Source organism: Pseudoxanthomonas sp. P4_B2, from assembly GCF_056402315.1.
Window position 1 is genome coordinate 1 of sequence record NZ_JBFUHQ010000003.1, and the last position, 57671, is coordinate 57671.

Here is a 57671-nt window from a genome sequence, read left to right on the forward strand (position 1 = left end):
GTCGCCCACGGTGACGCTGGTGAAGTTGGGGTTGGCCACCACGCCCACGGTCATGGTGCCGGTGGTGTCGTCATAGGCCACTGTGGCGTTGCTGCCCGCTGCCATCGTCAACGTTTCATTCGGCGCGATGTTGCCGGTGGTGGTGCCGTCGGTGATATTCCAGCCGGCGTTGGCGACGTCACCGATGGCTTCGACCGCCTGGTTGGTCGCGAACAGCTGCGAACCGTTGATCGCGTCGGTCGAGGTATTGGTGACCTGGCCGGCTGCCACGTTGGTGATTTGCCGTTCGGCACCGACGCTACCCACGCTGACCACGCTGGTCGGTCCGGTGCCTTGGAAGCTGTACGCCACGCCGTTGATCGTCGTGCCGGTAGTCGCTACCGCCGCTGCCGTTACCGAACCCGAACCCAGCGCCACATCGCCGACGCTGGTGCCCGCTACCGCACCTGCACCGATCGCCGTGGCGTTGTTCTGGCTGGCCACTGCTCCGACGCCTGCGGCAAGCGCGTTGACGCCGCTCGCGCCGTCATTGTTGTAGTTGCCGCCCTGCACGCCGTTGTCGTTGACGCTGTAGTAATGCGTCGCCACACCGTCCACCAGGTTGGTCACCTGATCCAGATTGACTGCATCTCCACCATTGACCGCGGGAGCCACGTTGGTGATGGTGGTATTGCCAGCATCGATGCCGATGTTGGTGATGCTGGGACCGCCGCTGATGAAGCTCACGCTGCCGTCGGTGATCAGGGTGTCGCCAACGGTAACGCTGGTGAAGTTGGGGTTGGCCACCACGCCCACGGTCATCGTGCCGGTGGTGTCGTCATAGGCCACTGTGGCGTTGCTGCCCGCTGCCATCGTCAACGTTTCATTCGGCGCGATGTTGCCGGTGTTGGTGCCGTCGGTGATATTCCAGCCGGCGTTGGCGACGTCGCCGATCGCTTCGACCGCCTGGTTGGTCGCGAACAGCTGCGAACCGTTGATCGCATCGGTCGAGGTATTGGTCACCTGGCCGGCGGCCACGTTGGTGATTTGCCGTTCGGCACCGACGCTGCCCACGCTGACCACGCTGGTCGGTGCCGTGCCTTGGAAGCTGTACGCCACGCCGTTGATGGTCGTGCCGGTAGTCGCCACTGCCGCAGCCGTCACCGAACCCGAGCCCAACGCCACATCGCCTACGCTGGTGCCCGCTACCGCGCCTGCACCGATAGCGGTGGCGTTGTTTTGGCTGGCCACTGCCCCAACACCTGCGGCAAGCGCGTTGACCCCGCTCGCGCCGTCGTTGTTGTAGTTGCCGCCCTGCACGCCGTTGTCGTTGACGCTGTAGTAGTGGGTCTCGGATGCGGCAATCTCGCCGCTCAAGGTATCGGCCACCGAATACAGCTGCGAACCGTTGATCGCATCGGTGGAGGTATTGGTGATCCGGCCCGCTGCCACGTTGGTGAGAGTGCGCTCGGTACCCACCCCGCCAACACTGACCGTCGAGGTCGGTCCGGTGCCCTGGAAGCCCGAATAGGTGACGCCGTTGACGGTTGCGCTGCTGGTTCCCACTGCCGCAGCAGTCACCGAACCCGAGCCCAACGCCACATCGCCCGCGCTCGTCGCGGCCGTGGCGCCGTCGCCTATCGCGACGTTGCCTGCGATACCAGCAGCGCCCGCGGTGGAGTCGTTGCCCAATGCCACGCTGCCCTGCCCGATCGCCAGATTGCTGTTACCGATCGCCACCGCACCGTTGGCTTGGTTAGCGGCGGTCGCCGTCGCCGTGCCGTCGCTGTTGGCGATGTTGTTCGCACCGCCGGTGAAGGCGCCGGTGCCGCTGGCGTAGCTGGGATCGCCGATCGCCACCGCGCCGTCGCCGAAGGCGGTGTTGGACCGTCCGATCGCCACTGCACCGCCGCCACCAGTGCCGGCATTGGCCGTGCTCAGATTGCCGATGGCGACGTTCCGGCCAGTCGCGCCGGTGGTGGCGGTATCGCCGATAGCAACCGAGGCGGCACTGCCGGGCGTAGCCCTGTACCCCAGGGCAATCGAGGTCGCGAAGCCGGCAACCGTGTTCTGCCCGATCGCAATGGATCGAAATCCACTCGCTAAGGCCGGAGTGCCGAGCCCGCCTCCGCCACCACCACCGATGGCGATGGCTCCACCACTTGCTGCGCTGGCACCTCCCGCCGGCCCGCCTCCTATGGCAACGGTGAAGCCGCTGCCCGCCGATGACGATTGCCCGAGTGCGACCGCTCCCGCAAAAAGCGCGGAAGCGTTCGACCCGACGGCTGTCGAACCGGTTCCATTGCTATGCGCCAAAGCGCCAATCGCAACCTGATCAGAGGTGGCATTGAGGATTTCATTGAAAGCGCCATTGCCGATCGCGACGCTATTGTTGGCGTTCGACACGGCACCCGTCCCCACCGCGATCGAATTCAACCCTGTCGCACCATCATTGTTGTAATTGCCGCCGACCACGCCATTGTCGTTGACGCTGAAGTAATGGATGGCGTTCGCGTCGACCTCGTTGCTGAGGTTCTCAATTGACTGGTTAGTCGCGAACAGCTGCGAACCGTTGATCGCATCGGTCGAGGTGCCGGAGATCCGACCGGCCGCGACATTAGTGACGGTGCGCACGCCGTTGACTGCTGCGCCGGAGCCCACACTGACCGTGCTGGCCGCGTCGGTGCCGGCAAACGTGTAGGCCGTCCCATCAATGGTGGTCCCGGCAGTGTTGACGACAGCAGCCGTGGTCGAAGCAGAACCCAACGCCACATCGCGTGCGTTGTTAGCCACCGCGGTGTCGCCGAACGCAACCGCACCTGCCGCCAGCGCACGGCTGGTATTGCCGATCGCCACACTGCCCTGTCCGACCACGGTGTTCTGGAAGCCAATGCCGACCGCACCCTGCGCGGCCGTGCCGGCGACACCAACCGCCTGACCACCGCCGCCAACCATATTGGTGTTGCCCATCGCCACCGAACCGTTACCGGTCGCCGTGTTATCCAAGCCCTGCGCCACCGCACCATTACCGGTGGCGGTGTTGGGATCGCCGATCGCGACCGCGCCATTACCGCTGGCGAAGTTGCCGGCGCCGATCGCCACAGCCCTGCCGCCGGTGGCAGTAGAGTTGGCGCCGATCGCGACAGCATCGGCGGAATTGGCGACCGCGGTATTGCCCACCGCAATCGCGTTGTCGGCGCTCGCGTTGGCGTGCAGACCCAGAGCCGTGGACGCTACTCCGCCTGCGGTAGCCTGATAACCCGCGCCGAATGCGAACGTGGCGGTAGCGCTTGTGCCTCCGCCGATGGCGGTAGCCGTGGTGACGCTCGCATTAGCGCCATTGCCATAAGCGGTAGCCCAATCGCCGATGGCTTTCGCGCCCTCGCCGACCGCGGTCCCACGAGATCCTGTCGCACTGGCATTGCGCCCGATCGCAATGCCGTAGGTCCCCGCGGCTGCGGAGTCCGTACCAATCGCGATAGCACTCTCACCCGCCGCGTTGGCGTGCAAGCCCATGCCCGTGGACGCTAATCCGCTTGCAGTGGCCTGAAAACCCGCTCCCAATGCGAAGTTGGCCGTGGCGTTTGTGCTTGCGCCAAGGGCAGTGGCTGTGGTGGTAGCCGCATTAGCGCCATTGCCATAAGCGGTCGCCCAATCGCCGATGGCCCTCGCGGCCTCGCCCACTGCGGTGCCATAAGACCCTGTCGCGGTGGCATTACGCCCAATCGCAATGGCGAAAGGCCCCGACGCGCCGTTATTGGTGTAGTTCGCCCCGACTGTGCCCCCGTCGTTCACGCTGAAGTAGTGAACGGGTGTGCTCGCCGCGATGGCCGAGATCGCCTGGTTGGTCGCATACAGTTGCGAGCCGTTGATCGCGTCAGTCGACGTTGAGCTGATTCGGCCAGCGGCCACGTTGGTGATGGTGCGCTCAGTGCCAATGCCGCCGCCCACGCTCACCGTGGAAGTTGGCCCGGTACCGGCGAAGTTGTAGGTAGTACCGCCGATCACGACGCTGGACGTACCCACCGCTGCGGCCGTAACAGAACCCGAACCCAGCGCCACATCGCGTGCATTGTTGGCCACCGCAGCGTCGCCAAATGCGACCGCACCTGCTCCCAGTGCCCTGCTGACATTACCGATGGCGACGCTGCCCTGCCCGACCACCTGATTCTGGAAGCCGATACCCACAGCGCCCTGCGCCGCGGTGCCTGCAGTGCCCACCGCCTGACCACCGCCGCCGACCATATTGGTGTTGCCCATCGCTACCGAACCGTTGCCGGTAGCCGTGTTGTCCAGACCCTGCGCCACCGCACCGTTGCCGGTCGCGGTATTCGGATCACCGATGGCGACCGCGCCGTTACCACTAGCGAAGTTGCCCGCGCCGATCGCCACGGCTCTGCCGCCAGTGGCCGTGGAGCCGTGACCGATGGCGACGGCGTCAGCGGCATTGGCGACGGATTCACCACCAATGGCGATGGCGTTGGCGCCCGATGCAAGCGCACCTAGCGTGGCATTACCGCCGATGGCGACCGAACCGACGCCGGTGGCGCGCACGGCGGTCGCGGCGGTGGTCCCGCCCGAGCCGAGCGCAGTGGCGTTGTCGGCAGCCGCATTAGCCCGGGTTCCGACGGCCACCGCATCTAGGCCTGTTGCCTGGCTTACGATTCCCACTGCGACCGCGCGATCCTGTGAAGCCGTCACATCGGTACCAATAGCGATAGAGCCCGCCCCCAGCGCACCCGATCCAACCAACGTGCGTGCGCCAAGATTGATGGAGTTGATCGCGGACGCGACCGACTGGAAGCCGATGGCGATGGCGTTCCGGCCGCCTGCGTTGGCGCTGCTGCCTTGCGCGACAGCATCCAGTGCGGAAGCCCTCGCCAGGGTACCGATGGCGATCGCGTTGCCCACACTGGCATTCGCGTTCACGCCGATCGACGTCGTTGCGTCGGCCGTGACGCCGATGCCCGCGTTGGTGCCGATGGCGATATTGTCGTCGCCGCTGACCAGGCTACCTGCCGCTGCGTCCAAGGTGGCATCGTAGGCGACCGTACCGTCGCCCACGCCGAGCGCGACGTTGCGCGTTCCTGTGACGCCCGAACCTGCGCCGCGCTGCACGCTAGCAATGCCTCCGCCTATGGCGGTGTTCTGCGCGCCGGTGACTAATGATCCAGTGGCAACACCCACTGCGACCGAACCCGTATTGGCGACCGTCGAGCCCGCACCGGAACCTTGGCCAACCGCAACCGTGCTGGCCCCGACCGCGACCGCTTGCGCGCCGAGTGCAAGCGAACTATTCCCTAGCGCCCGAGCGCTATTGCCTAAGGCGGTGGTGGCGGCGTCGCTTGCCGTTGCCAGATGTCCTATCGCGATGGCATCCCCTGCGGACGCGCTAGCCTCACGTCCCAATGCCGTGCTGTTGGCTCCGCTGGCGACGGATCCCCAGCCGCTGGCGAACGCATAGTTGTTGCTGGCAGTAGCACTGACACCGACCGCGGTGGCGTTTCCTCCCGAAACTTGGGAACCGGTGCCCAACGCACTGGCGCCAGCTCCGGTGGCACTGGAGCTAACTCCCAGCGCGATCGAATTGATATTGTTTGAGACGGTGCCGCCACCTATCGCGATTGCACCGCCTGTGCCTGAGGCTGCCGCGTTCAGGCCAATAGCCACCGAGTATTGGGTCGACGAGACGGATTGACCGCCAATGGCGACGGCATCGACGCCCGATGCAAAAGCGCCACCGGTGGCATTGCCACCGATAGCCGTAGAACCGACGCCGGTGGCCCGTGTGGCTGTTGCTGCGTTGACGCCGCCTCCACCGATTGCTGTCGCATAGCTGACAGCGGCATTGGCTTGCGAGCCCACGGCAACGCCCCTAAGTCCACCTGCTGTCGACTGCACGCCGACAGCGATGGCTCCCGCGCCGCCGGCGTTGACATCCGTACCGATAGCAATCGCCGACTCTCCGGAGGCTCCGATTCCACTGGTGCGCGCACCCACGTAAATGGAGTTGACGCCTGAGCCAAAGGCTTGGTAACCGAGAGTCGTGGCATTCAGCCCCGAACTGAGGGCGTTAAAACCTATAGCAGTGGTTCCGCCTGCAGTCGCTTGGGCCCCCTGACCCGCGCAGGTCGAGCTGCCGCTGTATTGGTAGTACGGCGCCGGAATGCAGCTCGCCTGCGCCTGCGCCGACGAGCTCCATCCCATCCCGCCCATCGCCAGCAACACCAAACCAACCTGGAGCGTCGATATCTGCACTAACCGCGAAGCCTTCTTCCCGCCGGCCGCCTTGCCGTGAGGCGTGGCCAGTTCGGAGGCGACCACCAGCTGATTCAACGTGCGGTTCCATACCACGCTATAGATCTTGTTCATTGCTGTCTCTCCATTACAAGCGAATCAAGGGTTTCAGGACGAAAAATAGGGGTGGCGCTACGAACCTTTTCGACAAGGATCGCGTCGTTTCTTGTAGTCAAAGCAGTGCAAGCACCCGCCGGCACGGAGTGCCTCGGATGCGCGTTGGGTGGTCATGTAGGTGATCGGCGTCGAAAGGCCGCGATCGCTTGCCGGAAGAAGGGAGTCGTCATCCATGTCGCTTTTTCTGTCCATAGTCGGCTACGCCAAACCTGCTCCTTCTTCCCGGACCGTCGCATTGGCTGTCCCTGCCGCGACGTAGCGCGTCACGCGGTCACCTGCTGGCGTACCCGACCGCGGATAAAGAAATGCGAACCGAGAAAAAGTCTCGCCCAATCGTGCGCATGTCCGCTGCACGTATGACATTGAGGCGTTACCACTTGAGTTCATTCCCGCTTCCCTGGCGCTTCGCCAATGCGCATGCGCCATTGGCCGGTGGCCGGCTCGTTGCCGGACTCCTAAGGAAAAGCGGAACGGTATGTCCCCTTAAAAGCAGTTGCGGTCTTGTGAGCGCAATGGCTTTTCCCCTGCGTGAACTCTAATCACGGGATATCGTGAAGGTCACTCTCGATACATTTCCGAAACTCACCAAAATTTTCGCTTGTGATGGAGAATCATCCGTGCCGGCGTGCAGATTGTGATTTGCGTCGCGTCTGCTGCGAGCCACAGTTTGCAAACAAGAAATTTGGCGCGCTCATATATCGGAATCCGCATACGACTATTTAATTAGAAAGTGCGGGCGATCCGCGTTGGTTGCTCGCTCTGCTTTATCGGGACAACAAAAAAACTGTGACTTTTCATGATTTTTTTTGTCTTCCCGTCAGATCCGACGTCGCTCAAGTCCAACAGGCAAGTTACGTCCCACTCGATGTGTTCCGGCGACGGTCTTTCGTACTCGCGCAGGTATGGTGACTCGTTGGCAGGTTGGCCTGCTCTTTCGTCGCGATCCCGGAAAAAGCGGCGGGCAGTGCCCGCCCTACGCGACATGCGAATCAGGTGCATCGCCGCGTGTAGGAGCGACGCGAGTCGCGAAGCTCATAACCTTTCAGTTTTTCACTGTTTCGCGACTCGCGTCGCTCCTACACCACTCCTACACCACTCCTACGGCACGGGCAGGCCACTGCTGACGACCATGCGACAGGACGGATTTCATCGTAAAGCGATGCGGCCCGTAGGGCGGGCAATGCCCGCCCTACTTAGTCAAGGCCATGTGGCTCAATTGTTGGATTGAATGAATTGTCAGGCCCCGTAGGATGGGTTGAGCGCAGCGATACCCATCACGGGTGCTTCCCGCTGCCGGTATCCCTCGCCAGCGCGGATATCGGCCGAACGCAGAAGCGAAAGGATTCGTGGTCGGGCCCTAGAAGCGCTAGTGCAAGCTTCTTATCTCCGTCCGCAAAGCTCCGAAGGCGGAACTTGGCACATTTAGCCTTGCGCGCAAAGCAAATTGGCTTGCGCGCAAAGTGTTCGGAGACGTGCTTGCAGCTCCGCGCTTCGCGGGAGGCCCTATTACGGTCGGCGTCCAGAGCTTCCGAACACAATTGCGATGTTATTTGCTTTGCGCGCGAAGTTCTTCGGCTCGCACGCAAAGCACAGAAGCTTGCAAGCAAGGCTTTTTTGCTTGCGCGCGCAGTGCAAGTAGCTCAAGCGCCGCCTTCGGAACCTTGCGCGCAGAGCAAATTGGCTTGCGTGCAAGGTTCCGGACCTTGCGATTCGGGCTGGTTTCCGCGCCAAGGAGGGTTAAACCCTGCTTAAGACGCTGCATCTGCGCATTCCCGGAAGGCGGTGTCTATTTTTTGAACTTAGCGCGACTCGTTCGCACCAGAACAACAAAAAAGGGCTGCGGTCTCCCGCAGCCCTTTTTTCTTTTCGTCAGATCCGGATCAGAACTTGTAGGTCAACCCCAGCAGGTAGGTCCGGCCCCATTCGACGTATTCCAGGGGACGGTCTTTGCTGCCGGCATAAGTCCGGTAGGCCTCGTTGGTCAGGTTGCTGGCCTGGATCAGCAAAGACAACCCGCTGAGGGCAGATCCGTCGCTGAAGGTGTAGCTGACCTGCGCATCGGTGATGTTCTCGCCAACCACATAGCGCAAGGTACGGTTGCCGTTGAAGTTGCCGATTTCGCCGATGAAGTCCGAACGACGGCGCTGGTTGACGCGCGCTTCGAACCCGTTCTTTTCGTAGTACACCGTCAGGTTGTAGATACGCTTGGACAGGCCCGGCAGGTCGATGTCGCCGCTGCCCACGCTGGACGCGCTTTCCGGATCGCGGATCTTGATATTGCTGTCATTGAAGGTGGCGCTGGCGACCACGCCGAAACCTTGCAACGCGTCCGTGACCATCTCCAGCGGCAACGAAGCGGTGAGCTCCAAGCCCTGCAGCGTGCCGCCCTCGCCGTTTACCGGCCTGGAGTAGCTGCCGATCGGATTGACCCCGACGCCGTCGATTGGAGCAAAGGCGCCCGTGTACTGGGACAGATCGTAGAACGGATCGGTCTGGGTGTAGATGTACGACTTCAGGTCCTTGTAGAAGTACGCCGCCGCCACGTAAGCCTTGCTGCCGAAGTACTTTTCGTAGGAAACATCGAATGCATTGGCGCGCCATGGATCAAGCATGGGGTTGCCGCCACTGGCGAAGCTGTTACGCAGGCCGGTGCCATTGTTCTGGTCCGGGTTATCCGAAGCGGTCACTTCGAGCGAGGCGCGCAACTGGTCCACGCGCGGACGCGCCACCTGCCTGGCAAGGGCTACACGCAAGGTCTGTTCGTGGTCAAAACCAAACGCCAGGTTCATGCTCGGGAGCACGTCGGTGATCGTCTTGCCCTGATGGATGGGCTGCGGATCACCGCCGCCCGTCAGCCGGATCGCATCGGAGGATTGATCGACACGCTGGATTTGCACACCGGCATTACCACGCACGCTGACATTGCCCCAATCGGTATCGATATTGCCCCGCAGGTAGGCGGTGGTGGTTTTTTCTTCCACATCCCAGGCTTTGGCGACCAGGTACGGAAATGCAGTAGCGCTCGGCTCGAAAGTCATATAACGCGCAACCGCGCCGGGAACGTTCCAGGCGGGAATGTAACCAACGCCGGCGAAACCGAGATCGACCGGATCGAATTGCAGGTCCGACGCGATGGTCGTGGGGCCTTGGGCACCAAGATTGATGTTGCCTTCGGGTTGGCGTTTGTTCTTTTCGCGCTCGGCATAGTTCAGACCGAAATCGATGTCCGAGAAAACCTTGGTCCAGGCCGGCGCCGGCAGCGAAACGGCCAGCTTGGCGGTTTTCAGTTCATCGACGACTTTCGGCACCTTGCCGTAACCGGAACCGTAGATCGTGCCGGTCAGGAACAGCGTATTGGGGTCCGAGTAGTCCCGGCCCGGATTCAACTGCGAGAAACCGTTGTTCCTGATCTGCAGTTGCAAGGCGTCCAGTTGCGGCGCCGGCAACATCTGGGTGTTGTTCTCCAGATTCAGTTCGTCGCGTTTGGCGCGCGACCAGCCGATGTCGGCGACGATGCGCGCTTCGCCGACAGTGAAATCGTTGTTCCATCCGAACGCATTGATCTCGTCTTCGCGACGGTTGTACATGCCGCGCACCAGCGGGTACACGTTGCCCATGGTGCCGCCGGTGAACGTGTTGTTGCCGTTGATGGCCGGATTGGTGACGGCCAAGCGGCCAAAGCCGCCGTTGTAATCGCCGATATGGACTTCAAGCTGGTTGGCGGTATCCACCTGCTCGGCCGAAGAATGGAACATGTCCAACGTGCTGGTCCAGGCATTCGACGGACGGTATTGCAGCGTCGCCATCATGCCGGTACGGGTTTGCTCGCCGGTGCGGCGCAGCGCCTTGATGCCGTCGGAATAGAAGGTTCCGGCAGGCACGCCTGGACGCCAGTTGTCGCCAATGGCCTGCCAGGGTTCGTACAAGCCGACCTGGTTTTCCTGGATGGGCGTATTGGAATAGGAGAAACCCAGCGCAACACCGAAGGTATTGTCGGCGAACTGGTCGATGTAGCTGAGGTTGTAGCGCCCGCCAGTCGCATCCTGGTTCGCCGCCGAACCCAACGAATTGCGCTGGCCGCGAATACCGACGATGGCTGCGGATCCGTCGTAGCTCAGCGGACGCACGGTCTGCATGTCGATGGTGCCGGACAGACCCTGGCCGATGAGGCCGGCGTCAGGGGTCTTGTACACGGTCACGCCGCTGACGAGTTCGGAGGGGTACTGGTCGAATTCCACACTACGGTTGTCGCCGGTGCTGACCATCTCGCGACCGTTGAGCGTGGTGGTGGAGAAGTCGGGCGACAAGCCGCGCACGCTGATGACTTGCGCACGGCCAGCGACACGCTGCGCGGCCAGGCCGGGCAGACGGCCGATGGATTCGGCGATGCTGACGTCGGGCAACTTGCCGATGTCTTCCGCGGTCACCGCCTCGACGATGGAAGTGGAATCACGCTTGACCGAGATCGCGCCCTCGATGCCGGCGCGGATGCCGGTCACCGTGATCCGGTCGAGTTCGACCGCATCCTCGCTGACCGGTTGCGCAGTCGGTTCTGCGGTCACTTCAGTCGATTGTGCGTAGGCACCCGTGGCGCTCAATGTCATCGCAGACACCAAGGCCACGCTCAGCAGATTACGCTTGAGCTTTACCATCTCCCCTCCACTCCCATGGTTGGTATTTTGATTTTTGCCAGATTCTCCATGACGCCGAAACAGCGTCATTAGGAGACCTGTAAGTCCGGGTACGCAGACCGCCCCCGATACGTGCGGCAATGGTAGTCGTGGCGCTCCCTGCACAACTTATGCTGCATACGTATTCATGCTGCGCAGCGGTGCGACTAGATAGCGAACGTCATCGAAGGCTGAGCTGGAAATCGGTTTCATATCGGCATGCGCGACCCTGTTCAGGCTGTCATTCGCAGCGCTGAAGTGCGTTTCATATATGCAGAACTACTTCAAAAGGTGCCATTTCTCATGGCAAGATATTTCGCTGCAATGCAGCATCCTAATCACTGACTCTCCTAGGCCCTTCGGTTGCCGTCATTCCAGCGAAAGCTGGAATCCATCTTGACGTTGCTTTGCTGAGTAAGATCAAGATGGATCCCAGCTTTCGCTGGGATGACGACAATAAGGACGAACTCAACGCACGTCAGCGTAGAACGTACCTCGCGCGGGCAAACGCAACAGCGCCCCTTCAAGCTGCCCTTCCACCAAGCCATGGCCACCGAGGGCCTGCGCGTCGATGCCAGCCGGAAGCCGCCATTCCACCGCGTCCGCAGAAAGATTGAAAACCACCAGCAAGCGCCGATCATTGAAACTGCGGACAAATGCGAGCACCGGCTCGGACGTGTCCAGGAAACTGATGTCGCCCCATTGCAGCGCCGGCATGGTCTTGCGCCAGCGCAGGAAAGCACGGGTGGCGTTGAGCGTGGACGCCGGGTCGCGCTCCTGCACTTCGACGGCCAGTGCGAGGTGTGGCTCGGCGACCGGCAGCCAAGGCTGCCCCGAAGTGAAACCCGCATGCTCGCCACTAGTCCACGGCATTGGCGTGCGGCAGCCGTCGCGCCCCTTGAAGGTCGGCCAGAAGGTCTTGCCGTACGGATCCTGCAACGCCTCGTAAGGTACGTCCGCTTCGCCCAGGCCCAGCTCTTCGCCCTGGTACAGACAAACCGAGCCGCGCAGCGAGCACACCAACGCCACCAATTGCTTGGCGAACGCGTCCGTCGCGTCCGTGCCGCCCCAACGCGTGACCGCGCGTTGCACGTCGTGGTTGGAAATCGCCCAGCATGGCCAGCCATCGGCCATTTTCTCTTCGAGGTCTTCGGCCGTCGCGCGTATGTAGGCGGCGGTGAAATCGTCGGTCAGCAGTTCGAAGCTGTAACCCATGTGCAAGCGCTTGTCGTTGACGTATTCGCCCATGGTGGCGAGCGAATCCTCCGACGAAATTTCGCCCAGGCTCGCCGCTTGCGGATAGAGGTCCAGCAAAGCGCGCAGCTTCTCCAGGAACACCAGATTCTCGGGTTGCGTGTTGTTGTAGTAGTGGTACTGGAAGGCGTAGGGGTTGTCGGGACTGAAACCGCGGCCCACGCGCTTCTCGACCGGCTTGGGCGGGTTGTCGCGCAATTGCCGGTCGTGGAAACAGAAGTTGATCGCGTCCAGGCGCAGGCCGTCCACGCCCTTCTTCAGCCAGAACTCCACGTTATCCAGCGTCGCCTGTTGGACCGCGGCATTGTGGAAGTTGAGGTCTGGTTGCGAGGAGAGGAAGTTGTGCAGGTAGTACTGACCGCGACGCGGCTCCCAGCGCCAGGCCACGCCGCCGAACAGCGACATCCAGTTGTTGGGCGGACTGCCGTCGGGCTTGGCGTCGGCCCATACGTACCAGTCGGCCTTGGGATTGTCGCGGCTCTCGCGGCTTTCCTTGAACCACTCGTGGTCGACCGAACAATGGCTCAGCACCTGGTCGATCATCACCTTGATGCCCAACCCGTGCGCCTTGGCCAGCAGGCGATCGAAATCGCCCAGATTGCCGAACAGCGGATCCACGTCGCGGTAGTCGGCGATGTCGTAACCGAAGTCGGCCATCGGCGACTTGAAGAACGGCGAGATCCAGATGGCGTCCACGCCCAGGCTGGCGATGTAATCCAACTTGTCGACGATCCCCGGCAGGTCGCCCACGCCATTACCGTCGGTGTCCATGAAGCTGCGCGGATAGATCTGGTAGATCACCGCGCCACGCCACCAACGATTGTTCGCCATCCTTATCCCCGACATTGGCGTGCGATCCTGCACGGTCCGCACAACGGGCGCCACTATTCCATGTCGCGCACTCGCAGGCATTGGCCTTAGCGGCGCGCTTGGCATGAATACGTATGCAGGCGAACGCGCGCGCAAAACCGCGCGACTTGCGATTCGACCGCAGTAACTCAGCCGTTATCGAACGGCGAAGCGTAAATTCAAGGGTTTTCCGAACTCATGCAGTCTCCGCCACTGCGCGCGTCCGACATCGACGAGGCGACGGACATGTTTGCAGTGCAGCATGGTTTCCCAACCCATTGCCTGCAACATATCTAAGGTCACGATGCAGCGCCAAGGGGAAACCACGGAATGAATAGATCGGGCACGAACCGCAAACCGCAGCTTTCGTTCTGGCAGATATGGAACATGTGCTTCGGTTTCTTCGGCATCCAGTTCGCCTTCGCCTTGCAGAACGGCAGCATGAGCCGCATCTTCCAGACCCTGGGCGCGGAGATGGACGACTTGGCTGTCCTATGGATCGCCGCGCCCATGACCGGCCTGCTGGTGCAACCCATCATCGGTTACTACTCCGACCGCACCTGGACCCGGCTGGGTCGTCGCCGCCCCTACTTCCTGGTCGGCGCCATCCTCACCACCCTCGCGTTGTTCGTGATGCCGAATTCATCGGTGCTGTGGTTCGCCGCGATCATGCTGTGGCTGCTGGATGCCTCGATCAATGTCTCGATGGAACCCTTCCGCGCCTTTGTCGGCGACCAGCTTCCCCCCGAGCAGCGCACGCGCGGCTATGCGATGCAGAGTTTCTTCATCGGCGCCGGCGCGGTCGTGGCTTACCTGCTGCCGGAAATGCTCACCCAACTGGGCATCGCCAACACCGCGGCGGCAGGCGAGATTCCGCCGAGCGTGCGTATGTCGTTCTACATCGGCGGCGTGGTATTGATCGGCGCGATGGGCTGGACCATCTTCAAGACTCGTGAGTATCCACCCGACGAGTTACAGCGCTTCGACGATGCGCGGCCCGAAGAAACGACACAGCGTCCGATCACCCATGCGCGCTTAACTACCGAAGTCGCCATCTTTCTGTTGCCAGCTCTGGTGCTGGCCTGGTGCATTTACCACTACGGCCTGGACAAGCCTCTCTACCTTCTTGCCGGCTTGGCTGCGATCTATGCCCTGTTGCTGGTTTTCACAGGCGGTGGGCAGCGCGGCGGCGCCGTGGGCGAAATGGTCTACGACGTCCGCAACATGCCTATGCTTTGGTTGGCGGTAGTGCAGTTCTTTTCCTGGTTCGCCTTGTTCGCGATGTGGATCTACACCACGCCCGCGGTGACTTCCCTGCATTTTCACAGCTCGGACACCACTTCGACGGCCTACAACGACGGCGCCGATTGGGTGGGCGTGCTGTTCGCCGCCTATAGCGGATTCTCGGCGATCGCAGCGTTCGGCTTGGCCCCCTTGTCGCGCCGCATCGGCCTGCGCGCCACGCACCTGGCTTGCCTGGTGATCGGTGGACTGTCGTTCCTTTCCTTCCGTTTCATCAGCGACCCGAACTGGTTGCTGCTGCCCATGGCCGGTATCGGTGTCGCCTGGGCCGCGATCCTGGCGATCCCCTACTCGCTGCTCAGCGGTGCGGTTCCGGCGAAGAAAATGGGCGTGTACATGGGCATCTTCAACTTCTTCATCGTCATCCCGCAACTGGTCGCCGCCAGCCTGCTGGGTTTCCTGCTGAAGACCTTCTTCGGCAACCAGCCGATCAATGCGCTGATGATCGGCGGCGTCAGCCTGATCGTCGCCGGGCTATGCGTGCTGATGGTGCGCAAGGAGACTGTCGCATGAATTGCCCGCGCTTGAAGACACTCGCTCTGGCGGTCCTGTGCGCCGCATCGACCACAACGATCCGCGCGCAGACTGCGGATGCCGATGAGTTCTACGGCACCACCGAGCCCTTCGCCAGCGAATCCATCTACTTCGTCATGACCGACCGCTTCGTCAATGGCGATCCCTCCAACGACCATCGCGACCAAGGCGGACCCTATCGCACCTTCGACGTTCCCACTCCAGGGGCACCGGAGGGCGAAAGCGACAACATCGGCTATCTGGGCGGCGATTTCAAAGGCATCGTGAAGAACGCGGGCTATATCCGCGACATGGGCTTCACCTCGGTCTGGGTGACGCCGATCGTGGACAACCCCGACGAAGCCTTCACTGGAGGCGATCCCGCCAAGTGGGGCGGTATGTTCACCGATCGCGGCAAGACCGGCTTTCATGGTTACTGGGGCATCAACTTCTACAAGCTGGACGAACACCTTCCCAGCGAAGGCCTTGATTTCGCCGGCTTCACCCATGCGATGAAGGAACAAAAGCTCGATGTGGTGCTGGACATCGTCGGCAACCATGGCTCGCCCGCCTACAGCATGCCGAAGATGCGGCCGCAGTACGGCAAGGTCTACGACCGCGACGGCAAACTCGTAGCCGATCACCAGAATCTGGATCCGGACAAATTGGATCCATCGCACAAGCGCCTACACGCCTTCTACAACACCAGCGGCGGTCTGGCCCAACTGTCCGATTTCAATCAGGACAATCCGGCCGTACTGGATTACCTGGTCGGCGCCTACGAACAATGGATCGACCAGGGCGCGGCCGCGTTCCGCGTGGACACCATCGCCTGGATGCCGCATTCGTTCTGGAAGAAGTTCGCCGACCGCATCCGCGCCAAGCGGCCGGGCTTTTTCATGTTCGGCGAGGCGTTCAACTACGACGCCGCATTGATCGCCGGCCATACGCTGGAGCGCAATGGACACTACAGCGTGCTGGACTTTCCTCTGCGCGGAAAGATGGCGGCGACCTTCGAGAAGAAAGGCAGCGACTTCGCCGAACTGGCCACCGCGCTTTACCTGGAAGACGGCCCTTACGCGAATCCCTACGACCTGGTGACCTTCTACGACAACCACGACATGGCGCGCATGAACGCCACCGACGAGGGTTTCATCGACGCCAACAACTGGCTGTTCACTGCGCGAGGCATTCCCGCGGTCTATTACGGCTCGGAAACCGGCTTCATGCGCGGCCGCGCCGAGCACATGGGTAACCGCAACTATTACGGACAGGACCGGGTGGATGCCGCCGGCAAGAGTCCTATCTACCCTGCCTTGAAGCGTATCGCCACGCTGCGCCGCGAATCGCCCGCCCTGCAGCGCGGATTGCAGTTGAACCTGCGGATGAAAGGCGACGAAGCGGCCTTTTATCGCGTCTACCAGCACCAAGGCATCGCGCAGACCGCACTAGTGCTGCTGAACAAGGGCGATGCGGCACGCAGCATGACGGTAAGCGAGTATCTGCAGGCGGGCACCTGGCGCGATGGCTTCAGTAGCAGGAAACTGAAGATCGGCAGGCAACTCCGCGCTGAGGTTCCCGCCCACGGCGTACGCGTGTTGTTCTTCGACCAGGCATTGACGCGCAAGGATCTACGCGCGCGTCTGGACGACTCGATGGCCCGCAAGGATCGCTGACTACCGCAACGGATTTGTTGGATTCTTCAGAATTTCGGTGCCGCATAGCCGCAACCTCTGCGGTCCGATCCGGCGAACGTTAGACAGCGCCGGAAGAACGCCTCAAGGCCAAGCTTACCGGGATGGTGCGGCTTTCCGCCGGCTCGTCGTTGACCAGCGCCAGCAAGGTCTCCACCAGGATAGTGCCGGCCAGCTTGGTGTCCTGCTGCACGGTGGACAGACTGGGATTGACGAACCCGGCCATCGGGATGTCGTCGAAACCGGCGACCGCCACATCCTGCGGCACGCGCATGCCGCGTTCGTGCAGGGCCTTCATCGCACCGATGGCGATCAAGTCGCTGGCAGCGAAAATCGCATCGAAGTGCGTCTCCCGCGCCAGCAGTTCGCAAGCCGCTTCATAACCGGACTGCTCGGTAGTGATGGCGTCGAACTGCAGGCCGGGTTGCACCCGCTGTCCGCTGGTCAGCAGCGCATGCGCGTAGCCGCGGTAGCGCTCGAAGAATTCCGGGTAGTGATTGGAGGCATGGCCCAGGAAGGCGATATTGCGGCGTCCTTGATACAGCAGATGTTGGGTGATGTCGTGCCCGCCCTGGAAATTATCGCAGCCGATCGAAATCCCAGGCTGTCCCGGCAGTACCGCGCCCCAACGAACGAAGTGCGTGCCCTGCTCCACCAGGCGCTCCAGCCGCGATTGCGATTCCAGATAATCGCCATAACCCAGCAGGATCAGGCCGTCGGCCTTGTTGCTGTCCTCGTAATCGGCCTGCCAGTCGGTCGATAACTGCTGGAAGGAGATCAGCAGGTCGTAGCCGCGCATGGCGCAAGCGCGAGTGATGGAGCCCAGCATGGACAGGAAGAACGGATTGATCTGCGAATCGTCCGGCGTGGGGTCCTCGAAGAACAGCAGCGCGATAGTTCCAGAATGCTGGGTACGCAGGTTGGACGCGTTCTTGTCGACTTTGTAATTGAGTTGCTCGGCGATGGCCTGGATGCGTTTGCGCGTTTCCTCGTTGACCATCGGGCTGCCGCGCAGCGCACGCGAGACCGTGGGCTGGGAAACCCCTGCCAAGTGCGCGATGTCGAGCGAAGTGGCCTTGCCTTTGATGTTCATGGCGACATGGTGGCAGAAATGTCCGGCGCGGGCATGGCGCGCCGCACAGCGAATGCGGCGCTCTGGGAACTAAGGCTATTTTCCCAGAATACGTACCCGGAAAGCTTCGTAGTCCGCAGCGATCAAGTCGGCATGGGCCGGACGCGCCAGCAGATTCGCCAAGGCGGGCGGCACTTCCAGCGGCCGGCCGATCAAAGGCTCCACCACGCTCTCGAATTTGGCGGGGTGCGCCGTCGCCACGGCCGCCCAGTCGCCGGCCGCCCCTTGCGAGCGCAAGTCCTCGAGTACCCGCACCGCCGTGGCGGTATGCGGGCAGAAAACCTCGCCATGCTTGGTATAGCGATCCTGGATCGTATTGCGGATCTGATAGTCGTTGACGCTTTCGGCGGTGAAGTCCGCGCGCAGTGCCGCATCGTCTCCGTTGTACAGCCAGCGCAGACGTTCGAAATTGCTCGGCGCGCCCACATCCATCGCGTTGGCGAGCGTGGCGACGCTGGCCGCGGGCGAATAGTCGGCGCCCCAGAAGAACTTCGGCAGTACGTCGTTGGCGTTGGTCGCCAGCACGATGCGTCCGATTGATACGCCCAAGGCTCGCGCGATAATCGCGGCCATCGCGTTGCCCAAGTTGCCGGTGGGAATGACGAAGTTCAGCACTTCGCCAGTTTTCCACTTGTGGGCTAGCGCAGCTTGCGCGTAGTAGCTCATCTGCGGCAGCAGCCGGCCCAGGCTGATGCTGTTGGCCGAACTCATCGGCGCCTGCGCCTGCAGTTCGCTATCGTTCAGCGCTTGCTTGACCAGCGCCTGACAATCGTCGAACGAACCGGTCACCCGCAGCGCGGTGATGTTGTCGCCGAAACAACCTAACTGGTGCGCTTGACGCGGCGACACGCGGCCATCGGGATAGAGCACGATCACCCGCAATCCCGGTTGGCCATGGAAAGCGGCGGCGACCGCCGCGCCGGTATCGCCGGAGGTGGCGACCAGGATGGTGAGCGGACGGTCTTCCCGCTTGCGCAGGCGCGTCAGGCAGGCGGCAAGGAAACGTGCGCCGAAATCCTTGAAGGCGGCGGTGGGCCCGTGGAAAAGCTCCAGCGCGTAGTCGTCCGTCGTCGCCAACGGCACCAAGGGCGACGGAAAGTCGAAGGCTTCCCGACAGATGGCCGGCAGTTCATCGGCCAGGGCGTCGCCTTCGAAGAACGGGGCGATGAGCTGGGTAGCGGTATCGGCCAGATCGCTGCCGAGTTCGAGCGGCCTGGCAAGCGGCAGCTTTTCCGGCACGTACAACCCGCCGTCGGGCGCAAGGCCGGCAGCGATGGCTTGGCTCAATGTGGCGACGGGAGAATTATTACGGGTGGAAATGAAATTCATTGTGGACCAGGGATGCGTGAATGCCGATAAAAAGGGAGTCGTCATCCCAGCGAAAGCTGGGATCCATCTTGATTTTGGGCCGGTGTCCGAGAAACAAGATCAAGATGGATTCCAGCTTTCGCTGGAATGACGCCGTAATTTTTCATTACGTCTCATGCAACACCTTCGCCGCCGGACTATTGATCGGCGAGACCCAAGCCTGGCTCTCAAACCCTGCCGAAGCGAAAGCCTCCTGGATCAACGGCGCCGCCGTTTCCGCCTGAGTCCGCGTCTCGAACCATCCGAATACGCTAGGGCCCGCGCCGGAAATGCTCGCGCCCATCGCACCGGCCGCCAGCGCGGCTTGTTTAGCCGCATCGAAACCGACGATCAACGGAGCACGCCTGGGCTCTACCAGCACATCCCGAAGCCCGGCACGCACCAGATCCGCATCGCCGGCATGGCAACCCGCCAGCACCAGCGCGAGATTAGCCGACTGCGAGACGAATTCACTCAGGGCGTAACCGCCTTTCAGGGCCTCGCGCGCACGACGCGTTTCCAAGATCGCTTCCGGATGCACCAGCACGCTGTGCCAGCCTTCCGGCACCGACACCTTCACCAATCGGTCGGCGGTGGAAAGCACCAGACCGCCCAGCAACATCGGACCCAGATTGTCGCCATGGCGTCCGCCGCTGGCGACCGCTTCGCCGGTCAACGCGAACGGATACAGCGCCTCGCGCGACAGCGGCGCGTCCAGCAGTTCGTTGGCGGCCACCAGCGCGGCCACACAGGAAGCCGCGGAACCGCCCATTCCCGAGCCCAGCGGAATGCCCTTGTCGATCTCGACTTCGAAGCCGAACGGCAATGCCAACGCTTCCCGCAGCGCGATCAGCGAAGCTCCGGCGGTATTGCCCGGCGCGTCCAACGGCAGATCCACCGTCGCTCCGCGGATCGCGGCGATGCGTACTTCAGGCGCATCGATGCGGCGAACAGCGACCGTGTCGCCGACGCCTTCGATCACGTGGCCGAGGATGTCGAAACCTACGCCTACATTTCCTACCGAAGCCGGAGCGAACGCTCTTGCGGAACCCCTCACAGTTTCGCTCCCTGCCCGGCTGCAACGCGCAGTACGTCGGCGAACACGCCCGCGGCGGTGACTTCCGGGCCTGCGCCCGGGCCCTGCACGATCAACGGGTTGTCGCAATAGCGACGCGTGGTGAATTGCACGATGTTGTCGGTCAGGCGCAAATTGGCGAAGGCGTGCTCTTTCGGCAGTTCCACCAGGCCTACGCTGGCCTTGCCTTCCGCATCGAGCTTGGCGACATAACGCAGCACCTGACCTGCCGCCTTGGCTTTGGCCAATTTGTCGGCAAACAGTGCGTCCACTTCGCCCAGGCGCGACATGAAATCCTCGACGCTAGCTTCGCGCAACGCTGCGGGGACCAGACTCTCGACGGCGACATCGTCCAGGGTCATGGAACGCCCCGCCTCGCGCGCCAGGATCACCAGCTTGCGGGCAACGTCGGTGCCGGAAAGATCGTCGCGAGGATCGGGTTCGGTGTAACCCAGACCGCGCGCTTCGGTCACCAACTGCGAGAACGGCACGCTGCCGTCGAACTTGTTGAACAACCACGCCAGCGTGCCGGAGAAGATGCCTTCCACCGACAGCACCGCATCGCCGGTGTCGATCAGATCGCGCAGCGTGGAAATCACCGGCAAACCCGCCCCCACCGTCGCTTCGTAGCGGAAACGCGCGCCGCTGGCCGCCGCGGCCTCGCGAATCGCGTCGTAGCGCGCGCTCGGGCCCGCGCCGGCCTGCTTGTTGGGCGTGACCACGTGGATGCCTGCCGCCAGCCAGTCCGCATAACGGTCGGCCACGACCGGGCTGGCGCTGCAATCGACGATCACCAGATGCGGCAGATGCGAGCCGACCAGATGCGCGGTGAAACGATCCAGATCTAGCGCTTCGCTATCCGCGCCGAAACTCGCGCGCCAGTCACCGCCGATGCCGCGCCCGTCCAGCAGCATTTTCTTGCTGGACGCGATCGCCCGCAGTCGGAGATCCAGGTTGGCCTTGACCAACAGCTGCGGCTGCGCGGCGCGCAACTGGTCGAGCAGCGCGGCGCCGACGTTGCCCGGCCCGATCACGCCGACCGCGAAGGTCTGCGGCGACAGCCAGAAACCCGCATGCGCGGCGCGCAGTGCCTTGGTGGCGTCGGCGCTGTCAATGGCAACCGAGATATTGCGCTCCGAAGAACCCTGTGCGATGGCCAGGATGTTGACCCGTGCGCGACCCAGCGATTCGAACAGGCGCGCCGCAACGCCCGGCTGTCCGGCCATGCCGTCGCCGACCGCCGCCAGCACGCTGACGCCCTCGGTCAACTGCACGCGCTGGATCTGGCCGATGTTGAGTTCGTGGGCGAACGCGTTGAGCAATGCGGTCTGCGCGCGTAGGGATTCCGCGCTGCGCACTACGCAACAGATGGAATGCTCGGAAGAGCCTTGCGAGATCATCACCACCGACACGCGCGCTTCGCGCAGGGCCGCGAAGACGCGTTCGGCCGTGCCGGGCACGCCGATCAGGCCGGTGCCTTCCAGATTCAATACGGCCAAATCGGGGCTGAGAGTCAAGCCCTTCACCGGGCCGCTGACATCGCGCTCGGCGGTGATGCGCGTGCCGGGGTGTTCGGGATGGAACGTGTTGCGGATGATGATCGGCAGACCGCGTTCTATCGCCGGCGACATGGTCTGCGGATGCACGACCTTGGCGCCGAAATAAGCCAGTTCGCAGGCCTCGTCGTAGCTGAGCGCGCTCAACTGCACCGCTTCGGGAACCACGCGCGGATCGGCGGACAGCACGCCATCCACATCGGTCCAAATATGCAGTTCGGCGGCGTTGAACAGCGCGGCGAAGATCGCGCCGCTGTAGTCGCTGCCATTGCGGCCCAGGGTGGTGAGTCGATTCTGGCGATCGCGCGCGACGAAGCCTGTGACCACCACGCGACGCTGCGGGTTTTTCGCACGCCAGCCGGCTAGACGCTGCGCGCTGACCTCCCAGTCGACCTCAACGCCCAAATCGCTGCGATCCACCACCAGCACATCGCGTGCGTCCAGCACGGCGCAGTCTTCGCCTTTCAATTTCAGATAGTCGCCGAGCAATCGGGCCGAACAGACTTCGCCCAGACCCTGCACGCGGTCCAGGACCTCGCGCGGCAGTTCGCCGATCACCGCCAGCGCGGCCAGGATTTCGGCCAGCTTTTCGAAGCGTTCGTCCAGCCACTCCAATGTCGGGCCAGAGTCCTCGCCGAGCAGCGACACCACCGCTCCGCGATGCCGTGCACGCAGTTCGTGCCAGGGATCGCGCCAGTCGTTGCGGCTGCGCGCCGCGAGTTCGCACAACTCGATCAACGCGTCGGTAACGCCTTTCATCGCCGAGACCACGGTGATCTGCTCGTCTTCGTCGCGCGCGAGCAGCAGACCGGCGACATGACGGAAGCGCTCGGCGTCGGCGACCGAAGTGCCGCCGAACTTGTGCACGATGGTGCGGGTGGAAGAACTGTCTGACTGTGCTGCGGACGACATAAAACGACGAACCTCTGGGTGAGGTCCCCGCGCGACTCAGGATCCGGGTTCCCCCGCATCCTGATCCGGGTGCGGGGACGTGGTTAGCGAGACTACGCGAACACGATCCACCGCACCCCGCTAATCGCGGTAGTGGCGGTGGTAATAATGCGGCCGAGGCCAGCCACGCCACGTCCGTGCAGCAGCGCGGAGGCTGGCATCGGGTGGAGGTTTGCGTGGGTGGCGACGGGAAGCATGGCCCTAGGGGACAGGATGACCCGGGGGCCTGTCAAGTGTTGCAGTGCGACAAGCTGCATTTGTCGCCAACAGTTGCACTTGCAACCGAAAAAGTGGTGACCCCGGCGCGATTCGAACGCACGACCTGTCCCTTAGGAGGGGACCGCTCTATCCAGCTGAGCTACGGGGCCTTGGGGGAAATTGTAATGGTTGGTGGTTGGAAGTTGGGGCTGGCGTTAAACAGGGGGTGGTGCTTTGCCCCCTTCGAAAAAGGGGGCTACGGGGGATTTGCTTTTGATCTTAAGTCTTAAGGGCAAGAGCAAATCCCCCTCAGTCCCCCTTTTTCAAAGGGGGAGGTCGAATTTCAAAGGGGGAGGTCGAACGCTTGGCTGGGTCCAATCGAGCGCTTGCCGCCCGTGCTACCTTCCCCAAGCCGGTCCGCGATACTTGCTGCCGGCATCGGGGGCGGCTTCATCGGGGGGAAATCGGGAAAACCGGACGGCGCGCGGGCGCTGCCGAGGCTCCCGTCGCGGCGGCGTTGCGCGAAGCCCTTTAGCTTTAGGAGTCGTGTTGCATGTGTCCCAGTAAGGTCGCCGACGGTGGCGAAAGAGGTTGGATCGTTCCCATCGGCGGCGCCGAGAACAAGGAAGACAACCCCCGTATCCTCAAGCGCTTCCTCGGTCTCTGCGGAGGTCGCGACGCCGAGATCGTGGTGATTCCCACCGCCAGCCAGCTGGCCGATACCGGCAGTCGCTACGAAGACATCTTCGGCGACCTGGGCGCCAGCCGGGTCGATGTGCTGGATTTCGACACCCGCCGCGATTGCCATGAACAGAATCGCCTGGACCGTATCGAGCGCGCCAGCGGCATTTTCTTCACCGGCGGCAACCAGTTGCGCCTGTCCACCATCCTGGGCGGCACCCCGGCGGCCAAACTCATCCGCGAACGCAACGCCTCGGGCATCACCGTGGGCGGCACCAGCGCCGGCGCCAGCATTCTCAGCGAACACATGATCGGCTTCGGCAAGGAGGGCGCTTCGCCCCAGGCCGACAGCGTGCGCCTAGCCCCCGGCTTGGGGCTGACCAACCGCTTCATCATCGACCAGCATTTCCGCCAGCGCGACCGCCTGGGCCGCCTGGTCGCGGCGCTGGCCTATAACCCATTCGCCATCGGCATCGGCCTGGACGAAGACACCGCCGCCTTCATCGGTCCGGACAATACCTTGGAAGTCGAAGGCAGCGGCGCGGTCACCGTGGTCGACGCCGACGGGCTCACCTTCTCTTCGATGGCCCAGGTCAGCGAGAACAAACCGGTCTGTCTGCTCGGACTGACCGTGCATATCCTGGTCGCAGGCGCTACCTTCAACCTTCACACCCGCAAAGCATCCGCCGGTTCGCTGGCGCAGTCGAAATCCTGATGATTCAAACCCCGGGCTTCAAAAGCCATCGTGCTTCAAAGCCATCATGCTTCAAAACCCTATGATCCAGAGGTAAGGCATGCGCATCCTCGAACGTTCCGTCTACGTCGGCCCATCGCAATACGCCCATTTCCCGGTCATCCGCCTGGAGCTGGACCTGCAGGCGCTGGAAGCCTGGCCCACCGGCAAACTCGGTACGGCGTTCGTCGATGGATTGATCGCCGCCCTGCCCGGCCTGGCCGAGCACGGTTGTTCGTATCGCGAACCGGGCGGCTTCATTCGCCGCATGCGCGAGGGCGAAGGCACTTGGCTGGGGCATGTGCTGGAACACGTCGCCATCGAACTGCAGAACGTGGCCGGCGAAAACGTCACTTTCGGCAAGACGCGCAGCGTCGGCGAGGATAGGCCCGGCGTTTACACCGTGGTCTATGAGTACGCGCAAAAGGAGGAAGGCATAGCCGCCGGCGAACTGGCGCTGAAACTGCTGTCTTCGCTGTTGCCGCTCGAGCTGCGGCCGAAAGACAGCGTGCCGGCCGACTGGGACTGGGATACCGCGCGCGACGACTTCATCCGCTATGCGCAACGCCGTGCGCTGGGCCCCTCCACCGCCTCGCTGGTGCGCGCGGCGGAGGAACGCGGCATTCCTTGGCTGCGCCTGAACCAGCAATCGCTGATCCAATTCGGCCACGGCAAGTACCAGCAGCGCATCCAGGCCACGGTCACCGGCAAGACCCCGCATATCTCGGTGGAACTGGCCAGCGACAAAGAAGAGACCAACAAGATCCTCGGTTCGCTAGGCCTGCCGGTGCCGCGCCAGGAACTGGTCAGCGATGCCAGCGGCGCCCTGCGCGCGGCGCGCAAGCTGGGCGGCACAGTGGTCACCAAGCCCTACAACGGCAACCACGGCCGCGGCATCACCATCAACATCTCCAGCGAGGACGAAATCCGCGAAGGCTTCGCCGCTGCGCGCGAGCATTCGCGCTCGGTCATCGTGGAAACCTACATCGGCGGCGACGATCACCGCCTGCTGGTGGTCAACGGCGAACTGATCGCCGCCACCAAGCGCACTCCCGGCCACGTGGTCGGCGATGGCAAGAGCGACATCGTCGAGCTGGTGGATCAGGTCAATTCGGATCCGCGCCGCGGCGTCGGCCACGAAAAAGTGCTGACCCGGCTGGAATTGGACGCACAGGCCGACCTGATGCTGGAACGCGTCGGCTACCACCATTTCTCAGTGCCCAAGGAAGGCGAAACCGTCTATTTGCGTTCCACCGCCAATCTGTCCACCGGCGGCACCGCCACCGACGTCACCGACATCATCCATCCCGACAATCGGGACATGGCGGTGCGCGCGGTGCGCGCCATCGGTCTGGACGTGGGCGGCGTAGATTTCATTTCGCCCAACATCGCCGAGAGTTACAAGGCCATCGGCGGCGGCATCTGCGAAATCAATGCGGCGCCGGGCTTCCGCATGCATGTCGCGCCCAGCGAAGGCACCCCGCGCGATGCCGCCGGTCCGGTGATCGACATGCTGTTCCCGCCGGGTACGCCCACGCGCGTACCCATCGCCGCGATCACCGGCACCAACGGCAAGACCACCACCGCGCGCATGCTGGCCCATATCACCAAGATGGCCGGCTACACCCCGGGCCTGACTACCACCGACGGCGTCTATATCGACGGGCAGCGCACCGTGGAAGGCGACATGACCGGCCCGGTGTCGGCGCGCATGGTGCTGTCGGATCCGCAGATCGACATCGCGGTGCTGGAAACTGCGCGCGGCGGATTATTGCGCAGCGGCATGGGCGTGCCGGAAGTGGATGTGGGCGCGGTGCTCAATGTCGCTTCCGATCATCTTGGTCTGAAAGGCATCGACACGCTGGAACAACTGGCCGAGATCAAGCGCATCGTGGTCGAAGTCGCACGCGACTGCGCGGTGCTCAACGCCGACGATCCCAACGTGCTGAAAATGTCGGCCTACACCGACGCCAAAGTGATCTGCTACGTCACCTTGAACCCCTCGCACACGCTGGTGCGCGAGCACATCCGCGCCGGCGGCCGCGCCTGCGCACTCGAAGCCGGCGTCAACGGCCACATGATCACGCTGTACGACAAGGGCAGCCACATCCCGCTGATGTGGACGCACCTGATTCCGGCCACGCTGGAAGGCCGCGCGCTGCATAACGTGCAGAACGCGATGGTGGCCGCGGCGATGGCGTTCTCGCTCGGCATCAAGCTGGACGCCATCCGCCAGGGACTGCGCACCTTCGACACCACGTTCTTCCAGGCCCCGGGCCGCATGAACGTGTACAACGAACACCCGTTCAAAGTGCTGATGGACTACGGCCACAACGCCCACGCGGTAAGCATGATGGCCGACCTGGCGCAACGCCTGGACGCGACCGGACGTCGCATCGTGGTGCTCACCGGACCCGGCGACCGCCGCGACGAAGACTTGCGCGCTATCGCCGATGCGGTTGCGGGCAAATTCGACCACTACGTCGTGCGCCGCGACGATGCCCTGCGCGGCCGCGACGGCGACGAAGTGCCGCGCATCATCGCCAAAGCCTTGCAGGCCGGCGGTGTGGCCGAAGACGCGATGTCCATCATTCCGGACGAACAGCAAGCGATCGACGCGGCGTTGCGCATGGGCCAGCCGGGCGACCTGATCCTGATCTTCGCCGACGCGCTGACGCGTTCATGGAAGCAGATCATCAAGTTCCAGCCGCAAGGCGAAGTGGCCAAGGCCGCACCGCGAGTGGAGCTGCCGTCTCTGGTGACCTCTGCGGAAGAAGCGCCCTTCGCCAGCATGGAAGGCGTGATTCGCGAGGAACGCGGGCTGGTATTCGAGCGTGAAGAAAGCGACTGAGATCTCCGTGCTTCCAGAACCGTTCGAGGACTCGCGCCGGCTGACCGGCAGCAACCTGTATTTCAACGGCACCGGCGCGGCGCTGGAGACGCTGCGTGGGCTGGACTTCGACGAAGTCGCGCTTGCGGCATGGCAGCGGAATGTAGAGACGGCGCGCACGGCGCTGGGCTGGCCGGAATCGGAAACCGTGCTCCGTCGCCACCGCACCGGCGTCTCACTCGCCTTCACCGCGCCGGCGGACCAGCTCTACACCGCGACCGAAGTCAACGAGTGGGCATGGTGGTCGGCCGTCGTTTTTTTTGGTGAGTCGCCGGTTCCATTCCACGCTCCCGGCTACGCGGCGATATGGGACGCTGAACTGGCTTTGCATACACTGCGAGCGGCTGCAGAGGCGGAGTCACGTCCTGCGCTGATCTCGCTGATGCACGCCACCGAAGCCCGTCATCTACCCTTCCTGGCCGACGACGACGAAGTAACCATCGGCGAAGGCGACGGCAGCCGCAGTTGGTTCGTGGACGAACTGCCCGCGCCCGACCAAGTCTCGTGGAATGAACTGCACGCCATTCCCACCGCGCTGGTCACCGGCTCCAACGGCAAAACCACCACCGTGCGCCTGCTGGCGGCGATGACCAAAGCCCACGGTTGGCGCACCGCGCATAGTTGCACCGATGGCGTGTATTTCGACGGGCAAGCGCTGGAGGCCGGGGACTTTTCCGGTCCGACCGGCGCGCGCACTGCGTTGCGCCAGAGTCATGCGCAGGCGGCGATCCTGGAAACCGCGCGCGGCGGAATGCTGCGCCGTGGCCTGGCGATCGCGCATGCGGATGTCGCCATCGTCACCAACATCGCTGCCGATCACTTCGGCGAATACGGCATCCACGACCTCGACGATCTGGCGACCGTGAAACTGGTGGTCGCCCGCGCGATCGATGCGCAGGGAATGCTGGTATTGAATGCCGACGATCCGGTTTTGCTGCGGCAGTCCGCGACTCTTTCCTGCCCGCTCGGCTGGTTCGCCATGGATTTCGATCTGCCCTGGCTGGCCGCCCACCGCGCGCAGGGCGGCGCCACCAGCGGCGTGCGCGCGGGACGGCTGCTGCTCCATTTCAACGGTGCGACCCACGATCTCGGCGAAGCGACCGCCATGCCGCTGACCCTGCAGGGCAAAGCCAGCTACAACACCGCCAATATCGCCGGCGCGGCACTGGCCGCATCCGCGCTCGGCATCGCCCCCGCCACCATAGCCGCCACCCTGGCTCGGTTCGGCCTATCCCCTTCCGACAATCCCGGGCGCCTGCAGCACTGGCGGTTCGGGAAGCTGCAGGTCTTCGTCGACTACGCCCACAACCCCGATGGCTTGCGCGGTCTGCTGGAGGCCGTCGGCGCGGGCAAGCGAACGGGCCGTCTGGCCATAGTTCTGGGCCATGCCGGCAACCGCGAAGATTCGGACCTCCGCGCCGTGGCCGCAACCGCCGCCAGCGTGCATCCCGAATTGCTGGTGCTGAAGGACATCGCCGGCTACGAACGTGGCCGCGCTCCCGGCGAGATCGCGGCCATCATGCGTGCGCAGCTGCTCGAAGACGGAATACCCACCGACGCCATCGCCACCTGCCTGGACGAAGTCGACGCCGCACGCATTCCACTGGCCTGGGCTCAGGACGGCGACCTGCTCGTGCTGCCGATCCACGAAATGGAAGCGCGCGAACAGATCACCGAGCTGTTGGAACGGATGACAGCGGCCGGATGGCGGCCGGGCGACCCCTTGCCGGTCGCCCTTGCGGGAGCAACGTCGGCCGAGCAGCCATGAAACTCACGGCCTAAGGGCTTCGCGACTCGCTTCGCTCCTACAAGAACGGGTCCGGTCGACCGGCCCGGTCTGCTAAAATCGTACGACTCACAGCCGCGCTCCCCCGCTTGCGGCTTCCCGAATAGCAGAAGTTTCCCCAGGAGCACCACATGTCCGCTGACCTGCTCAAGGCCCTTGGCCTTGGCCCGACCAATTCCGGCACCTACCTCGGCCGCGACGAGTGGTCCACCGCCACCGGCGCCGGCGTGCTGCAATCGGTCAACCCGACTACCGGCGAAGTGATCGCGGAAGTGGAAGCCACCGGCGACGCCGACTACGAACGGATCGTCGCCCGTGCCCAGGCCGCGTTCAAGGTCTGGCGCACCACCCCGGCCCCGCGTCGTGGCGAAGCCGTGCGCCTGTGCGGCGACGCGCTGCGCAAACACAAGGACGCGCTGGGTTCGCTGGTCGCGCTGGAGATGGGCAAGAGCAAGCCCGAGGGCGATGGCGAAGTGCAGGAGATGATCGACATCGCCGATTTCGCCGTGGGCCAGAGCCGCATGCTGTACGGCTACACCATGCATTCCGAGCGTCCCGGCCACCGCATGTACGAGCAGTACCAGCCGCTGGGCCTGGTCGGCATCATCAGCGCGTTCAATTTCCCGGTCGCGGTATGGGCCTGGAACTCGTTCCTGGCCGCGATCTGCGGCGACGTCTGCATCTGGAAGCCGTCCAACAAGACTCCGCTCACCGCCATCGCCAGCATGAAGATCTGCAACGAGGCGCTGAAGGCCGGCGGTTTCCCCGACATCTTCTTCCTGATCAACGACGCAGGCATCGAACTGGCCGAGAAGTTCGTCGACGACAAGCGCATTCCGTTGATCAGCTTCACCGGTTCCACCGCGGTCGGCCGCCGCGTGGGCGAGCGCGTCGCCCATCGCATGGGCCGCAGCCTGTTGGAGCTGGGCGGCAACAACGCCATCATCCTGGATGAAACCGCCGAACTGAAACTGGCCATTCCCGGCATCGTGTTCGGCGCGGTCGGCACCGCCGGCCAGCGCTGCACCACTACCCGCCGCCTGATCGTGCATTCGTCCATCTACGACAACGTGCTGGCCACGCTGATCAAAGCGTACAAGCAGGTCGAGAGCAAAATCGGCGACCCGCTCGACCCGGCCAATTTGATGGGCCCGCTCAACAGCCAGCACGCCGTGCAGCAGTTCCTGGCTTCCATCGAAAAAGCCAAAGCCAGCGGCGGCATCGTGGAAACCGGCGGCACCGCGATCGATCGTCCCGGCAACTTCGTGTTGCCGGCCATCGTCACTGGCCTGAAGAACACCGATGAAGTCGTGCAGCACGAAACCTTCGCCCCGATCCTGTACGTGATGAAGTACGAAACGCTGGACGAAGCCATCGACATGCAGAACGCGGTGCCGCAGGGCCTGTCGTCGTCCATCTTCACCCAGAACCTGAAGGCGGCAGAACAGTTCCTGTCCGCGGCCGGTTCCGACTGCGGCATCGCCAACGTCAACATCGGCACCAGCGGCGCGGAGATCGGCGGCGCCTTCGGTGGCGAGAAGGAAACCGGCGGCGGCCGCGAATCGGGCTCGGACGCGTGGAAGGTCTATATGCGTCGCCAGACCAACACCATCAACTACTCCGACTCCCTGCCGCTGGCACAGGGCATCAAATTCGACCTTTGATCCTTTCAGGAGCCCAGCGAATGAATATTCCGGTCCGACAAAACAGCGCGCTTGCGGTTATTAGCTTGGTCGCAGGCATCCTGGGCTGGACCTTGGTGCCGTTTCTGGGAAGCCTGGTCGCTATCGTCACCGGGCATATGGCGCGCAAGGAGATCCGCCAGAATCCGGAGCTGGAAGGAGACACCATGGCCATCATTGGACTGGTGCTGGGCTGGGTGGCGGTGATCGGAACCGTGCTTGCCATCCTGGCTTTCCTGTTGCTCTTCGGCGGCCTGGCCTGGCTGAGCACGCGCTGACGGATGTACAGCCTTGCCCGCCCCTTTTTATTCGGTCTCGATGCGGAGCACGCCCATGGGTTGGGGCTCAAGGCAATGGAACTGGCCTATCGCACCGGCACCAGCCCGTTGCTGGCCAGGAAGATCGAGCCACTGCCTACCAAGGCCTTCGGCCTGACCTTTCCCAATCCGGTCGGACTGGCCGCAGGACTGGACAAGAATGGCGCGCATATCGACGCGCTGCTTGCTCTTGGTTTCGGCTTCGTGGAAATCGGCACGGTCACCCCGCGCGCGCAACAGGGCAATCCCAAGCCGCGCATGTTCCGCTTGCCGCAGCACAAGGCGGTGATCAACCGGCTGGGCTTCAACAACGAAGGCGTGGATGCGTTGGTGGCCAACGTGGGACGCGCGCGGCGCAAGACCGGATTGCTGGGCATCAACATCGGCAGGAACAAAGACACTTCGAACGAGCGCGCCGCCTCCGACTATCTGTATTGCCTTGAACGCGTGTATCCGCTTGCGGACTACATCACCGTCAACATCTCCTCTCCCAACACCGCCGGTTTGCGCGAACTGCAGGAAGAACAGGCCCTGCGCCAGCTGATCGGCGCGCTGCGCGAATCACAGGAAGAGCTGGGCGCGCAGCACGGCAAGCGCGTGCCGATGCTGGTGAAGATCGCGCCCGATCTTTCCGACGAGGACATCGATGCGGTCGCGCGCGTGCTGCGCGATCTTTCCGTCGACGGCGTCATCGCCACCAACACCACGGTGTCGCGCATGAGCGTGCAGGAGCATCCCTTGGCCCACGAGACCGGAGGCCTGTCCGGTGCGCCGCTGATGGGTCAGGCGACCATGGTCCTGCGCAAACTGCGCACCCGCTTGCCCGACAGCATTCCGGTGATCGGCGTGGGCGGCATACTTTCGGGCGCAGATGCGGTGGCGAAGATGTCGGCCGGCGCGACGCTGATCCAGTGCTATACCGGCCTGGTCTATCGCGGCCCCGAACTGGTAGGCGAATGCGTCGACGCGATCCGTCGCCGTCGCGAACACCGCAGCGGCGCGGTTCCGCTGGCATGAGCCTGCTTTGGCGGCTGATCGTCGATGCGGACTTGCGATCGCGTAATACCTTCGGCGTCGCGGCCCGCGCGCCCTGGTTGATCGAAGTGCGCAACAGTGCCGCGCTGGGCGAAGTGCTGGCGCTACCCGAACTTCAGGGAACCGCACCGCTGGTGCTGGGCGGGGGCAGCAACCTGCTGTTTGCCGGCAATCCCGAAACCGCGGCCCTAGCGCTCGACACCCATCGCATCGACATCCTCGAAGACGACGGCATGACGACGATCGTCCGGGTCGATGCTGGCGTGGAGTGGCATGCGCTGGTGTTGTGGACGTTGCAACAAGGATTGATGGGGTTGGAGAACCTGGCCCTGATCCCGGGCACGGCGGGCGCCGCACCCATCCAGAACATCGGCGCGTACGGCACGGAAGTCGGCGAGTTCGTCCGCGCTGTGGAAACCTGGGATCGCACTACGGGCGCGATGGCGCGGTTGGATCGCGAATCCTGCGCGTTCGCCTATCGCGACAGCCTGTTCAAACGCATGCCGGATCGCCATATCGTCACCGCAGTGGAGTTCGCCTTACCGCGCGCGCGCGCCTTGAAACTGGACTACGCCGGCATTCCGGAGGAGCTGCAGGCGATGAACATCGCATCGCCGACCTTCCGTGACGTGGCCGAGGCGGTGATCCGCATCCGCACCCGCAAGTTGCCCAATCCGGCCGTCATCGGCAATGCGGGCAGTTTCTTCAAGAACCCCCTCGTACCGGCCGCGCTGGCCGACGAACTGCAGCAGCGACACGCCGGACTGCCGGTATTTCGCGGTGATGCGGTCGACAATCGCAAGATTTCCGCTGCCTGGATGATCGAGAACTGCGGCTGGAAAGGCTTCCGTGAAGGCGATGCCGGCGTGGCTGAATCGCATGCCTTGGTGCTTGTGAATCATGGCTCGGCGACAGGTCTTGAGTTGCTTACGCTGGCAAGGCGTGTTGCCGAATCCGTGCATGCACGCTTCGGTATCGTTATCGAGCCGGAGCCCAAGATCATCGGCGCCACCTGGTAACCGTGCGGGCATGATGCTTCCCCCTTTGAAAAAGGGGATTAAGGGGGATTTGCTTTTGGCGCAATCAAAGATCAAGAGCAAATCCCCCGTAGCCCCCTTTTCCAAAGGGGGCAAAGCAAAGCGACCTAGCATCACCGATTAGGGCGGAATCCAGCAATTGCATACCAGCGGCCGCAACCGCAAACTAGCGCCACGAATCGCGAGCCGTCTTTTTCCTATGCCGCTCCCCACTCCCATCCGCGCCGCCCTGCTCATGCTGGGCAGTACGATGTTCTTCGGCCTGATGGTAGTGGCGATCCGGTTGGCGTCGGCCAGCCTGCATACCTTCGAGATCGCGTTCTTCCGCAACTTCTTCGGGCTGATCGCCGCCTTGCCTCTATTGATCAAGCACGGGCCAGGTCTTCTGCGCACCACGCAGTTTCCGAAATACCTGTTCCGCTGCCTGATCGGGATCTGCTCGATGCTGGCCGGATTCTGGGCCATCGGCCATCTTCCGCTGGCCCAAGCAGTATCGCTGTCCTACTCCACGCCGTTGTTCGTGACCATCGCTGCCGCAGCGATGCTGGGCGAGCAGGTGCGCGCTCGACGCTGGACTGCGGTGATCCTGGGCTTTATCGGCGTGCTCATCATCGTGCGACCGGGCACGGAGGGGTTCAGCAGCAACTCCATCATCGCGGTTCTGGCGGCCGTGCTCAGCAGCATCGTGGCGATCCAGATCAAACAACTTTCGGCTACGGAGCCGGCCGATCGCATCGTCATCTACACCACGCTGCTATGGGTGCCGATGTCGCTACTGCCGGCACTCGGCGTGTGGCAGTGGCCGCAGGGCATCACCTGGCTCTGGGTGATCGCAGCGGGGGTGATGGGCACCGGCGGGCATATGTTGTGGACGCGGGCGTTGAAATTGGGCGAAGTCTCCGCACTGACCCCGATCACCTTCATGCAGTTGCCGCTGGTCGTGCTGTTCGGCTGGTGGCTGTTCGACGAGCCGCTGAATCACTGGACGCTGCTCGGTGCCGCTATCATCTTCGGCGCCAACGCCTATATCGCGCATCGCGAAGCGGTGTTGGCACGGCGTGCCGAGTCGGACGCGCCGACTTCCGCGGCTAAGCCGGGCGAATAGACTTCCTTATCTGCTGCTAGCGCTGGTCGCCGCAGCCGTCGCAATCACCACCGAGGCAATCGCATGGCAATGTCCGAATCCGATATCCAGAAAGGCTGGATCTACCGCACCAGCCACAACCAGGAACGCCTGGTGCTGGGCTGGGACCGCGACGGTCGCGTCGTTTACTGTTCGAAGGGAAAGGACAAGGAACGTCCGTTCCAGAATTGCCACGTACGCATCACCGGCCAGAAATTCGCGCAGCGCGCGATCGGCAAGGTCAGTCAGATCGAAGACCTGAAGCCCTACCTGATCGCCAACAAGGCGACCACGGTGGTGGTGCGCTGACGCTGGATTTTCAGGACGCCCGTCCTAGCGTTGAGGAGCCACCACCGCATCCGACCGCCAGGGATGCAGAACCCGATGGAACAGTGCGAGATAAGTACCCACCACCCAGACCGTAGCGGCCATCCATCCGCCCAGGATGTCGGATGGGTAATGCACGCCCAGATACACGCGCGCGAACCCGACCAGCAGAACGAATGCCGCCATCGGCATCAGCACCGGCCAGCGCCATCGCGTGTGCCAGGCCAGCAGGATCGCGGCCATGGCCAAAGTCATCGACCCCATGGCATGCCCGCTGGGGAAACTGAAGGTGTCCTCGGGCAGGATGGATTTCCACAAGGTCGGCCGATCGCGCTGGAAGAACTGCTTGCTACCCAGATTGAGCAACGCTGAACCCACGAAGGCGACGGCGGCGAAAGTCGCTTCGCGCCAGCGTCTGGTCCACAAGATGGCAAACACCACGACCACGTCGATGGCGACCACGCCTTCGTAGCCCGCGGTGGAGACCGCGGCGAAGAACCGGTCCATGCGTGGCCCCGCCCAGGCATGCACGCCCAGCAGCAACGGGTCGTCGAACACGAACCGCTCCAGTTCGTGCACTTCGTCGGCTAGCTCGGCGAAGATCCACAAAGGCAGCAACACGCCCAGGAACAAGAGCACGATGCGCCCTCCATTGCGCTGCAGCAGTCCCGCTATGGCACGCGCGCCGCGCGCGGTCTTATTACGCAACGCTTCGTGCATAACGCTTTTCGACGTAGCCGTCGATCAGGGCGACGAATTCCTGGGCGATGTTCTCGCCGCGCAGCGTCACCGCCTTCTCGCCATCGATGAAGACCGGCGCGGTCGGCGCTTCGCCGGTGCCGGGCAGGGAAATGCCGATATTGGCGTGGCGCGATTCGCCCGGGCCGTTCACTACGCAACCCATCACTGCCAGGGTCATGTTTTCGGCGCCCGGATGGCTCACTTTCCACTCCGGCATCTTCGCGCGCACATGGTTCTGCACCACGCCCGCCAGTTCCTGGAAGAATTCGGAAGTAGTACGCCCGCAACCCGGGCAGGCAGTGACCATGGGCGTGAACGCGCGCAGGCCGGTGGTCTGCAGCAGTTCCTGCGCCACGATGACTTCCTGGGTGCGCGACTGGCCCGGCTCTGGCGTCAGCGAGATGCGGATGGTGTCGCCGATGCCTTCCTGCAACAGCACCGCCAGCGCCGCCGAGGAAGCGACAATGCCCTTGCTGCCGATGCCGGCCTCGGTGAGGCCCAGATGCAATGCGAAATCCGAACGCTGCGCCAGGTCGCGGTATACGGCGATAAGTTCTTGCACGCCGCTGACTTTGCAGCTCAGCACGATGCGTTCGCGCGGAAGACCGATCTCGACCGCGCGTTCGGCCGAATCCAGTGCCGAGCGGATCAGCGCCTCGCGCAGCACCAGACTGGCCTCCCAGGGTTCGGCGCGCTGCGCGTTCTCGTCCATCAGCTGCGCGGCCAGCGACTGGTCCAGCGAACCCCAGTTCACGCCGATGCGCACGGGCTTGTCGTACTTCAGCGCGAATTCGATCAGTTGCGCGAACTGGGTGTCCTTCTTGCGGCCGAAACCGACATTGCCCGGGTTGATGCGGTACTTGGCCAAGGCCTCGGCGCAGGCCGGCTCGTTGCTCAGCAGGGTATGGCCGTTGTAGTGGAAATCGCCAATCACCGGCACTTCGATGCCCATCATCCGCAGCTTTTCGACGATGTGCGGCACGGCTGCGGCGGATTCGGGGTTGTTCACCGTGACACGGACCAGTTCCGAACCCGCGCGCCATAGTTCGGCGACTTGCTTCACGGTGGAGGCGATATCGGCGGTATCGGTGTTGGTCATGGACTGCACCACCACCGGCTGGCCGCCGCCTACGGTGACCGCGCCCACCTGTACCGCGCGGTTGATGCGGCGTGGCGAGGGGCCGGCCTCAGGAGGAAGTTTGCAAGGAGCGGACAGATCGTTCATGGCCACCATTTTAGACCGTTCCGCCCGTTTCTCCCTTCGCCCACCTTTCCGCCAGCGAAACGGCTGGGTTAGGGTAGCGGGATGATCCAAGACCCCGCCCGCGACATCCTCACCCCCAGCCAGCTCAATACGCTGGCGCGCGACCTGCTCGAAAGCGCCTTCCCGCTGGTCTGGGTGGAGGCCGAGCTGGGCAATGTCACCCGACCCGCCTCGGGGCACCTCTATTTCACCCTCAAGGACGCGCGCGCGCAGGTGAAGTGCGCGATGTTCAAGCCCAAGAGCCAGTGGCTGAAGTTCGTGCCGCGCGAGGGCCTGCGCGTGCTGGGACGCGGCCGCCTGACCCTGTATGAAGCACGCGGCGATTACCAGTTGGTCATGGACCACCTGGAGGAAGCCGGCGAAGGCGCACTGCGTCGCGCCTTCGATGAACTGAAAGCGAAGCTGACGGCCGAAGGGCTGTTCGACGAAGAGCGCAAGCGTCCCCTGCCCGCCCATGTGCGGCGCCTGGCCGTCATCACTTCGCCCAGCGGTGCGGCGGTGCGCGATGTGTTGAGCGTGTTGGGACGACGCTTTCCCTTGCTGGAAGTCGATGTGTTGCCGGTGCAGGTGCAGGGCGAAGCTGCCGCCGCGCAGATCACGGCGATGCTCAAACGCGCGGCGGCTTCCGACCGTTACGACGTGATCCTGCTGACGCGCGGCGGCGGTTCACTGGAAGACCTATGGGCCTTCAATGACGAACAACTAGCGCGCACGATCGCCGCTTCGCCGGTGCCCGTAGTTTCGGCGGTCGGCCACGAGACCGATTTCAGCCTTGCCGATTTCGCCGCCGACCTGCGCGCACCGACGCCTTCGGTCGCTGCCGAACTATTGGTTCCCAACCGGATCGATCTGCTCACGCGCTTGCAGGGATTGCAACGCCGCATGTCCGCGTTGCAGTTGCAGTCGCTGCGCCAATCGATGCAACGCGCTGACCGTGCCGTGTTGCGCCTGCAAGCCATGCGTCCGCAGGCGCGTCTGCAACTGCTGCAACGGCGCCGGTTGGAAGCGCATCGGCGGCTGGAATCCGCATGGCGCGAACAGTTGGAACGCCGCCACGCCGCATTGCGCCATGCCGCCGCCGTCTTGCGATCCAACCAGCCGCAACGACGCGTGGCGAACTTGCGGGAAGACCTACTGTCATTGGCGCAACGGGCGCAAGCCGCCACTGCTCGCACCCTGCAGCGCGATGCGCTGGAGTTGCGTGGATTAGCGCGTTCGCTCGAAGCGGTGAGTCCGCTAGCGACCATCGCGCGCGGCTATTCGATTCTGCAAGACGATGCTGGGCGCATCGTACGCAGCGTGCGGGAGACGACAACGGGAGACCGGCTCACAGCGCGTCTCCACGACGGCACCTTGAAGGTGCATGTCGAAGAGTCCGACGCTTAGTGCACCGGTGCGGTGCGTTAAACGCACCGCTGTGATTCGTTGAAAACGTTATCAATTCGAATGTAATCACGCATACGCCGGGATCTGCCGTTTTCCTGCCCCATATCCCAGTACTAATTGTTGTGGAAATGTTATTACTCGCATCAGGTTGTCATGACCTTGTCATGTGACCGTGCATGACGAGGCGTGCGACCTATTGATTCGTTCGCAACGGACTATCGAGGAAGGCACTGTCCCGAAAAACCGGGAGGACGGGTTACCGGAGGGGAATTTCACTGCACCGGGATTGTTTTTTTAACCATGACTCCCGAGCCGACACTGATTGCAGCCACGGCCGGGAGCGCCTGACACCATCCATCGACTAAGGGGCTTATTACCAATGAATGCGAACAAGAAAAACAACCGACGGCTGGCGCGCGCACCGCTCGCACACGGCGTGAAATGTGCCTTAGCCATCGCCGCTCTGTCCTTCGCCGGCGTGGCCGTCGCGCAGGAGCAGACGCCGGCTTCCACGACGGATCAGTCTCAGGAGGCCACCACTCTGGAAACGGTGTCGGTGCTGGGCTCGCGCACCAAGCCGCGCACCGAAGCCAGTTCGGCGGTGCCCATCGACATCCTGAGCGGTGAGGAATTCCATAACCAGCCATCGGTCGACGTGCTCGACAAGCTGCGCACCCTGGTGCCCTCGTTCAATGTCAGCACCATTCCGATCGACGACGCCGCCTCCTTAGTGCGTCCAGCCAACCTGCGCGGCCTGCCGCCAGACAACACTCTGGTACTGGTGAACGGCAAGCGCCGCCACCGCGCGGCGGTCATCACTTTCCTCGGCCACGGTCTGTCCGACGGCTCGCAGGGTCCGGACATCTCGGTGTTCCCGTCGATGGCGCTGGAGCAGGTTGAAGTGCTGCGCGACGGCGCCGCGGCGCAATACGGTTCGGACGCCATCGCCGGCGTGATCAACTTTGGCCTTAAGAGGCTGGACCACGGTGGCGCCGTGGAAGCCTTCGCCGGCGAGTACTTCGAAGGCGACGGCTTCACCCAGCAGTACAGTGCTCAGGTCGGCCTGCCGCTTACCGCGAACGGTTTTGCCACGCTTACCGCCGAATGGCGCAGCGCCGATCCGACCTCGCGCAGCGTGCAGCGCGACGATGCCGCGGCCGTCGCAGCCGCTGGCTATCCGGACGTGCGCAACCCGGCGCAGATCTGGGGTTCGCCGGAAGTCCACGAGGACATGAAGTTCGTCGCCAACTTCGGCATCTCCGGCGAGAGCGTCGATTTCTACGGCTTCGGCAACTACGCCAAACGCGACGTCGAGGGAGGCTTCTATTACCGCAATCCGACCACGCGCAGTGGTGTGTTTTCGAATGACGGCGGCAACACCCTGCTGATCGGCGACCTGAATACCGCCAATGCGGTGACCTGCCCGACCATCGCGCTACGCGATGGCAGCGGTACCTTGCTGCCGTACGCCACGGTCGCAGCTGGGCTTGCTGCGTTGCCGGCGGAGTGCTTCACCTTCCTCTCGCAGTTTCCTGGCGGCTTCACTCCGCAGTTCGGCGGCAGGATGGAAGACCAATCGCTCGTTCTCGGTGTTAAGGGCGTGTGGGGCGACAGTTGGCATTGGGATCTGAGCGGCAGCTATGGCCGCAACGAGATCGAGTTCTACATGCTCAACACGATCAATGCCTCGTTGGGGCCCAATCAGCCGGGCGCCAACGAGTTCGCTCCTGGCGGCAACACGCAGACCGAGACCAACTTCAATTTCGACTTAGCCAGGGATTTCGAGACCGACTTCACCAGTGGGCCACTGAGCCTGGCGATGGGCGCGGAATGGCGCAAGGAAGAGTTTGAGATCCGCGCCGGCGATATTTCCTCGTACGCGATCGGGCCGTTGGTCTCGCAGGGTTTCTCCCTGGGCTCCAACGGCTTCAACGGCTTCAATCCGCGTACGGCCGGCAGCCATAGCCGCGACAACTGGGCGGTCTATATCGACGCCGAAGCGCAGTTCACCGACCAGTTCAGGCTAGCGGCGGCGGTGCGGCATGAGGATTTCAGCGACTTCGGCGGCACCACCAACTGGAAGCTGACCGGCCGCTATGACTTCACCGACACCTTCGCGGTCCGCGGTGCGGTCAGCACCGGTTTCCGCGCGCCGACGCCCGGCCAGGCCAACGCCGAGCAGGTGACCACGTCCTTCATCAATGGCCAGCTGCGTGACACGGCAGTGCTGTCGCCGAACAACCCGATCGCCCAGTTCTACGGCGCCGAGCCGCTGACGCCGGAAGAGTCGAAGAATGCATCGCTGGGCCTGGTGTGGAATAGCGGCAGCTGGCTGGTCACGGCCGACTGGTACCAAATCAAGACAGAAGACCGCATCGCTCTCAGCACTTTCTTCACGGTGACCGACGCGGATCGCGCGGCGCTGGTAGCGGGTGGCAACCCTGAAGCGGCGTCGATCAGCGAGGTGCAATTCTTCGTCAACGACTTCGACACCACCACCAGCGGCGTCGACCTTGTCGCCAGCTACGACAGCGACCACTTCGGCGGCAAGACCACCTACTCGCTGGCCGCCAACTGGAACAAGACCGAGGTCGACGACTTCACCCCGGGCATCATCACCCCGATCCGGATCAAGAAACTGGAAGAATCGCTGCCCAGCGCCAAGGGTTACCTCAGCGTCAACCACCAGCGCGAGGTATTCCATGCCAATGCCCGTGTGAACTACTACGGCTCCTTCTTCGAGGACCATCTGGACGACGGCGGCTTGCCGATCAACGGCGGCAGCGCAGTGACGGTGGATGCCGAGATCGGCTGGAAGTTCGCTTCGGGCCTGTACTTCGACCTCGGTGCTCAGAACCTGTTCGACAAGGTGCCGGACGAGAACCCGTGGGCCGGCATCGCCGGTGCGAAGTACCCGGTGCACGCGCCGTACGGTTTCACCGGCGGCTTCTACTACGCGCGCGTGGGCTGGAAGTTCTGAGTCGCGTCCTTTTCACGCAAGGCAAAAACCCCGCTTCGGCGGGGTTTTTTGTTAAGGTCTCGGCCTGCGGCAATTCAGCGCCTGAAAGCCGTCGATCGAATGCGCAGTTCCTCAAGCGATCCTCGTAACCCCACTCCCGGACCTGCCGCGTTGAACTCCCTGTCCACCACGGGAGAACCGCCATGCAATGCCGCCTGCCCCGCAAGACCCTGCTCCACAACGCAATCTTCTGTACCAGCCTGATCGCCATCGCCGCAATAAGCGGCTGCAAGTCCAGTCCCGAAACCGCAGCTGAGGCTCCGGCCGATGCTTCCGTGTTGCAAGAAGCAACATTGGACCGCGTCGAAGTCAGCGGCAGCCGTATGAAACGCGCGGACTTGGAACGAGGCGTGCTTGCAGACGCCGCGAAGGCGAGTGAGAGCTATGCGCCGGCGGCACCGCCGGCGCCCGTGATGGCCTATGCAACGAGCGGCAACGTGGTTCACATGCGGATCGCACCGGCTTACGTCCAGGCCGAACCCGCCAACACCGAAAAATACGCGGAACGCACCGATAACCCCGTGCACCGCACTAGCGAACAGCCTGTTTCCACGTTCTCCGTCGATGTCGACACTGGCAGCTACAGCAATGTCCGTCGGATGCTGAATCAGGGAATACGTCCTCCGGCGGATTCGGTTCGAGCCGAGGAATTCATCAACTACTTCAGCTACCAGCATCCTGCTCCGGCCGACCGAAATGTCCCCTTCCGCGTCACCACCGAGCTGGCGGCCGCGCCCTGGAACGGCCAGCGCCAACTGTTGTTGATCGGCATCAAGGGTTACGACGTTCCTAAGGCGACGCTGCCGCCTTCCAACTTGGTTTTCCTGATCGATACTTCCGGCTCGATGGACTCACCGGACAAGTTGCCGCTGCTCAAACAGGCGTTCTCGATGCTGGTGCCGCAGCTGCGCGAACAGGACCGCGTGTCCATCGTGGTCTATGCCGGTTCCGCAGGACTCGTGTTGCCGCCCACGCCCGGCGATCGGCATGACGAAATCCTGGCGGCGCTCGATCGTCTGCAGGCCGGCGGCAGCACCAACGGCGGCGACGGGATACAGCTCGCTTACGCCATGGCCAAGCAGTCTTACCTGAAAGACGGCGTCAACCGGGTGATCCTGGCCACCGACGGCGATTTCAATGTCGGAACCGTCAGCCAGGAAGCGCTTGAAACGCTGGTAGGCGACCAGCGCAAATCCGGCGTAGCGCTGACTACGTTGGGTTTCGGACAGGGCAACTACAACGACAGCATGGCCGAACGCCTGGCCGATGTGGGCGACGGCAACCACGCCTACATCGACACGCCGCAAGAAGCGCGCAAGGTGCTGGTCGAGGAAATGCAGGCGACGCTGCTGACCATCGCTCGTGATGTGAAGATCCAGATCGAGTTCAACCCGGCGCTAGTTTCCGAATACCGCTTGATCGGCTACGAAAACCGCTTGTTGAACCGCGAGGACTTCGCCAACGACAAGGTCGATGCCGGCGATATCGGCGCAGGCCATGAAGTCACCGCGCTTTACGAGATCACGCCTACCGGTTCCGCAGCGGATCGCCTGCCAGCGCTTCGCTACGGAAAGGACAAACCGGAGGCCGGCGGGAATGCCAACGAGCTGGCGCACCTCCGCCTGCGCTACAAACTGCCGGGCGCCGACAGCAGCCGCTTGATCGAGACTCCGATCCTGCGTTCATCGCTGACGGCGCAGCCCAGCCAGTCGCTACGCTTCGCCAGCGCCGTGTCGGCTTATGCCGATCTGCTGCGAGGCGGTACCCATGTCGAAAAATGGAGCTGGAACGACGTGGCCGAAGCTGCGCGCGGTGCGCAGGGCGAGGATCGTTACGGACTGCGCAAGGAGTTCGTGGAACTGGTCAGCCGGGCGCGCCAGATCGTTTCCACCGAAAGCAAGACGCCGGCCATCGCTGGTGAATGAGACGAACCGCCGCATCGCACAGGGACGTGCGATGCGAGGCCAAGCGCGTCATTTGTAGGAGGGGCCCTGGCTCAGAGGCTTTCGGCAGGATCTGTCGGGACTAAAAAATGCCTTCGTCATCCCAGCGGCTTTCAACAGCTGAATGGCTGGTCAAAGCTCACCTCGAGTGCTTTAGTCGGGGGTTGGGATCCATCTTGATTTTGATCTTGCTTATGCGCCTTTGCTCTTTCAATGCCCCGTGAGGCGCGGCAAGCCGGTCGGGTAAACCCCGCAGGGGCGGCGCACAAGGATGTGCGCCGTTTCCGGAGGCGCAGGATGCGCCTTACGGAAATTCCTGGCCTGCAAATTCCTGGCCTGCTTGCGGACCCAACGGCTCCATCGTTGGGCGCGCCGTTAGAGCCTGCCCCGTACTCGATACGGGGGCGGCTTTCTTTTGGTTACTTATCTTTGCCGTTCACTGCGCCGCAGGAGCGGCGCGAACGGCGAAGCCGGCCCGAAGGGCGGAGCGCATGGATGCGCGGAGTAAAGAAAAGTGACTCGCGCGCAGCGCGAAAAGCTTTTGCTCAAGATTCAAAAGCAAGATCAAGATGGATGACCAGCCATTCGGCTGTTGAAAAGCACTTCCAGCGCTCGCTGGGATGACGAGCTTTTTGTATAGGCCTGCCATTCGCCTTCAATCCCAGTTCGGCTGCAGCGGCGCCGGCGGCAACCCGCCGATCTGCGCTGCGGGACGGCCCAGCAGATAGCCTTGGCCATGAGTGCAGCCCAGTTCGATCAACGCTTGGCGCTGCTCTTCGGTCTCCACGCCCTCGGCGATGGTGTCGATGCCCAGAGTGTTGGCCAGGGCAAGGATCGCGCGCACCAGAGCCAGGCTTTCCGGCCTGCCCTCGCCGCCGATGCCGGCGATGAAACTGCGGTCGATCTTCAATACCGATATCGGGAAACGGTGCAGGTACGAAAGCGCGGAGAAGCCGGTGCCGAAATCATCCAGCTGGGCCAGGATTCCGTGCTGGCGCAAGGTGCGCAGGGTGCGCAAGGTGCGAGGGGCGTCGTCCAGCAGCGCCACTTCGGTGATCTCCACGCGCATGCGCGCGGGATCCGCACCCACCGCATAGAACATAGCCAGCAGCCGGTCGGCGAAGTCCGGCGAACGGAAATGCCGCGGCGATACGTTGACCGATATGTAACCTTCGCCGCCGCGCGCCAGTTGTTCGACCACCTGTTCGTACAACAGCCAGTCCACCTGTTCGATCAACCCGCTGTCCTCGCCCAGGCTGATGAACTCGGCGGGCAGCAACAGACCGCGGCGCTCGTGCTGCCAGCGCAACAGCGCCTCATGGCCGATGACGGCGCCGTCTTCCAGGCGTTTGATCGGTTGGTAGAACGGCAGGAAATCGTGATTGTTGATGGCCCGGCGCAGATCGGCTTCCAGATCCAGGCTCTGCATCGCCTCTTCGCGCATCGCCTCGTCGAACACCGCATAACGGTCGCGGCCCTGCGCTTTGGCGCGGTACATCGCCGCATCCGCATCGCGCAACAATTCTTCGCCGTTGCGGTAGCGCGGATGCCAGGCGGCGATGCCCAGGCTGGCCGAGGGGAAGAGTTCGCGTCCTGCGACCCACATGGGCCGGCCCAGTACCGACAGGATGCGTTGGGACAGATCGCGCGCGCTTTCCAGGCCATCGGCGTATTCGATCAGGATCGCGAACTCGTCGCCGCCCAGGCGCGACACCACATCGTTGCCGCGCACCGTGGACGTGATGCGTCGCGATACCTCCACCAGCAGTTCGTCGCCGGCCGCGTGGCCGATACTGTCGTTGACCAGTTTGAAACGGTCCAGGTCCAGGAACAGAACCGCGAATTCCTGCCCATCGCCATGGCGGGCGCGATCGATGGCCGCGGACAGGCGATCCAGCAGGTGCGGACGGTTGGGCAGGCCCGTGAGTCCATCATGGGTGGCTTGATGGGTCAGGCGCTGCTCTGCGCGCAAGCGTTCGCCCATCTGCGCCAGTAGCTTGGCATTCGTTTCGGCCAGCTCGTGGGTGCGATCGTCGACCCGACGCTCCAGTTCGGCATGGGCGGCACGCAGGTGTTGCTGCGCGCGTTGCTTGGCCAAGCCGTTGCCGATGTTATGAGCGACGAAGGTGAGCAGATTCTGGTCGTGCGGGCTGAAGCTGACGTCCGGCGAATAACTCTGCACCGCGATGACGCCCACCACCTCCTCGTCGCGATACAGCGGCACGCCCAGCCAGCTGTAGGCGTGCGGACCGTACTCGTGCACCTTGCCTTGCGCACCTAGTTCGGCCAGCTTGGCGCGGTCGGCCAGAAGGGGGCGGCAGCTAGCGATGACGTGCTCGGTTAAACCGTTGGTCAACTTGCGCGATAGCCGCATCGGATCGCGTTCGTCGATCGAGTACGGGAAATCCAGCGTTTCTCCGTCGTCGGATAGCAGGGCGATGTAGAAATTGCGCGCGTAGATCAGCTCGTCCACGACCGCATGCACATCGGCGTAGAAGCGTTCCAGATTCTCCGAGTTAATCGCCAGCTCGGCGATGCGGAATAGCGCGCGCTGCAATTTCTCGGCGCGTTTGCGCTCCAGGATTTCGGCCTGAAGCTCGCGGTTGGCGCGCTGCAGTTCGTGGGTGCGCGCCTCGATACGGCGCTCCAGATCTACATGCGCGTGCTTGCGATCCAGCGCGGTGAGGATGTGCTGGGCCACATAACCCAGCAACGCACGGTCCTCGTCGGCATAACTGCCCGGCGTGTCGTAGCTCTGCACCACGATGGCCCCGCAGACGCGGTCCTCGCGGCGCATCGGCACACCCAGCCAGTCCAGACTGTCGGGGCCGTGCGAGGGGTCGCGCACTACGCCCATTTTCTGCCGCACCGCGGTGGAAGGTCCACGCACGGGCTGGCCATGGCGCAACAAAGCGAAGGTCATGCTGTTGGGCATTTCTTCTTCGGTGAATTCCCGTTCGGGATCGGCGACATAAGTGTCTTTCTGGTCCACGAAGTGTAGGAAGCGCACGCTGCGGCGCTGATCGTCGTAGAGCACGATGTAGCAGTTGTCGGCGGACATCAGCGAGCCAACCACCGCATGGATGCGCCTGAGCATTTCCGGCATTTCCAGATCGGCGCTGGCCAGATCTGCTATCTCGTACAACGCCTGCTGCAAGCGCTTGGATTTTTCCAACGACACGATCCGCGCCTGCGCCCGCGATGAATCCAGCGTGGCCATCACCAAGGTCCTGGCCAGCGTCAGCCAGGACTGGCGCTCGCCGCCGGTCAGGGGCGACGGCATTGCAGCCGCTACGGCCATGCGCGCATTGCCGTCCGCGTTGTCCCAGGCATGGACCACGCTCCGGGGTTCGTCGGTTTCGGCATCCGGGTCGGACAAGACCAGTTCGGCGCTTCGACGCAGGCCAGCGCTTCCTCCGGGGGCCATCGAGCCGCCGCTGCCCAGTGCCCAGTCGCGCCAGCACACCGCTACCGAAGCGCCCGTCGGCAGCAGGTCGCGCAGGATCACCACGATGCGATCCATAGGCGAAACCGCCACCACCGGCGCACGGGCGGTCTGGCCCACGGACAAGTCGTTGACGGAAGCTTCCGCGGCATCGATGGTAGGAAGTTGCACGGATTCCCCGAGAATGGACGTAAGGACGCGATACGCGGTCCTTGCGTCTCTAGCAGGGAAACCCCATCCCCTTCAGGTGGACGTTATCAGGTTCCATGAACAGCGCCATGGTTCCGGCGGTTTCCGCGCCACTTCCCTTCCTATACGGATTGCCCGCCTCCTGGCGGCCAGCCCGCAACCATGCGCGTGGCTATGCGGATTGTGGCCCAAGCTTTACGCTTGCCAGGGTGAACGACTTCTCAGAACCTGCAGACGAGACGCTGATGCTGGCCTACGCGGGCGGCGATATGACTGCGTTCGAGCAGCTTTATGCGCGCCACCGTACCCGCCTGTACCGGTTCCTGCTGCGTCAGCTGCGGGATCAGGCGTTGGCGGACGAGTTCTTCCAGGACATCTGGCAGCGGGTAATCACCGCCCGCGAGGGCTGGAAACCGGAAGCCGCCTTCACGACCTGGCTATTCCGCATCGCGCACAATCGCCTCACCGACCACTGGCGGGCGCTCAAGCACCGGCCGCCGGCGCCAGCGGATGGAGATGAACGCGCCGCACGGGTAGCGGATCCGGATACGCCCGAACGCGTCCTGTCCGATTTCGAGCAACGGCGGCGCCTGCAGATGGCCCTGGCCGAGCTCCCGGACGACCAGCGCGAGGTGCTGCAGCTGCGCCTGGAGCAGGAACTGACCCTGGAGGAAATCGGCGAGATCACCGGCGTAGGCCGGGAAACAGTCAAATCGCGGTTGCGTTACGCGATGGACAAGCTGCGCGCGAGATTGAGCGAATGAAATTCTATCCCCCCGAACCCTTGACCCCGGAGGAGCGCGAGCTGGCGCAGCTGACCGCGCAGCTGGGACCGCAAGGCGAACCCTCAACGGCGCTGGATGCACGGATTCTGGCGGACGCGCACGCCGCGCTGGACCGCAAGCAAGCCTTCCGTCGCAAGCCGCGTTGGCCGGTGGCCATGGGCCTGGCCGCCTCGGTGATCTTCGCCGTGGGCATTGCCTGGCAGTTGCGGCCCTTGCAACAGGCGCCGGTACCGGTGTCGGCGGAAGCGCCGATGCCTGCCGCCGCCGAGCAGGAGGCCATGGCCGATAGCGCTGCAAGCGCTCCCAGCAGTCCTTCCTTGCCCGAGGCCACCATCGCGGACAAGGCCGCCGCAGTGGCGCCGGCGCCGGCCTACGAGGAGGCAGCGCAAGCGGCTCCTCCCCCGGCAGTCAAAAATCTGGCCCCACCCCCGGAACAACGAACATCTCAGCCACGGCAGACCGCCCGCTCCGCAACAAGGGCATCCGAGCCCTCCAGACGACGGGCACAGGTCGCCGGCAACGTCAGCGCGGGCGTACCTCCGCCTCCCGCCCCGCCTGCTCCTGCAGCCATGGCTGCTGCTCCTGCATCCGCTGCCGAACCTACGGTCTCCTTCGCACCGGATCCGCACGACGCTTACTCGGCGCGCGGCGCTGCGGCCGACAGTGCCGCCCCCAATGCTGGATTGTTCGCCGAAAAGCCGCAGGCCGAAGCGCTGGCCGAGGCAAAGGCAGCGCGGGCCAATGCTTATGCACGTCAGAAAGAAAGCGCTTCACTGGACCGTATAGAGGTGACCGGTTCGCGCCTGAAGCGCACCGACTTGCAGGTGCCGGTTTCCGACGACGCCCAACTGCCGGTTAACGAATGGCTGGAGCGCGTGCGCACCCGCTACGGTCTGGGCGACGCTGGCGCGGCCAAACAAAGCCTGCTGCTGTTCGTGAAGGACCACCCCAGTGAACCCGTGCCGGGCGATCTGGAACCCTTGCTGGAAGAATGACCGACACCCTGGCCACGGCAGCGACGCATCTACTCGAAGTCAAGCACAGCCGGTTCATCGCCCAGGCGGCACCCGTGACGGCTCCGGAAGCCGCGCTGGCTTTCCTCGCCCGAGTCTCCGATCCCGACGCCACGCACAACTGCTGGGCTTACCGCATCGGCACGGAGTACCGCTCCAGTGATGATGGCGAACCTGCCGGCACTGCGGGCCGCCCCATCCTGGCCGCGATAGAGGGCCAAGGCTGCGACCAGGTCGTGGTGGTGGTCACCCGTTGGTACGGCGGCATAAAGCTGGGCGCGGGCGGTCTGGTCCGCGCGTATGGCGGTGCTGCTGCTGAGTGCCTGCGGCTGGCCGAACGCCGCTTGCTGGTGCAGATGCGCGAAGTCGCCTTCAGCTGCGCCTTCGACGATCTGGGCAGCGTGCATGCCGCCCTGCCCCTCTACGGCGCGGAAAAACTGGCCGAGGATTTCGACGAAACCGGCGCCGCCCTGCGCATCAACTTGCCCGCCGATCGCGCGGACGCCTTGAAAACGCACCTGCGCGACGCCACCCGTAACCGTGTGCGCTTCGCCGAATCGGATACCGAATGACTTCTCCCGCTGTTGAGTCCACCGATGCGGGCTCGCTCCCATCCGTTCCCGTCGCCACCGCGGTCAAGACGAAACCGCGCCTGGGCAGCCTACGTGCCCTGTGGCCGTTCGTCAGGCGGCATCTGGGCCTATTCATCGCCTGGCTAGTTGCGCTCGCGGTGGCGTCTGCGGCGACTCTACGTCTGCCGATCGCCGTGAAGCACATCATCGATCAGGGCTTCACCAGCAGCACCAACGTCGATCAGGCGTTCCTCGCTCTTTTTGGAGTCACTCTGGTTCTCGCTTTGGCAAGCGCGAGCCGGTTCTATTTTGTTTCTCTCCTCGGCGAACGGGTCGTCGCCGATTTGCGGAGAAAGTTGTATTCGCACCTGATCTCGCTGGGAGCAGGATTCCACGACAGGACGAGAAGCGGCGAGCTGGTATCGCGCCTTTCTGCCGACAGCGAACTTTTGCGCAATGTCGTAAGCACCAGCATGTCGGTCGCACTTCGCAGCACGGTTACGTTCATCGGCGGAATCGTCATGTTGTTCGTGACAAGCCCGCGTCTCGCCTCATTCGCATTACTGGGAATCCCTGTCGCGGTTCTGCCGATAATCATCGGCAGTCGACGATTGGGGAAAGCGGCCCGCGCCAGCCAGGACCGTGTTGCGGACGCGAACACGCTTGCAAGCGAAAGCCTAGGCGCTGTGCGAACCGTTCAGGCTCACGCTCGCGAATCCTACGAAAGCGCGCGCTTTGGAAGTGCAGTCGATATCGCGGTCGACACCGCTCGAAAGCGGATACGAGCACAAGCATGGGTGACTGCCGCAGCCATCACGCTCATTTTCGGAGCGCTTGTCCTCATGCTCTGGTCGGGTGCCCATGACGTCATCGCAGGCCGTTTGAGCGGCGGCACGCTCGGTCAGTTCGTTTTCTATGCGCTATTCGTCGGCGGCTCGGTCAGTGCGCTGGCCGAGGTCTGGAACGATCTGCAACGCTCAGCCGGAGGCATGGGCCGGATCAGCGAACTGTTGCAGGAAACCTCGGACATAGTCGCGCCTGCCCACCCGCGCGCATTGCCCGCACCGCTACACGGCGACATCCGTTTCGACAATGTGGTCTTCCACTACCCTTCGCGTCCCGATCTGCCCGCGCTGGACGGCTTCGATCTGGAGGTTCGTCCCGGCGAAACCGTCGCGCTGGTCGGTCCCTCCGGCGCAGGCAAGAGCACGGTGTTCTCGATGCTGCTGCGCTTCCACGATGCGCAGTCCGGCGGTATCCGCATCGACGGCGTGGATTTGCGCGAACTGGACCCGGCCGAGCTGCGCGAACATATCGCCCTGGTGCCGCAGCAACCCACCATCTTCGCTGCCAGCGCCGCCGAAAACATCCGCTATGGAAAACTCGACGCCACCGAAGCGCAGCTGCAAGCAGCCGCCGAATCGGCAGAGGCCGACGATTTCATCCGCGAACTACCGGAGGGTTTCGCCAGCGAACTCGGCGAGCGCGGCGCCCGCCTCTCCGGCGGTCAGCAACAACGCATCGCCATCGCCCGCGCCCTGCTGAAAGACGCGCCCATCCTGCTGCTGGATGAAGCGACCAGCGCGCTGGACGCGCAGAGCGAACGCGCTGTGCAAAACGCGCTGGAGCGACTGATGCAAGGCCGCACCACCCTGGTCATCGCCCATCGTCTGGCGACCGTGCTCAAGGCCGACCGCATCGTGGTCATGGACCGCGGCCGCATCGTCGCGCAGGGCACGCATGCAGAACTCATCGCCCAGGATGGGCTCTATGCCGAACTCGCACGTCTTCAATTCATAGATTAGATAGGGCGGGCCCTGGCCCGCCTTGCCATCTCTCGGGCACCGATAACGTTCGGCGAAATAACTCCGCTGTTTGTCGTCGTGAACGTCAGCATGGCAACGGCGGGCCAAGGCCCGCCCTACGCGGATTGGATCACCCCGCCTGGGTCTGCAATGCGGTCGATACGCGTGGCGGCCGGCTCGGCCATGCATGGCGCAGGATCCGCCATATCACCTGGCCGAACTGTTTCGGCAACGAACCGGTGTTGTAGTGCTGGCCATAATGCGCGCAAATGGCTTTCACTTCCGGCGCGACTTCCGCGTAACGATTAGCCGGGATATCCGGATAGAAATGGTGCTCGATCTGGTGGCTCAGGTTGCCCGACATTACGTTGAGCAGCCTGCCGCCGGCCAGGTTGGAAGAGCCGCGCAGCTGGCGCTGGTACCAGTGACCGCGGGATTCGTTGCGGATGGATTCCTTCGGAAAGGTTTCCGCATCGGCGGTGAAGTGGCCGCAGAAGATGATGGTGAAGGTCCACAGGTTGCGCAGCAGGTTGGCCACCACGTTGCCTGCCAGCACGGCCAGGAAGAACGGACCGGCCAGCAGCGGGAACACCACATAATCCTTCAGGACCTGCCGCAGCATCTTCTTGCCCACTGGCTTGAACGCCTTACGCATCTGCGCATTGCTGGTCTTACCCGCCCACCAGCGGCCCAGCTTCAGGTCCTGGATCGCCACGCCCCATTCGAACAGCAGCGCGAACACTACCGCGATGAAGGGCTGCAACAGAAAGAACGGACGCCAGCGCTGTTCCGGGAAGATGCGCAGCAGCCCGTAACCGATGTCGTCGTCCATGCCGCGCACATTGGTGTAGGTGTGGTGCTGGAAATTGTGCGTCTTGCGCCAGCTGGCGCTGGTGCCGGCGATGTCCCACTCGTAGGTCTTGCCGTTGAGGTGGGGGTCGTTCATCCAGTCGTACTGGCCATGGATGACGTTATGGCCCAGTTCCATGTTCTCCAGGATCTTGGACAACGCCAGCATCAATACGCCGGCGATCCACGTCGCCCAGAACAGACCGGCGAAAGCCAGCGGCAACGAGGCGAACAGCAGCGCGCGGCCGCCGATTTCCGTATAGCGCACCGCCTTGACGATGCCGCGGATGTAATCGGCATCGCGCTGTCCGAGCGTGGCGATGGTGCGCGCGCGCACGGCATCCAGTTCGGCGGCGAAACCATCGAGTTCGGTTGCGCTCAGCGATCGGTTGCGAGGGTTCTGGTTCATGGTCTTCATCAAAGGTCGAGCACAAGGTCGGTGCTGGCGCTGCTGATGCAGAGCTTCAGCGCGGAAGCGGGTTCGTGGAACAGTTCGCCGGTATGCAAATGGCGGGTGACGCCGGAAGACTTGCCGCAGGCGCAGGTGTTGCAGATGCCCATGCGGCAGCCGGAAGCCGGTTTGAACCCTTCGGCTTCCAGCGCGGTCAACAGCGACTGGCCGCGCGGCAGCGTGAGCGTGCGGCCGCTGGCGGCCAGGGTGACCCGCACGCTGCCCGAGTCTTCGATCACCCGTGGTGGCGGCGAAAAAGCTTCCGCATGGAAGGACTTCGTGGTCGACGACAACAACTCGCGGGCGGTGTCGACGAAACCGCCTGGACCGCAGGCGAACACCTGACGAGAGGACAGGTCGTCCACCAGCGTCCCGATCAAAGCTTCGCTGAGGCGACCGGTCGCTTCGGCGCCAGTGACCGTTTCGCGGGTTGCTACGAAATGCACGGAGAAGTTCGCGTATTCCGTCGGAAGCGCCTTGAGTTCATCGGCGAAGCAGAGCTCGTTGCGCGTGCGTGCCCAGTACACCAGGGTCAGCGGCACCGGCATGCCCTGTGCAGCCAGCGCGCGGGTCATAGACATCAACGGAGTGATGCCGCTGCCGGCCGCCAGGAACAGCCAGCTGCCCTGCGGGGACGCCGGCAGCGTCATGTCACCGAAGGCCTGACCGATTTCGAGCACATCCCCGACGCGCGCGCTTGTGCAGAGATAGCGGCTCAGTTTTCCGCTGTCGATGCCTTTCACGGTGATAGCCAGACGGCCGTCGGTAGCCGCAGCGTTGGTGAGGCTATAGCTGCGGGTCACGCGCACGCCGTCGACCTGTGCGCTGATATTGAGATGCTGTCCAGGCTGGAAACCGGCCCAATGCCGATTGGGCTGCAGCCACAGGGTGACGGTATCGGCCGATTCCGCCTTCCGGCCCGTGATCCGCGCCATTGGGCGTTCCCAGGACCAAGTCGGATTCACCTTGGATGCCCAAAAATCAAAGACTTGTGGAACGATCAACGGTTGGACCAGGCGTTTGAGCCGGTTCCGGGGACGTGGGCTGGGAGGACGGACGAGAGCATTCATGGCAGGTACTATACAGGCGCAGATACAGTCGTGTATACAACTGTATATTAACTAGATCGATATGATGCTATCTCCGCTCCACCTGAGCCCCTGCCCCATCAACGTGATCTCGCACCCTGAAGTACACGCCGACGGCGACCCCAGCACTGGCCGCAAGGCCTCGATTTCGCGCGAAGACTTGCTGGCCGCGGCTTTGAAGCTGATCGGCCCGCACCGCAGCGTGTCCACGCTGAGCCTGCGCGAGGTGGCGCGTGAAGCCGGCATCGCTCCCAATAGTTTCTATCGCCAGTTCCGCGACATGGACGAACTGGCGGTGGCCTTGATTGATCTGGCCGGGCGCTCCCTGCGCAAGGTTATTGGTGAAGCCCGCCAGCGCATCGGGTCGGACAAAAGCATCGTGCGGGGTTCGGTTTCGGCTTTCATCGAACAATTGCGTGCCGACGACAAGCTGCTGCACGTGCTCTTGCGCGAAGGCACGGTGGGCTCCGATGCCTTCAAGCAGGCGGTGGATCGGGAACTGGAGTTCTTCGAGGAAGAACTGCGCATCGACCTGATCCGGCTGGCCGCTGCGGACGGCGCGACCCTGCACGAGCCTGCGCTGGTGTCCAAGGCCATCACCCGCCTCGTATTCGCGATGGGCGCCGCCGCCATGGACTTGCCGCCGGAGAAAGATGCGGAGCTGATCGATCAACTCTCGCAGATGGTACGCATGATCCTGACCGGCTCGCGGGCCATATCCGAAGAAAACAACGCTTCCGGAGCGCTCTAGGGATTGATGCGGATCGGGGTTCCGATCGCCACCAACCGCCATATCGCCTCTATCTGCGCATTGGTGACGGCGATACAGCCGTCAGTCCAATCGCGCGTATAACCCGGCGACATGCTGCCGTGGATCATGACGTCGCCACCGGACTCGCCTATCCGCATCACGGCAATGCCCGGCTTATCAGTTCATCGACACCCTTGCTGGCCGGCAAGGTACCGAAGGCCAGGCCATGCTTTCCCTGCAAGCGGCTGGCGATGAACAGCGTCGTGGCGGGGCTCCCGGATTTCAGCAGCACCGCCGCCTGCAGCGCCAGCGCCAGGCGTTCGACCAGCATGCGGGCGTCGAATTCGTCGGCCGATTGCGATGCGCGCTGCGTACGCAGTTCCGCCACGATCCCGTCGAACGCGGCGTCGTGTCCCGTCGCGGTTTCGAGCTCGCTCAGCAGCGCGGCGCCGGTTTCCGGCTCTCGCGACAGCGCACGCAGCACGTCCAGGCATTGGATATTTCCGCTACCTTCCCAGATGGAATTGAGCGGCGCCTGCCGATAGAGCCGTGGCAGGATCGATTCTTCTACATAGCCCGCTCCGCCCAGGCATTCCTGCGCTTCATTGACGAACGCAGGCGCACGTTTGCACAGCCAGTACTTGCCGATGGCGGTGGCGATGCGCGCGAAAGCGGCTTCTTTCGCATCGTTAGGCGAAGCGTCGACGGCGCGCGCCACGCGCAGGGAGAAGGCGAGCGCCGCTTCCGATTCCAGCGCAAGGTCAGCCAACACATTGCGCATCAGCGCGTGTTCGATCAGCGGCTTGCCGAAGCTGGCGCGATGGCGGGCATGATGGATCGCCTGCGCCAGCGCCATGCGCGTTTCCGCGGCGGCGCCCAGCATGCAGTCCAGGCGCGTGAACATCACCATCTCGATGATGGTGGCCACGCCACGGCCTTCGTCGCCGACACGACGCGCCCATGCGTCACAGAATTCGACTTCGGACGAGGCATTCGACCAGTCGCCCAGCTTGTCTTTCAGACGCATGATCCGGAAAGCGTTCTTGCTTCCGTCGTCCAGCCGCCGCGGCAGCAAAAAGCAGGTCAGTCCGCCGGGCGCCTGCGCCAGCACGAGGAACCCATCTGACATCGGCGCCGAGAAGAACCACTTATGCCCGACCAGCGCGTATTCGCCCTCCCCTGCAAGCGGCGTAGCGATAGTGGCATTGCTGCGCACGTCCGAGCCACCTTGTTTTTCGGTCATGCCCATGCCCAGGGTGACGCCGGACTTCTGCGCGATAGGGAGATCGCGCGGATCGTAGCAAGGCGCTGCCGCCTTGTCGGCCCATTCGCGCAACGCGGGTTCGCGGCGCAACACCGGAACCGCCGCGTGGGTCATGGTCAAGGGACAGCTGGTGCCGGCTTCCACCTGGTGGTGCAGATAACTGAGCACGGCGCGGGCGACATGCGCGCCGGGCTGCGGCTCGTGCCAGGAAAGACCGGCGACACCGTTGCTTTTCGCCGCTTCCATCAGCCGGTGGTAGGCGGGGTGAAATTCCACCGTATCGATGCGATGGCCGAAGCGGTCGTGGGTCTTCAGACGTGGTTTGTCGCGGTTGGCGTCGAAGCCGATGCGGTAGAGCTCGTCGCCGGCGAGTCGTGCGTACTCCGAGAGCCGTGGTACGAATGCGGCCGCGCCTTCGCGTGTCGCCGCTTCGCGCAATACGGCATCGTCCGTCCACAAATCGCGCGGCTCGAAAGGCGGCGGCTGGTTGTCGACACGATGAGTTTCGAAGGGCGGCAGCTTGTCCATGGGCCGATTCTAACGGCACCTAGGAGCGCGTAGGAGCGCGTAGGAGCGACGTAAGTCGCGAAACCCAATCACACGAAGAACTAAGTGTTTCGCGACTTACGTCGCTCCTACGCACACCCGGCCGTCCGGCATGGACCGGTGCTTGTCCAACGCGTCGATGAAATCCGGCTGCAGCGCATACTTTCCCAGCCAACCTTGCTGGGTGCCGCTGAGGATGCGCAGCATATGGCTGCGACCGCCGGGCAGCTTTCCCAAAGGAAGGAAGCTGACATCGCGGATTCGCGCCACCATGTCGCGGTCCGACTGGAACAACGGCGTCAACCAGTGGCTCCAGAAATGGTAGATGGAGACGTGCTTGCGGCGCACGTGCTGGTATCGCGCCAGCGCGTCGTCCAGCCTGGTTTCGTCGCGCAGCGCATCCCGCAATGCCATCGCATCCATCAAGGCCATGTTGACGCCCTGCCCCAGTTGCGGGCTCATCGCGTGCGCGGCATCGCCGGCCAGCACCAAACGTCCGCGATGCCAGTCCTTCTGGATCGCATCGCGATAGCTCGCACGGGCCAGTTGCGAACACTCGATGACGCCCTGCAGACGTACGCTCGCCTGCGGCCAGATACCGGTCACTTCCTCCAACCATGTCGCCATTCCGCGTGACTGCCATGCGTCGAAATCCGATCTCGGCAGGCTCCAGAAGAAACTCAACCGCGGCACATCGTCGCCGGGTCGGGTGCCCACCGGCAGCAGACCGATCATCTTGCGTGCGGCCACGTAGCGCTGGCGCAGCTCGTCGGGCCATGGCCAGTCGCCGCGCGACACCAGGCACCACAACGCGCCCCAGGGATACACGCGATCCGTACGGCTCGGCGATATCCGTTGGCGCAATTGCGAAGCCGAACCATCCGCCGCGATCACCAGATCGAACGGACCATGGTTGCGTCCGTGTTCGTCCGACAGTCTGCCGGTGTCGTGATCGACACTGGTCACGCGAGTGCCGCGATGCATGCCAGCCATTCCATCCCAGGCGTCGGCCAGCAGCGTGAACAAGGCGCCGCGCTGCATGCCCAAGCCGTACATGCGGGGATCGAGACCTTCGTAACGCATGTCCATGACCCCGCGTCCGCATGGCGTTTCGCCATACAGCCGCGTGACCGGCGCTCCGTATTGCAGCGCTGCTGGAAGCAGACCCATCTGCCACAGCACCTGCAGCCCTGTCGGTTGCAGCAGGAAGCCGGCGCCGACCGGGCCTGGCTCCGACGCACGTTCGAACACCTCGACCCGGTGCCCATCGCGCGAAAGCAGGATCGCCAAAGCCTGGCCTGCGGTTCCGTAGCCGACGATGGCGACATTCAAAGATGGGGGCATGGCACTCCTATTGCCGGCGGTGGTATTTGATGGGCTCATTATAGAAATTGCGGCGACGTCATCGCCGACCAAACGCAAGAGCCTCGTCATCCCAGCGAAAGCTGGGATCCATTTTGACTTTGCCTTGGGTTGGTCGTGATGCCTAGGAAGATCAAGATGGATCCCAGCTTTCGCTGGGATGACGATCGACTTTCACTGGGATGACGATCAAATTGATGAACCTGCCTGCGGCCCATAAAAAACCCCGCCGCAGCGGGGTTCAAATGAATCCAGTTTTCAGATCAGGCTGCAGGTTCGATGTTCGATGCCTGTGCGCCCTTCGGGCCCTGGGTCAGCTCGTAGCTGACGCGCTGGCCTTCCTGCAGGCTGCGGAAGCCCTTGCTGTTGATCGCGGAGTGGTGGGCAAAGACATCGGCGCTGCCATCTTCCGGCGCGATGAATCCGAAGCCCTTGGCGTCATTGAACCATTTCACGGTACCGTACGGCATAGCTCTGGTATTTCCTTATTGGATGCGGGTGGTGTGGTCTGTGCGTAACGCGCACAGGCGGAGTATGCAAAGACCGGGCCGCGTTGACAATCACCCACGAGCCAGTTCGGCGATCAGCTCCGGCAAACCGTTGGACGCGGCTTGCACGTTGGACAGCACTTCGGCCATGGTGATCTCCTCGCC

The 57671-nt window shown here is 63.4% G+C and carries 37 protein-coding genes and 1 tRNA gene (1 of these 38 running past the window's edge); 19 read left to right on the forward strand and 19 right to left on the reverse strand.

From position 1 onward, the window contains the following. The 4 genes from AC1DTQ_RS08730 to AC1DTQ_RS08745 all read right to left on the reverse strand — a co-directional run. Positions 1-6351, reverse strand: a 6351-nt coding sequence (locus tag AC1DTQ_RS08730; protein ID WP_477849165.1) for an ESPR-type extended signal peptide-containing protein, incomplete at its 3' end; no start/stop codon positions are given. Positions 6352-7939: 1588 nt separating this feature from the next. Next, positions 7940-8155: a hypothetical protein gene (locus tag AC1DTQ_RS08735; protein ID WP_477849166.1), complete on the reverse strand. Its 216-nt coding sequence runs from the start codon at positions 8153-8155 to the stop codon at positions 7940-7942. A gap of 118 nt (positions 8156-8273) precedes the next feature. Beyond that, complete coding sequence (locus AC1DTQ_RS08740; protein ID WP_477849167.1) at positions 8274-11045, reverse strand: TonB-dependent receptor; 2772 nt, start codon at positions 11043-11045, stop codon at positions 8274-8276. A gap of 486 nt (positions 11046-11531) precedes the next feature. Beyond that, positions 11532-13148, reverse strand: coding sequence for an alpha-glucosidase family protein (locus AC1DTQ_RS08745; RefSeq protein WP_477849168.1), 1617 nt, complete (start codon positions 13146-13148; stop codon positions 11532-11534). Positions 13149-13496: 348 nt separating this feature from the next. On the opposite strand from AC1DTQ_RS08745, the gene AC1DTQ_RS08750 reads away from it, so the two are divergent. Together AC1DTQ_RS08750 and AC1DTQ_RS08755 are read left to right on the forward strand one after the other, a co-directional pair. Further along, a complete protein-coding gene (locus tag AC1DTQ_RS08750; protein WP_477849169.1) occupies positions 13497-14981 on the forward strand; it encodes an MFS transporter in 1485 nt (494 codons plus the stop codon). Next, a complete protein-coding gene (locus AC1DTQ_RS08755) occupies positions 14978-16657 on the forward strand; it encodes an alpha-amylase family glycosyl hydrolase (RefSeq protein ID WP_477849171.1) in 1680 nt (559 codons plus the stop codon). Before AC1DTQ_RS08750 ends, AC1DTQ_RS08755 begins: the two co-directional genes overlap by 4 nt. Positions 16658-16736: 79 nt before the next feature. Here the strand turns inward: AC1DTQ_RS08755 and AC1DTQ_RS08760 are convergent, their stop codons facing one another. The 5 genes from AC1DTQ_RS08760 to AC1DTQ_RS08780 form a co-directional block, all read right to left on the reverse strand. Then, positions 16737-17768: a LacI family DNA-binding transcriptional regulator gene (locus AC1DTQ_RS08760; RefSeq protein ID WP_477849172.1), complete on the reverse strand. Its 1032-nt coding sequence runs from the start codon at positions 17766-17768 to the stop codon at positions 16737-16739. 75 nt (positions 17769-17843) lie between these two features. Next, positions 17844-19136, reverse strand: a complete 1293-nt coding sequence (gene thrC / locus AC1DTQ_RS08765; protein WP_477849173.1) for a threonine synthase — start codon at positions 19134-19136, stop codon at positions 17844-17846. A 145-nt stretch (positions 19137-19281) separates the two neighbouring features. Beyond that, positions 19282-20211 (reverse strand): homoserine kinase, encoded by a 930-nt coding sequence (locus AC1DTQ_RS08770; RefSeq protein ID WP_477849175.1) that lies wholly within the window; start codon positions 20209-20211, stop codon positions 19282-19284. Further along, a complete protein-coding gene (gene thrA / locus AC1DTQ_RS08775) occupies positions 20208-22697 on the reverse strand; it encodes a bifunctional aspartate kinase/homoserine dehydrogenase I (RefSeq protein WP_477849177.1) in 2490 nt (829 codons plus the stop codon). Before thrA ends, AC1DTQ_RS08770 begins: the two co-directional genes overlap by 4 nt. A 330-nt stretch (positions 22698-23027) precedes the next feature. Continuing rightward, positions 23028-23104: transfer RNA gene (locus AC1DTQ_RS08780), tRNA-Arg, on the reverse strand. Positions 23105-23487: 383 nt separating this feature from the next. Between AC1DTQ_RS08780 and AC1DTQ_RS08785 the strand changes: the two genes are divergently transcribed. The 9 genes from AC1DTQ_RS08785 (at position 23488) to AC1DTQ_RS08825 (ending at position 34527) form a co-directional block, all read left to right on the forward strand. After that, positions 23488-24330, forward strand: coding sequence for a cyanophycinase (locus AC1DTQ_RS08785; protein ID WP_477849178.1), 843 nt, complete (start codon positions 23488-23490; stop codon positions 24328-24330). A 79-nt stretch (positions 24331-24409) separates the two neighbouring features. Further along, positions 24410-27199, forward strand: a complete 2790-nt coding sequence (cphA, locus tag AC1DTQ_RS08790) for a cyanophycin synthetase (RefSeq protein ID WP_477849179.1) — start codon at positions 24410-24412, stop codon at positions 27197-27199. After that, positions 27183-29006, forward strand: coding sequence for a Mur ligase family protein (locus AC1DTQ_RS08795; protein WP_477849180.1), 1824 nt, complete (start codon positions 27183-27185; stop codon positions 29004-29006). Before cphA ends, AC1DTQ_RS08795 begins: the two co-directional genes overlap by 17 nt. 149 nt (positions 29007-29155) lie before the next feature. Further along, positions 29156-30688 (forward strand): L-piperidine-6-carboxylate dehydrogenase, encoded by a 1533-nt coding sequence (gene amaB, locus AC1DTQ_RS08800; protein ID WP_477849182.1) that lies wholly within the window; start codon positions 29156-29158, stop codon positions 30686-30688. 20 nt (positions 30689-30708) lie between these two features. Beyond that, entirely contained in the window at positions 30709-30984 is a 276-nt protein-coding gene (locus AC1DTQ_RS08805) for a DUF4190 domain-containing protein (protein ID WP_477849183.1), read from the forward strand. Positions 30985-30987: 3 nt separating this feature from the next. Continuing rightward, the gene (locus AC1DTQ_RS08810) at positions 30988-32040 is read left to right on the forward strand and encodes a quinone-dependent dihydroorotate dehydrogenase (protein ID WP_477849184.1); all 1053 of its coding nucleotides are present in this window, start codon (positions 30988-30990) and stop codon (positions 32038-32040) included. Continuing rightward, the gene (gene murB, locus AC1DTQ_RS08815) at positions 32037-33077 is read left to right on the forward strand and encodes a UDP-N-acetylmuramate dehydrogenase (RefSeq protein WP_477849186.1); all 1041 of its coding nucleotides are present in this window, start codon (positions 32037-32039) and stop codon (positions 33075-33077) included. Before AC1DTQ_RS08810 ends, murB begins: the two co-directional genes overlap by 4 nt. A 217-nt stretch (positions 33078-33294) precedes the next feature. Then, a complete protein-coding gene (locus tag AC1DTQ_RS08820; RefSeq protein WP_477849187.1) occupies positions 33295-34200 on the forward strand; it encodes a DMT family transporter in 906 nt (301 codons plus the stop codon). A gap of 63 nt (positions 34201-34263) precedes the next feature. Beyond that, positions 34264-34527, forward strand: coding sequence for a hypothetical protein (locus AC1DTQ_RS08825; RefSeq protein WP_477849188.1), 264 nt, complete (start codon positions 34264-34266; stop codon positions 34525-34527). Positions 34528-34551: 24 nt separating this feature from the next. Here the strand turns inward: AC1DTQ_RS08825 and AC1DTQ_RS08830 are convergent, their stop codons facing one another. Beyond that, on the reverse strand, positions 34552-35265 hold the full coding sequence (locus AC1DTQ_RS08830; RefSeq protein ID WP_477849189.1) for a phosphatase PAP2 family protein: 714 nt from the start codon (positions 35263-35265) through the stop codon (positions 34552-34554). Beyond that, the gene (gene ispG, locus AC1DTQ_RS08835) at positions 35246-36511 is read right to left on the reverse strand and encodes a flavodoxin-dependent (E)-4-hydroxy-3-methylbut-2-enyl-diphosphate synthase (protein ID WP_477849190.1); all 1266 of its coding nucleotides are present in this window, start codon (positions 36509-36511) and stop codon (positions 35246-35248) included. The genes AC1DTQ_RS08830 and ispG overlap by 20 nt, the downstream gene beginning before the upstream one ends. Positions 36512-36595: 84 nt before the next feature. On the opposite strand from ispG, the gene xseA reads away from it, so the two are divergent. The 3 genes from xseA (at position 36596) to AC1DTQ_RS08850 (ending at position 42880) form a co-directional block, all read left to right on the forward strand. Beyond that, positions 36596-37936, forward strand: a complete 1341-nt coding sequence (xseA, locus tag AC1DTQ_RS08840) for an exodeoxyribonuclease VII large subunit (protein ID WP_477849662.1) — start codon at positions 36596-36598, stop codon at positions 37934-37936. A 379-nt stretch (positions 37937-38315) separates the two neighbouring features. After that, positions 38316-40916, forward strand: a complete 2601-nt coding sequence (locus tag AC1DTQ_RS08845; RefSeq protein WP_477849191.1) for a TonB-dependent receptor plug domain-containing protein — start codon at positions 38316-38318, stop codon at positions 40914-40916. Positions 40917-41098: 182 nt separating this feature from the next. Further along, positions 41099-42880, forward strand: a complete 1782-nt coding sequence (locus tag AC1DTQ_RS08850; protein ID WP_477849192.1) for a vWA domain-containing protein — start codon at positions 41099-41101, stop codon at positions 42878-42880. A gap of 673 nt (positions 42881-43553) precedes the next feature. Here AC1DTQ_RS08850 and AC1DTQ_RS08855 read toward each other — a convergent pair. Beyond that, a complete protein-coding gene (locus AC1DTQ_RS08855; RefSeq protein WP_477849663.1) occupies positions 43554-46421 on the reverse strand; it encodes an EAL domain-containing protein in 2868 nt (955 codons plus the stop codon). A 356-nt stretch (positions 46422-46777) separates the two neighbouring features. Between AC1DTQ_RS08855 and AC1DTQ_RS08860 the strand changes: the two genes are divergently transcribed. Genes AC1DTQ_RS08860 through AC1DTQ_RS08875 form a run of 4 tightly spaced genes read left to right on the forward strand, consistent with a single transcriptional unit; the run spans position 46778 to position 50707 of the window. Further along, positions 46778-47296, forward strand: coding sequence for an RNA polymerase sigma factor (locus AC1DTQ_RS08860; RefSeq protein WP_430540616.1), 519 nt, complete (start codon positions 46778-46780; stop codon positions 47294-47296). Continuing rightward, complete coding sequence (locus AC1DTQ_RS08865; RefSeq protein WP_477849193.1) at positions 47293-48312, forward strand: hypothetical protein; 1020 nt, start codon at positions 47293-47295, stop codon at positions 48310-48312. Before AC1DTQ_RS08860 ends, AC1DTQ_RS08865 begins: the two co-directional genes overlap by 4 nt. After that, positions 48309-48902 (forward strand): IMPACT family protein, encoded by a 594-nt coding sequence (locus AC1DTQ_RS08870; protein ID WP_477849194.1) that lies wholly within the window; start codon positions 48309-48311, stop codon positions 48900-48902. Before AC1DTQ_RS08865 ends, AC1DTQ_RS08870 begins: the two co-directional genes overlap by 4 nt. Continuing rightward, positions 48899-50707: an ABC transporter transmembrane domain-containing protein gene (locus tag AC1DTQ_RS08875; protein WP_477849195.1), complete on the forward strand. Its 1809-nt coding sequence runs from the start codon at positions 48899-48901 to the stop codon at positions 50705-50707. Before AC1DTQ_RS08870 ends, AC1DTQ_RS08875 begins: the two co-directional genes overlap by 4 nt. A gap of 130 nt (positions 50708-50837) precedes the next feature. On the opposite strand, the gene AC1DTQ_RS08880 is transcribed toward AC1DTQ_RS08875, so the two are convergent. Continuing rightward, entirely contained in the window at positions 50838-51965 is a 1128-nt protein-coding gene (locus tag AC1DTQ_RS08880; protein WP_477849196.1) for a fatty acid desaturase family protein, read from the reverse strand. A gap of 8 nt (positions 51966-51973) precedes the next feature. Then, entirely contained in the window at positions 51974-53077 is a 1104-nt protein-coding gene (locus AC1DTQ_RS08885; RefSeq protein ID WP_477849197.1) for a ferredoxin reductase, read from the reverse strand. Positions 53078-53141: 64 nt separating this feature from the next. On the opposite strand from AC1DTQ_RS08885, the gene fabR reads away from it, so the two are divergent. Further along, positions 53142-53846: an HTH-type transcriptional repressor FabR gene (gene fabR / locus AC1DTQ_RS08890; RefSeq protein WP_477849198.1), complete on the forward strand. Its 705-nt coding sequence runs from the start codon at positions 53142-53144 to the stop codon at positions 53844-53846. Here the strand turns inward: fabR and AC1DTQ_RS08895 are convergent. The 5 genes from AC1DTQ_RS08895 to AC1DTQ_RS08915 form a co-directional block, all read right to left on the reverse strand. Beyond that, entirely contained in the window at positions 53843-54004 is a 162-nt protein-coding gene (locus AC1DTQ_RS08895) for a L,D-transpeptidase family protein (RefSeq protein ID WP_477849664.1), read from the reverse strand. The two genes, fabR and AC1DTQ_RS08895, sit on opposite strands and share 4 nt — an antisense overlap. Further along, on the reverse strand, positions 54004-55638 hold the full coding sequence (locus AC1DTQ_RS08900; RefSeq protein WP_477849199.1) for an acyl-CoA dehydrogenase family protein: 1635 nt from the start codon (positions 55636-55638) through the stop codon (positions 54004-54006). Before AC1DTQ_RS08900 ends, AC1DTQ_RS08895 begins: the two co-directional genes overlap by 1 nt. Positions 55639-55734: 96 nt before the next feature. Beyond that, positions 55735-57000 (reverse strand): FAD-dependent oxidoreductase, encoded by a 1266-nt coding sequence (locus tag AC1DTQ_RS08905; RefSeq protein ID WP_477849201.1) that lies wholly within the window; start codon positions 56998-57000, stop codon positions 55735-55737. Between the two features lie 281 nt (positions 57001-57281). After that, positions 57282-57488: a cold-shock protein gene (locus tag AC1DTQ_RS08910; RefSeq protein ID WP_093279745.1), complete on the reverse strand. Its 207-nt coding sequence runs from the start codon at positions 57486-57488 to the stop codon at positions 57282-57284. A 90-nt stretch (positions 57489-57578) separates the two neighbouring features. Continuing rightward, on the reverse strand, positions 57579-57671 hold the end of the coding sequence (locus tag AC1DTQ_RS08915) for an S-methyl-5'-thioinosine phosphorylase (RefSeq protein WP_477849203.1). Its footprint extends 669 nt past the window's final position; only the last 93 of its 762 coding nucleotides appear in the window; its start codon lies off the right edge, out of view — the gene reads right to left on this strand; it ends in the stop codon at positions 57579-57581.

Excerpts from the sequence above, each read along its gene's own strand:
- AC1DTQ_RS08735 (WP_477849166.1), bottom strand. The coding sequence starts at position 8,155 with ATGCAGCGTCTTAAGCAGGGTTTAACCCTCCTTGGCGCGGAAACCAGC.
- AC1DTQ_RS08740 (WP_477849167.1), bottom strand. The coding sequence starts at position 11,045 with ATGGTAAAGCTCAAGCGTAATCTGCTGAGCGTGGCCTTGGTGTCTGCG.
- AC1DTQ_RS08745 (WP_477849168.1), bottom strand. The coding sequence starts at position 13,148 with ATGGCGAACAATCGTTGGTGGCGTGGCGCGGTGATCTACCAGATCTAT.
- AC1DTQ_RS08750 (WP_477849169.1), top strand. The coding sequence starts at position 13,497 with ATGAATAGATCGGGCACGAACCGCAAACCGCAGCTTTCGTTCTGGCAG.
- AC1DTQ_RS08755 (WP_477849171.1), top strand. The coding sequence starts at position 14,978 with ATGAATTGCCCGCGCTTGAAGACACTCGCTCTGGCGGTCCTGTGCGCC.
- AC1DTQ_RS08760 (WP_477849172.1), bottom strand. The coding sequence starts at position 17,768 with ATGAACATCAAAGGCAAGGCCACTTCGCTCGACATCGCGCACTTGGCA.
- thrC (WP_477849173.1), bottom strand. The coding sequence starts at position 19,136 with ATGAATTTCATTTCCACCCGTAATAATTCTCCCGTCGCCACATTGAGC.
- thrA (WP_477849177.1), bottom strand. The coding sequence starts at position 22,697 with ATGTCGTCCGCAGCACAGTCAGACAGTTCTTCCACCCGCACCATCGTG.
- AC1DTQ_RS08785 (WP_477849178.1), top strand. The coding sequence starts at position 23,488 with ATGTGTCCCAGTAAGGTCGCCGACGGTGGCGAAAGAGGTTGGATCGTT.
- cphA (WP_477849179.1), top strand. The coding sequence starts at position 24,410 with ATGCGCATCCTCGAACGTTCCGTCTACGTCGGCCCATCGCAATACGCC.
- amaB (WP_477849182.1), top strand. The coding sequence starts at position 29,156 with ATGTCCGCTGACCTGCTCAAGGCCCTTGGCCTTGGCCCGACCAATTCC.
- AC1DTQ_RS08805 (WP_477849183.1), top strand. The coding sequence starts at position 30,709 with ATGAATATTCCGGTCCGACAAAACAGCGCGCTTGCGGTTATTAGCTTG.
- AC1DTQ_RS08810 (WP_477849184.1), top strand. The coding sequence starts at position 30,988 with ATGTACAGCCTTGCCCGCCCCTTTTTATTCGGTCTCGATGCGGAGCAC.
- murB (WP_477849186.1), top strand. The coding sequence starts at position 32,037 with ATGAGCCTGCTTTGGCGGCTGATCGTCGATGCGGACTTGCGATCGCGT.
- AC1DTQ_RS08820 (WP_477849187.1), top strand. The coding sequence starts at position 33,295 with ATGCCGCTCCCCACTCCCATCCGCGCCGCCCTGCTCATGCTGGGCAGT.
- AC1DTQ_RS08825 (WP_477849188.1), top strand. The coding sequence starts at position 34,264 with ATGGCAATGTCCGAATCCGATATCCAGAAAGGCTGGATCTACCGCACC.
- AC1DTQ_RS08830 (WP_477849189.1), bottom strand. The coding sequence starts at position 35,265 with ATGCACGAAGCGTTGCGTAATAAGACCGCGCGCGGCGCGCGTGCCATA.
- ispG (WP_477849190.1), bottom strand. The coding sequence starts at position 36,511 with ATGAACGATCTGTCCGCTCCTTGCAAACTTCCTCCTGAGGCCGGCCCC.
- AC1DTQ_RS08845 (WP_477849191.1), top strand. The coding sequence starts at position 38,316 with ATGAATGCGAACAAGAAAAACAACCGACGGCTGGCGCGCGCACCGCTC.
- AC1DTQ_RS08850 (WP_477849192.1), top strand. The coding sequence starts at position 41,099 with ATGCAATGCCGCCTGCCCCGCAAGACCCTGCTCCACAACGCAATCTTC.
- AC1DTQ_RS08855 (WP_477849663.1), bottom strand. The coding sequence starts at position 46,421 with ATGGATCGCATCGTGGTGATCCTGCGCGACCTGCTGCCGACGGGCGCT.
- AC1DTQ_RS08860 (WP_430540616.1), top strand. The coding sequence starts at position 46,778 with ATGCTGGCCTACGCGGGCGGCGATATGACTGCGTTCGAGCAGCTTTAT.
- AC1DTQ_RS08865 (WP_477849193.1), top strand. The coding sequence starts at position 47,293 with ATGAAATTCTATCCCCCCGAACCCTTGACCCCGGAGGAGCGCGAGCTG.
- AC1DTQ_RS08870 (WP_477849194.1), top strand. The coding sequence starts at position 48,309 with ATGACCGACACCCTGGCCACGGCAGCGACGCATCTACTCGAAGTCAAG.
- AC1DTQ_RS08875 (WP_477849195.1), top strand. The coding sequence starts at position 48,899 with ATGACTTCTCCCGCTGTTGAGTCCACCGATGCGGGCTCGCTCCCATCC.
- AC1DTQ_RS08880 (WP_477849196.1), bottom strand. The coding sequence starts at position 51,965 with ATGAACCAGAACCCTCGCAACCGATCGCTGAGCGCAACCGAACTCGAT.
- AC1DTQ_RS08885 (WP_477849197.1), bottom strand. The coding sequence starts at position 53,077 with ATGAATGCTCTCGTCCGTCCTCCCAGCCCACGTCCCCGGAACCGGCTC.
- fabR (WP_477849198.1), top strand. The coding sequence starts at position 53,142 with ATGCTATCTCCGCTCCACCTGAGCCCCTGCCCCATCAACGTGATCTCG.
- AC1DTQ_RS08895 (WP_477849664.1), bottom strand. The coding sequence starts at position 54,004 with ATGCGGATAGGCGAGTCCGGTGGCGACGTCATGATCCACGGCAGCATG.
- AC1DTQ_RS08900 (WP_477849199.1), bottom strand. The coding sequence starts at position 55,638 with ATGGACAAGCTGCCGCCCTTCGAAACTCATCGTGTCGACAACCAGCCG.
- AC1DTQ_RS08905 (WP_477849201.1), bottom strand. The coding sequence starts at position 57,000 with ATGCCCCCATCTTTGAATGTCGCCATCGTCGGCTACGGAACCGCAGGC.
- AC1DTQ_RS08910 (WP_093279745.1), bottom strand. The coding sequence starts at position 57,488 with ATGCCGTACGGTACCGTGAAATGGTTCAATGACGCCAAGGGCTTCGGA.